At 51.7% G+C, this 55805-nt stretch carries 68 protein-coding genes (2 of these 68 cut by a window edge); 21 read left to right on the top strand and 47 right to left on the bottom strand.

Going from position 1 to position 55805, the window contains the following annotated elements:
• Nucleotides 1-32 carry the 3' end of a pantetheine-phosphate adenylyltransferase gene (coaD, locus tag HNR75_RS14635; RefSeq protein WP_188027719.1) on the top strand. It extends 457 nt beyond the left edge of the window, so only the last 32 of its 489 coding nucleotides appear in the window; its start codon lies beyond the left edge, outside the window; its stop codon occupies nt 30-32.
• Here coaD and mutM read toward each other — a convergent pair.
• Nucleotides 23-850 carry a bifunctional DNA-formamidopyrimidine glycosylase/DNA-(apurinic or apyrimidinic site) lyase gene (gene mutM, locus HNR75_RS14630; protein WP_188027718.1) on the bottom strand — a complete coding sequence of 276 codons (828 nt, stop codon included), beginning with the start codon at nt 848-850 and terminating at the stop codon, nt 23-25. The two genes, coaD and mutM, sit on opposite strands and share 10 nt — an antisense overlap.
• 155 nt (nt 851-1005) lie before the next feature.
• Between mutM and yccX the strand changes: the two genes are divergently transcribed.
• Complete coding sequence (gene yccX, locus HNR75_RS14625) at nt 1006-1287, top strand: acylphosphatase (protein ID WP_188027717.1); 282 nt, start codon at nt 1006-1008, stop codon at nt 1285-1287.
• 3 nt (nt 1288-1290) lie between these two features.
• On the opposite strand, the gene HNR75_RS14620 is transcribed toward yccX, so the two are convergent.
• Nucleotides 1291-3729 (bottom strand): bifunctional aspartate kinase/homoserine dehydrogenase II, encoded by a 2439-nt coding sequence (locus HNR75_RS14620; RefSeq protein ID WP_188027716.1) that lies wholly within the window; start codon nt 3727-3729, stop codon nt 1291-1293.
• 59 nt (nt 3730-3788) lie between these two features.
• The gene (gene metB / locus HNR75_RS14615; protein ID WP_188027715.1) at nt 3789-4952 is read right to left on the bottom strand and encodes a cystathionine gamma-synthase; all 1164 of its coding nucleotides are present in this window, start codon (nt 4950-4952) and stop codon (nt 3789-3791) included.
• Nucleotides 4953-5105: 153 nt separating this feature from the next.
• On the opposite strand from metB, the gene metJ reads away from it, so the two are divergent.
• A complete protein-coding gene (gene metJ / locus HNR75_RS14610; RefSeq protein WP_188027714.1) occupies nt 5106-5426 on the top strand; it encodes a met regulon transcriptional regulator MetJ in 321 nt (106 codons plus the stop codon).
• A gap of 12 nt (nt 5427-5438) precedes the next feature.
• On the opposite strand, the gene HNR75_RS14605 is transcribed toward metJ, so the two are convergent.
• The 33 genes from HNR75_RS14605 to argC all read right to left on the bottom strand — a co-directional run bounded on the left by HNR75_RS14605 (nt 5439) and on the right by argC (nt 24378).
• Entirely contained in the window at nt 5439-6026 is a 588-nt protein-coding gene (locus HNR75_RS14605; protein ID WP_223157936.1) for a GNAT family N-acetyltransferase, read from the bottom strand.
• A 199-nt stretch (nt 6027-6225) separates the two neighbouring features.
• Nucleotides 6226-6612 carry a 50S ribosomal protein L17 gene (gene rplQ / locus HNR75_RS14600; protein WP_188027713.1) on the bottom strand — a complete coding sequence of 129 codons (387 nt, stop codon included), beginning with the start codon at nt 6610-6612 and terminating at the stop codon, nt 6226-6228.
• A 43-nt stretch (nt 6613-6655) separates the two neighbouring features.
• Entirely contained in the window at nt 6656-7645 is a 990-nt protein-coding gene (locus HNR75_RS14595; protein WP_024872143.1) for a DNA-directed RNA polymerase subunit alpha, read from the bottom strand.
• Between the two features lie 24 nt (nt 7646-7669).
• Nucleotides 7670-8290: a 30S ribosomal protein S4 gene (rpsD, locus tag HNR75_RS14590; protein ID WP_012728352.1), complete on the bottom strand. Its 621-nt coding sequence runs from the start codon at nt 8288-8290 to the stop codon at nt 7670-7672.
• A gap of 31 nt (nt 8291-8321) precedes the next feature.
• Nucleotides 8322-8711 carry a 30S ribosomal protein S11 gene (gene rpsK, locus HNR75_RS14585; protein ID WP_012728351.1) on the bottom strand — a complete coding sequence of 130 codons (390 nt, stop codon included), beginning with the start codon at nt 8709-8711 and terminating at the stop codon, nt 8322-8324.
• Between the two features lie 15 nt (nt 8712-8726).
• On the bottom strand, nt 8727-9083 hold the full coding sequence (rpsM, locus tag HNR75_RS14580; protein ID WP_188027712.1) for a 30S ribosomal protein S13: 357 nt from the start codon (nt 9081-9083) through the stop codon (nt 8727-8729).
• Between the two features lie 140 nt (nt 9084-9223).
• A complete protein-coding gene (gene rpmJ / locus HNR75_RS14575) occupies nt 9224-9337 on the bottom strand; it encodes a 50S ribosomal protein L36 (protein WP_012728349.1) in 114 nt (37 codons plus the stop codon).
• A 27-nt stretch (nt 9338-9364) separates the two neighbouring features.
• The gene (gene secY / locus HNR75_RS14570) at nt 9365-10696 is read right to left on the bottom strand and encodes a preprotein translocase subunit SecY (protein ID WP_188027711.1); all 1332 of its coding nucleotides are present in this window, start codon (nt 10694-10696) and stop codon (nt 9365-9367) included.
• Nucleotides 10697-10703: 7 nt separating this feature from the next.
• Nucleotides 10704-11138, bottom strand: a complete 435-nt coding sequence (rplO, locus tag HNR75_RS14565; RefSeq protein WP_188027710.1) for a 50S ribosomal protein L15 — start codon at nt 11136-11138, stop codon at nt 10704-10706.
• A gap of 3 nt (nt 11139-11141) precedes the next feature.
• Nucleotides 11142-11324: a 50S ribosomal protein L30 gene (rpmD, locus tag HNR75_RS14560; protein ID WP_024872139.1), complete on the bottom strand. Its 183-nt coding sequence runs from the start codon at nt 11322-11324 to the stop codon at nt 11142-11144.
• Between the two features lie 6 nt (nt 11325-11330).
• Nucleotides 11331-11831 (bottom strand): 30S ribosomal protein S5, encoded by a 501-nt coding sequence (gene rpsE / locus HNR75_RS14555; RefSeq protein WP_012728345.1) that lies wholly within the window; start codon nt 11829-11831, stop codon nt 11331-11333.
• A 14-nt stretch (nt 11832-11845) separates the two neighbouring features.
• A complete protein-coding gene (rplR, locus tag HNR75_RS14550) occupies nt 11846-12199 on the bottom strand; it encodes a 50S ribosomal protein L18 (RefSeq protein WP_188027709.1) in 354 nt (117 codons plus the stop codon).
• A gap of 9 nt (nt 12200-12208) precedes the next feature.
• Complete coding sequence (gene rplF, locus HNR75_RS14545; protein WP_188027708.1) at nt 12209-12742, bottom strand: 50S ribosomal protein L6; 534 nt, start codon at nt 12740-12742, stop codon at nt 12209-12211.
• Nucleotides 12743-12753: 11 nt separating this feature from the next.
• The gene (gene rpsH, locus HNR75_RS14540; protein WP_188027707.1) at nt 12754-13146 is read right to left on the bottom strand and encodes a 30S ribosomal protein S8; all 393 of its coding nucleotides are present in this window, start codon (nt 13144-13146) and stop codon (nt 12754-12756) included.
• A gap of 22 nt (nt 13147-13168) precedes the next feature.
• Nucleotides 13169-13474 carry a 30S ribosomal protein S14 gene (gene rpsN, locus HNR75_RS14535; protein WP_188027706.1) on the bottom strand — a complete coding sequence of 102 codons (306 nt, stop codon included), beginning with the start codon at nt 13472-13474 and terminating at the stop codon, nt 13169-13171.
• An 11-nt stretch (nt 13475-13485) separates the two neighbouring features.
• Nucleotides 13486-14025: a 50S ribosomal protein L5 gene (gene rplE, locus HNR75_RS14530; RefSeq protein WP_024872133.1), complete on the bottom strand. Its 540-nt coding sequence runs from the start codon at nt 14023-14025 to the stop codon at nt 13486-13488.
• Between the two features lie 13 nt (nt 14026-14038).
• Nucleotides 14039-14356 carry a 50S ribosomal protein L24 gene (gene rplX, locus HNR75_RS14525; protein ID WP_024872132.1) on the bottom strand — a complete coding sequence of 106 codons (318 nt, stop codon included), beginning with the start codon at nt 14354-14356 and terminating at the stop codon, nt 14039-14041.
• 12 nt (nt 14357-14368) lie between these two features.
• Complete coding sequence (gene rplN, locus HNR75_RS14520) at nt 14369-14737, bottom strand: 50S ribosomal protein L14 (protein ID WP_188027705.1); 369 nt, start codon at nt 14735-14737, stop codon at nt 14369-14371.
• A 155-nt stretch (nt 14738-14892) separates the two neighbouring features.
• Complete coding sequence (gene rpsQ / locus HNR75_RS14515) at nt 14893-15141, bottom strand: 30S ribosomal protein S17 (RefSeq protein ID WP_188027704.1); 249 nt, start codon at nt 15139-15141, stop codon at nt 14893-14895.
• A complete protein-coding gene (gene rpmC / locus HNR75_RS14510) occupies nt 15141-15332 on the bottom strand; it encodes a 50S ribosomal protein L29 (protein ID WP_024872129.1) in 192 nt (63 codons plus the stop codon). The genes rpsQ and rpmC overlap by 1 nt, the downstream gene beginning before the upstream one ends.
• Nucleotides 15332-15745, bottom strand: coding sequence for a 50S ribosomal protein L16 (gene rplP / locus HNR75_RS14505; RefSeq protein WP_024872128.1), 414 nt, complete (start codon nt 15743-15745; stop codon nt 15332-15334). The genes rpmC and rplP overlap by 1 nt, the downstream gene beginning before the upstream one ends.
• Before the next feature lie 13 nt (nt 15746-15758).
• Complete coding sequence (rpsC, locus tag HNR75_RS14500; protein ID WP_188027703.1) at nt 15759-16475, bottom strand: 30S ribosomal protein S3; 717 nt, start codon at nt 16473-16475, stop codon at nt 15759-15761.
• 3 nt (nt 16476-16478) lie between these two features.
• The gene (rplV, locus tag HNR75_RS14495) at nt 16479-16823 is read right to left on the bottom strand and encodes a 50S ribosomal protein L22 (protein ID WP_188027702.1); all 345 of its coding nucleotides are present in this window, start codon (nt 16821-16823) and stop codon (nt 16479-16481) included.
• A gap of 10 nt (nt 16824-16833) precedes the next feature.
• Entirely contained in the window at nt 16834-17112 is a 279-nt protein-coding gene (gene rpsS / locus HNR75_RS14490) for a 30S ribosomal protein S19 (protein ID WP_024872126.1), read from the bottom strand.
• A 21-nt stretch (nt 17113-17133) separates the two neighbouring features.
• Complete coding sequence (gene rplB / locus HNR75_RS14485; protein WP_188027701.1) at nt 17134-17955, bottom strand: 50S ribosomal protein L2; 822 nt, start codon at nt 17953-17955, stop codon at nt 17134-17136.
• A 14-nt stretch (nt 17956-17969) separates the two neighbouring features.
• Nucleotides 17970-18275 carry a 50S ribosomal protein L23 gene (gene rplW, locus HNR75_RS14480; protein ID WP_188027700.1) on the bottom strand — a complete coding sequence of 102 codons (306 nt, stop codon included), beginning with the start codon at nt 18273-18275 and terminating at the stop codon, nt 17970-17972.
• Entirely contained in the window at nt 18272-18877 is a 606-nt protein-coding gene (rplD, locus tag HNR75_RS14475; RefSeq protein ID WP_188027699.1) for a 50S ribosomal protein L4, read from the bottom strand. Before rplD ends, rplW begins: the two co-directional genes overlap by 4 nt.
• 17 nt (nt 18878-18894) lie before the next feature.
• Entirely contained in the window at nt 18895-19533 is a 639-nt protein-coding gene (gene rplC / locus HNR75_RS14470) for a 50S ribosomal protein L3 (protein WP_024872122.1), read from the bottom strand.
• Nucleotides 19534-19555: 22 nt separating this feature from the next.
• Nucleotides 19556-19867, bottom strand: a complete 312-nt coding sequence (rpsJ, locus tag HNR75_RS14465; RefSeq protein WP_005307944.1) for a 30S ribosomal protein S10 — start codon at nt 19865-19867, stop codon at nt 19556-19558.
• A 291-nt stretch (nt 19868-20158) separates the two neighbouring features.
• On the bottom strand, nt 20159-21544 hold the full coding sequence (gene argH, locus HNR75_RS14460) for an argininosuccinate lyase (RefSeq protein WP_188027698.1): 1386 nt from the start codon (nt 21542-21544) through the stop codon (nt 20159-20161).
• A gap of 88 nt (nt 21545-21632) precedes the next feature.
• Nucleotides 21633-22544 (bottom strand): ornithine carbamoyltransferase, encoded by a 912-nt coding sequence (locus HNR75_RS14455; protein ID WP_188027697.1) that lies wholly within the window; start codon nt 22542-22544, stop codon nt 21633-21635.
• Between the two features lie 26 nt (nt 22545-22570).
• Nucleotides 22571-23353, bottom strand: a complete 783-nt coding sequence (gene argB, locus HNR75_RS14450; protein ID WP_188027696.1) for an acetylglutamate kinase — start codon at nt 23351-23353, stop codon at nt 22571-22573.
• A 17-nt stretch (nt 23354-23370) separates the two neighbouring features.
• Complete coding sequence (gene argC, locus HNR75_RS14445) at nt 23371-24378, bottom strand: N-acetyl-gamma-glutamyl-phosphate reductase (RefSeq protein WP_188027695.1); 1008 nt, start codon at nt 24376-24378, stop codon at nt 23371-23373.
• Between the two features lie 244 nt (nt 24379-24622).
• On the opposite strand from argC, the gene argE reads away from it, so the two are divergent.
• Nucleotides 24623-25768 carry an acetylornithine deacetylase gene (argE, locus tag HNR75_RS14440; protein WP_188027694.1) on the top strand — a complete coding sequence of 382 codons (1146 nt, stop codon included), beginning with the start codon at nt 24623-24625 and terminating at the stop codon, nt 25766-25768.
• 126 nt (nt 25769-25894) lie between these two features.
• The gene (ppc, locus tag HNR75_RS14435; RefSeq protein ID WP_188027693.1) at nt 25895-28528 is read left to right on the top strand and encodes a phosphoenolpyruvate carboxylase; all 2634 of its coding nucleotides are present in this window, start codon (nt 25895-25897) and stop codon (nt 28526-28528) included.
• A 68-nt stretch (nt 28529-28596) separates the two neighbouring features.
• Here ppc and HNR75_RS14430 read toward each other — a convergent pair whose 3' ends face one another.
• Nucleotides 28597-29184 carry a YhgN family NAAT transporter gene (locus HNR75_RS14430; RefSeq protein ID WP_188027692.1) on the bottom strand — a complete coding sequence of 196 codons (588 nt, stop codon included), beginning with the start codon at nt 29182-29184 and terminating at the stop codon, nt 28597-28599.
• A 184-nt stretch (nt 29185-29368) separates the two neighbouring features.
• On the opposite strand from HNR75_RS14430, the gene HNR75_RS14425 reads away from it, so the two are divergent.
• On the top strand, nt 29369-29911 hold the full coding sequence (locus HNR75_RS14425) for an acyloxyacyl hydrolase (protein ID WP_188027691.1): 543 nt from the start codon (nt 29369-29371) through the stop codon (nt 29909-29911).
• A gap of 70 nt (nt 29912-29981) precedes the next feature.
• Here HNR75_RS14425 and HNR75_RS14420 read toward each other — a convergent pair whose 3' ends face one another.
• Both HNR75_RS14420 and pspF read right to left on the bottom strand, forming a co-directional pair.
• Entirely contained in the window at nt 29982-30224 is a 243-nt protein-coding gene (locus HNR75_RS14420; protein ID WP_188027690.1) for a YecH family metal-binding protein, read from the bottom strand.
• 572 nt (nt 30225-30796) lie between these two features.
• Entirely contained in the window at nt 30797-31837 is a 1041-nt protein-coding gene (pspF, locus tag HNR75_RS14415) for a phage shock protein operon transcriptional activator (protein WP_188027689.1), read from the bottom strand.
• A gap of 175 nt (nt 31838-32012) precedes the next feature.
• Between pspF and pspA the strand changes: the two genes are divergently transcribed.
• The 4 genes from pspA to wrbA all read left to right on the top strand — a co-directional run bounded on the left by pspA (nt 32013) and on the right by wrbA (nt 34099).
• The gene (pspA, locus tag HNR75_RS14410) at nt 32013-32687 is read left to right on the top strand and encodes a phage shock protein PspA (RefSeq protein ID WP_188027688.1); all 675 of its coding nucleotides are present in this window, start codon (nt 32013-32015) and stop codon (nt 32685-32687) included.
• The gene (gene pspB, locus HNR75_RS14405) at nt 32687-32944 is read left to right on the top strand and encodes an envelope stress response membrane protein PspB (protein WP_188027687.1); all 258 of its coding nucleotides are present in this window, start codon (nt 32687-32689) and stop codon (nt 32942-32944) included. Before pspA ends, pspB begins: the two co-directional genes overlap by 1 nt.
• A 13-nt stretch (nt 32945-32957) precedes the next feature.
• Entirely contained in the window at nt 32958-33329 is a 372-nt protein-coding gene (gene pspC, locus HNR75_RS14400; RefSeq protein WP_188027686.1) for an envelope stress response membrane protein PspC, read from the top strand.
• Between the two features lie 170 nt (nt 33330-33499).
• Nucleotides 33500-34099, top strand: coding sequence for an NAD(P)H:quinone oxidoreductase (gene wrbA / locus HNR75_RS14395; RefSeq protein ID WP_188027685.1), 600 nt, complete (start codon nt 33500-33502; stop codon nt 34097-34099).
• 831 nt (nt 34100-34930) lie between these two features.
• Here wrbA and HNR75_RS14390 read toward each other — a convergent pair.
• Nucleotides 34931-35227, bottom strand: coding sequence for a YfcZ/YiiS family protein (locus HNR75_RS14390; RefSeq protein ID WP_188027684.1), 297 nt, complete (start codon nt 35225-35227; stop codon nt 34931-34933).
• 105 nt (nt 35228-35332) lie between these two features.
• Nucleotides 35333-37399 carry a S9 family peptidase gene (locus tag HNR75_RS14385; protein WP_188027683.1) on the bottom strand — a complete coding sequence of 689 codons (2067 nt, stop codon included), beginning with the start codon at nt 37397-37399 and terminating at the stop codon, nt 35333-35335.
• Nucleotides 37400-37630: 231 nt separating this feature from the next.
• Here HNR75_RS14385 and HNR75_RS14380 point away from each other — a divergent pair, with 231 nt between their 5' ends.
• The 6 genes from HNR75_RS14380 to HNR75_RS14355 all read left to right on the top strand — a co-directional run bounded on the left by HNR75_RS14380 (nt 37631) and on the right by HNR75_RS14355 (nt 42887).
• The gene (locus tag HNR75_RS14380) at nt 37631-38227 is read left to right on the top strand and encodes an NAD(P)H-dependent oxidoreductase (RefSeq protein WP_188027682.1); all 597 of its coding nucleotides are present in this window, start codon (nt 37631-37633) and stop codon (nt 38225-38227) included.
• A complete protein-coding gene (locus HNR75_RS14375) occupies nt 38227-40089 on the top strand; it encodes a monovalent cation:proton antiporter-2 (CPA2) family protein (RefSeq protein WP_188027681.1) in 1863 nt (620 codons plus the stop codon). Before HNR75_RS14380 ends, HNR75_RS14375 begins: the two co-directional genes overlap by 1 nt.
• Nucleotides 40090-40103: 14 nt before the next feature.
• Complete coding sequence (locus HNR75_RS14370; RefSeq protein WP_188027680.1) at nt 40104-40547, top strand: universal stress protein; 444 nt, start codon at nt 40104-40106, stop codon at nt 40545-40547.
• 143 nt (nt 40548-40690) lie between these two features.
• Nucleotides 40691-40873, top strand: a complete 183-nt coding sequence (locus tag HNR75_RS14365; RefSeq protein WP_188027679.1) for a hypothetical protein — start codon at nt 40691-40693, stop codon at nt 40871-40873.
• A 131-nt stretch (nt 40874-41004) separates the two neighbouring features.
• Nucleotides 41005-42111 carry a CobW family GTP-binding protein gene (locus HNR75_RS14360; protein ID WP_188027678.1) on the top strand — a complete coding sequence of 369 codons (1107 nt, stop codon included), beginning with the start codon at nt 41005-41007 and terminating at the stop codon, nt 42109-42111.
• 215 nt (nt 42112-42326) lie between these two features.
• Entirely contained in the window at nt 42327-42887 is a 561-nt protein-coding gene (locus HNR75_RS14355; protein ID WP_188027677.1) for a gamma carbonic anhydrase family protein, read from the top strand.
• Between the two features lie 552 nt (nt 42888-43439).
• On the opposite strand, the gene HNR75_RS14350 is transcribed toward HNR75_RS14355, so the two are convergent.
• The 5 genes from HNR75_RS14350 to HNR75_RS14330 all read right to left on the bottom strand — a co-directional run bounded on the left by HNR75_RS14350 (nt 43440) and on the right by HNR75_RS14330 (nt 49342).
• Nucleotides 43440-44726 carry a hypothetical protein gene (locus tag HNR75_RS14350; RefSeq protein WP_188027676.1) on the bottom strand — a complete coding sequence of 429 codons (1287 nt, stop codon included), beginning with the start codon at nt 44724-44726 and terminating at the stop codon, nt 43440-43442.
• 2 nt (nt 44727-44728) lie between these two features.
• Nucleotides 44729-45586 carry a DUF4123 domain-containing protein gene (locus HNR75_RS14345; RefSeq protein ID WP_188027675.1) on the bottom strand — a complete coding sequence of 286 codons (858 nt, stop codon included), beginning with the start codon at nt 45584-45586 and terminating at the stop codon, nt 44729-44731.
• Complete coding sequence (locus HNR75_RS14340; RefSeq protein ID WP_188027674.1) at nt 45583-47619, bottom strand: type VI secretion system Vgr family protein; 2037 nt, start codon at nt 47617-47619, stop codon at nt 45583-45585. The genes HNR75_RS14345 and HNR75_RS14340 overlap by 4 nt, the downstream gene beginning before the upstream one ends.
• Before the next feature lie 160 nt (nt 47620-47779).
• On the bottom strand, nt 47780-48388 hold the full coding sequence (locus HNR75_RS14335; protein WP_188027673.1) for an HAD family hydrolase: 609 nt from the start codon (nt 48386-48388) through the stop codon (nt 47780-47782).
• Nucleotides 48389-49342, bottom strand: a complete 954-nt coding sequence (locus HNR75_RS14330; RefSeq protein ID WP_188027672.1) for an NADP-dependent oxidoreductase — start codon at nt 49340-49342, stop codon at nt 48389-48391.
• 53 nt (nt 49343-49395) lie between these two features.
• Here HNR75_RS14330 and HNR75_RS14325 point away from each other — a divergent pair, with 53 nt between their 5' ends.
• The 4 genes from HNR75_RS14325 (at nt 49396) to glpD (ending at nt 53897) form a co-directional block, all read left to right on the top strand.
• A complete protein-coding gene (locus HNR75_RS14325) occupies nt 49396-49563 on the top strand; it encodes a hypothetical protein (RefSeq protein WP_188027671.1) in 168 nt (55 codons plus the stop codon).
• 242 nt (nt 49564-49805) lie between these two features.
• Nucleotides 49806-50654, top strand: a complete 849-nt coding sequence (locus HNR75_RS14320) for an MIP/aquaporin family protein (RefSeq protein ID WP_188027670.1) — start codon at nt 49806-49808, stop codon at nt 50652-50654.
• A 25-nt stretch (nt 50655-50679) separates the two neighbouring features.
• The gene (glpK, locus tag HNR75_RS14315) at nt 50680-52173 is read left to right on the top strand and encodes a glycerol kinase GlpK (RefSeq protein WP_246358973.1); all 1494 of its coding nucleotides are present in this window, start codon (nt 50680-50682) and stop codon (nt 52171-52173) included.
• 182 nt (nt 52174-52355) lie between these two features.
• The gene (glpD, locus tag HNR75_RS14310; RefSeq protein WP_223157935.1) at nt 52356-53897 is read left to right on the top strand and encodes a glycerol-3-phosphate dehydrogenase; all 1542 of its coding nucleotides are present in this window, start codon (nt 52356-52358) and stop codon (nt 53895-53897) included.
• Between the two features lie 168 nt (nt 53898-54065).
• On the opposite strand, the gene HNR75_RS14305 is transcribed toward glpD, so the two are convergent.
• Nucleotides 54066-54827, bottom strand: coding sequence for a DeoR/GlpR family transcriptional regulator (locus HNR75_RS14305; protein ID WP_188027668.1), 762 nt, complete (start codon nt 54825-54827; stop codon nt 54066-54068).
• A 342-nt stretch (nt 54828-55169) separates the two neighbouring features.
• Here HNR75_RS14305 and dbpA point away from each other — a divergent pair, with 342 nt between their 5' ends.
• A protein-coding gene (gene dbpA, locus HNR75_RS14300; RefSeq protein WP_188027667.1) for an ATP-dependent RNA helicase DbpA crosses the window boundary here: on the top strand, nt 55170-55805 show its 5' portion. Its footprint extends 774 nt past the window's final position; 636 of the gene's 1410 nt are visible here — the first part of the coding sequence; it begins with the start codon at nt 55170-55172; the stop codon falls past the right edge of the window.

The following is a 55805-nucleotide window of genomic DNA, read 5'->3' as shown; positions in this document are numbered from 1 at the left end:
CCATTAAAAAGAAACAATTAGCTCACCGCTGAAGAGTGATGGGCTGACATATCGGGCAATAGACACTGCTGCGCTGACCCAGGCGCAGTTCTTCCAATGGGTGTGAACAAGCGGTACAAGGTTGCCCCGTCCGGCCATAGACCAACAACTCCTGCACAAAATAACCGGGTTTGCCATCTGTCCGCATAAAATCACGTAACGTGGTTCCACCCTGCGCAATGGCACGGGCTAACACCGTTTTCACGGCATCGACCAATGCCAGACATTCTTCCTGTGATAATGAGTTCACTGCCCGTTTGGGATGAATATGAGCCATAAACAGGGCTTCATTGGCATAAATATTACCGACGCCCACTACGACCTGATTATTCATCAGCCAGGGCTTTACCGCACTACGTATCTTCCGGCCCCGTTGCCACAGATAATTTGCAGTAAAAGCGTCTGTCAATGGTTCTGGTCCCAACGCTTTCAGCAATGGATGCTGATTCGGATCATTCGTCGTCCAGAGTAAGGCACCGAAACGCCGGGGATCATGAAAACGAAGCAACTTTCCATTTGCCAGCTCCAGATCCACATGGTCATGTTTTTCTGCCGGCGTGCCGGCTGGCAAGATCCGTAAACGACCCGACATTCCCAGATGTAAAATCGCTGTGCCCAGCGTGGAATACAGCAACAGATATTTTGCTCTGCGTTCGATCCGCTGTAGCGGTTGTCCCTCAAGCAGATGGACTTCGGCAGGTATCGGCCAGCGCAGTTGAGGATGACGAATGATCACCCGCTCGACCACAACCCCCTCCAGCCAGGGAGTAATACCTAACCGACTCACTTCAACTTCTGGTAATTCCGGCATGCCTGTATCCCGCCAATTAAATTGTTTATTGATGACCCTATATCCTGTACGCAGCCGAACGCGATTCAGATCGCTCTTTCTCCATCACCCGACTTGTCGTGGCCTGTGATTGTGACTAACTTAAACAGAGAAAAGACAGGATGGAATGACTGAATATGAGTCAAATACGCAGTGTCCGGGTTCAGGTATATGGCATCGTTCAGGGTGTTGGTTTTCGCTACTTCACACAGCAGGAGGCCCACCGGCTTGGTCTGCAGGGTCGGGCTACCAACCTGTCCGATGGCTCGGTTGAAGTGCTTGCACAAGGCGATGCACAGTCCGTAGAGAAGCTGATCCACTGGCTGAAATCGGGACCGAGAACAGCCAGTGTCGATTATATTGAAGTAACGGAACTAGCCGCCGGAGCACTGAATGCGACATCATTCCGTGCTTATTGACATTTATCTTAATGCAGCACAGATTTTCCACAGATCGGCTTGTACCGCTGCCGCCGTTACTTCCCGTCCTGCGCCAGGTCCTTGCAGGATCAGCGGGTTAGTACGATAAAAATCGGTCTCAATCGAGAAGATGTTATCGCACGGACGAAGATTGGCAAACGGATGCTCCGCAGACAGCATATCCAGTCCCACACGGGCAGAACCATCGCGATCCAGACGGGCGACATAGCGCAACACCTTGCCATGTGCCCTGGCTTCCTCAAAAGCAGCTTCCACTGTCCGATCCAGCTCGCTCAGCCGTTCAAAAAACTCTTCCAGCGATATCTCTGCCAGCGCTGCCGGAACCAGACTCTGTAACGAAATATGATCCGGTTCCAGCTCCAGTCCGGCCTCACGGGCCAGAATCAGCAGCTTACGACGGACATCATGCCCGGAAAGATCTTCACGGGGATCCGGCTCTGTCAGACCGTGCTGCCAGGCCTGATCCACCAACTCTGAAAACGGTAGTGAACCATCATATTGCTGGAACAACCAGCTCAGCGTGCCGGAAAAAATGCCAGAGATACCATGCACCCGGTCACCTGACTCCAGCATCATCCGGATACAGGCCTGAACCGGCAAACCGGCACCGACGGTCGCGTTATAACGCCATTGCACCTGATGTTCCGTAAAACTCTGCCGGACTCGTTGAAAAAATGCACTTTCCGCCGCGCCTGCCAGTTTATTGGCCGTGATCAGATGCGCCCCGATTTGGGCAAATTCAGGATAGTAGCTGCTGACCGTTTCACTCGCGGTCAGATCCAGAATAATTAACTCGTCGAAAGGATGTTGCTCAAGCTGTACCAGCAGTTCCGCCCAGATAACAGGCTGGGGATCGAAACTATCCAGCACTTGAAGCGGATCCAACCCATCCTCACTGAGAATGCCACCACGCGAATCAAACAATCCATACAGTGTCAGGGTCAGCTGATGCGCCTGTTCAACATGATGTTTCTCCTTTGCCAGCAACTTTAGCCACTGACTACCAATATTCCCCTTTCCCAGTACCACCAGACCGACCCGTTTTGTCTGCAGAAACATGGCGTGATGCAGCGCAATCAGTAATGGCTCCAGAGTAATTTCCCGAACGACAGCCACCAGACTCATGCCATCCGGCGAGGTGTAAATAAATTCGAGAGGTTGATCTACGAGCAACCGATAAAACCGATGACACTGCTCTGCGTTGTCACAAACACCGGTTCCCACCAAACCGATCAGGCTGAATCCATCGCGGCGGACCACTTCTTTCAGGCTCACCTGTTCCTGATTCTGCAGCAGGAACTGATTGGCATCCGCAATCATCTCCAGCGTATACGCCAGACGCAGAATCCGCCGGTCGGGCTGCGATTTGCTTACTAACGGCGATAATTGCTGTGCCGCTAATACTTCCTCCAGTTGCGCAACGGCCTTCGCATAATCACAGCCGGGCTGAATACGTAATTCAATCAGCGCAATCTGATCCAGAGAAGTCACGATCCGGGCGCCTTTTACCTGCGATTTGCGACGTAAAATATGTGAGGCACCGCCTGCTGGCGCATAGCTTGAGCGCAGCACCAGTTTCTGCTGGCTGCGGAAAAGAGGTTGCAAGGTTCGAGAATGCAGCACAGGCGCACCTAAACGGGCCAGTTCATTCGCCTCGGTCAGCGATAAACGCTCCAGCAATTTGGCTTCTTTTACACAACGCGGGTCAGCACTGTAGACCCCCGCCACATCACTCCAGATAGTTGCCGATTCGGCATCGGCCAATGCACCAAGCAACGTCGCCGAATAGTCGGAACCATTGCGCCCCAATAACAATGTCCGCCCCTCGCTATCTGCCGCAATAAACCCAGTAACAACAATGCGCTGTTCCCCCGTTCCGGCCAGCACTTCCCGTAGTTTTTCCCGGGATAACGGCTCATTCACCCTCGCCAGTGCACCATCCTCGGCGGATAGGAAACGCCGGGCATCCAGCCAGGCTGTCTGATTACCCCGTTCTGTTAACAGTGCAGCCAGTAACCGGGCCGACCATACCTCACCGTTGGCTAATATTCCGTTGCGACCGTGCCGATCGTAACCATGATTCAATACCCGGGCGATGGTCTCTATGTCTTCCATCAACTGCAAGGATAATGCCTGACGTGCCGGGCCTTCCAGAACACCCTCAATCAGCCCTAATTGATAGCTTCGCAATCCGTTTAATGCCGCAACCACCGCATCATCACCCGCCTCGCTGAGCTCCAGTACCTGCAGCAAACGATTTGTTGTTTTCCCGGCGGCAGAGACAACGATCAAAGCCCGCGGATCAGACTCTTGTTCAATCAATCCTGCGACCCGGCGATAACAATTTGGATCAGCCAGACTGCTACCACCAAATTTATGAACCTGTCGTCCCGGCAGATGACCCGTTGTGGTACGCGACATACTTTATTACCCCTTATTGCCTAATACAGTTGCCTTGCTCTGTATTGCTTGTTTTTGTTTTACTTACTACTGGTGACACATGCAAATGCATGATCCAAATCAGCCAGCAAATCGGTGATATGTTCAATCCCGACAGATAACCGTAATAACTGATCCGAAATACCCGCCACACGTCGTGCTTCCGGATCCATGCCTGCATGAGTCATACTGGCCGGATGAGCCACCAGACTTTCCACTCCACCTAATGACTCTGCCAGACAAAACAGCTGCAAACCACCCAAAAATTGCTTCAACTGTTCAATATCAAAATCAACTTCGAAGCTCAGCATGGCGCCAAAACCTTGCTGTTGCCGTTTTGCAATTTCATGCCCCGGATGATCTGGTAAACCAGGATGATAAATTTTAGTCACCTGTGGTTTTTGCTGCAGGTACGCCAGAATGGCATTAGCATTTTCCTGATGCGCACGCATACGTGGCGCTAATGTCCGCAAACCGCGCAAAGTCAGATAAGCATCGAAGGCACCACCGGTATGGCCCAAACAATTGCCCCACCAGGCCAGTTTCTCATGTAACGCGGTTTCTTTCGCAATGACCGCCCCGCCAACAACATCCGAGTGGCCATTGATGTATTTAGTCGTAGAGTGCACAACAATATCAGCCCCCAACGCCAGAGGTTGTTGCAGTAACGGAGACAGGAACGTGTTATCAACCGCCACCAGAGCTCCGACGGTATGCGCCTGCTGGCAAATAGCGGCAATATCAACCACGCGTAACAACGGATTAGACGGTGTTTCGACCCATACCAGTTTTGGCTTTTGAGCCAAAGCTCGCGCTACCGCATCAGGATCGGTCTGATCAACAAACAGTATCCGGTAAGAACCTTTAGCTGCCACATGCTGGAACAAACGATAAGTGCCACCATAGCAATCATGCGGAGCAACCAGCAGATCATCTGCAGACAACAGCGCAGTCACCAGATTAATCGCCCCCATTCCACTTCCGGTAAATACCGCTCCCGCCCCGCCTTCCAAAGCAGCAAGCGCATTAGCTAACGTATTTCTGGTTGGATTACCGGAACGGCTGTAATCAAACTCCCGTTTTTCACCAAAACCGGCAAAGGTATAGTTAGTGGACAGATAAATGGGAGGTACTACCGCACCAAATTGTGTATCTGTAGCAATTCCTGATTTGACCGCATATGTTTCCTGCTTGTAATCCGACATAGTAGCTCCCTGATCGTCGCATTTAACATCACGGTAACCTACCGCACCGAAGACGTCAACACTTCTGGACGTCCATATGGCTTTGCCTATAGATTGCCATTACAGGCTATACGGGTTACTATGGCAATATCTGGATGGAATAACAGGTGTGAAATGAAAACGGCGTGGAATGGCGAATATATCAGTCCATATGCAGAACACGGTAAAAAGAGTGAACAGGTTAAGAAGATCACTGTATCCATTCCTCTGAAAGTACTAAAGATACTGACAGATGAACGCACTCGCCGTCAGATAAACAACCTGCGGCACGCGACGAATAGTGAATTGCTTTGTGAGGCTTTCCTGCACGCGTATACGGGACAACCTTTACCGGCTGATGACGATCTGCGGAAAGACTGTCCGGATGATATCCCTCTTGCCGTACAGCAACTGATGGCAGAAATGGGAAAACCCATTGAGAAATATGACGAGTAGTCAGTAAACAGATTAAGAATCAATATATTCCGGAGAGATATCCACCAGATCAACCTCCGGAATCATATCTTCATGCCCAATCCGGCTATATACCAGCATATCATCCAAATGCCCCTGTGTTCGACATGCGTTCTGTAGCGTTGCCTCCAGACGAAAACCGGCCCTTTCAGCTACAGCCCGGCTCTTGTCATTACTGGCAGCGGTCCGGATTTCAAGTCTCGCAGCATGTAAATGGATAAATGCATAATCCGCTAACAACAAGACAGCTTCTGTAATATACCCCTTGCCAGTGGCCGATTGTCGGACCCAATACCCTATTTCGTAATAGGGAACCGCAACATCCCGGACATGAAGGCTAATACTGCCAACCAATTCCTGATCTTCCCGGCGAACAATCAAGAAACGTAATTCATGTTCTTTACGTTCAAACTGTTCTTTTGCCACATTCATATTAGCTGTTACGGTCAGCAGGGACGGATCTGGTTCTGCCCAGTCTAAGAATAACTGATGTAATTCATAGCTTTCAGATAAAGCAAGGCGCAATGGCTCGACCCAGTCAAGCGATGGAGGTTTTAACTCAATTCGGGAAGAAATCAGCATCGGATATTCAGATAACCGGTAATAAATTATTAAAAACAAATATGAGTTTTTTATGAAAAACAGGTAGATAAACCCAACGACTCATTATGAGCTGAGTATAGCAGAGGAAGGATCAAATCATAAGACAAGAACTGGCAGATATAGAAACCACCAAGACATTGTTTGTAAAAAAATAAAGCCGGGAATCCCCGGCCTTATTTTATTCTTCGGTAACTGCTTCAGCATCTACCGGACGACCAACCAGCTCAATATAAGCCATTGGTGCATTATCACCAGCGCGGAAACCGCATTTCAGAATGCGAGTGTAACCACCTGGACGGCCTTGAAAACGTGGGCCAAGTTCAGCGAACAGTTTACCAACAACATCTCTGTCGCGGGTACGCGCAAACGCCAGACGACGATTTGCAACACTGTCACTCTTAGCAAGAGTAATCAAGGGCTCAACTACACGACGTAGCTCCTTTGCTTTAGGCAGAGTCGTCTTGATGATCTCATGACGAACAAGGGAGCTGGCCATGTTACGGAACATAGCCGAACGATGGCTTGCATTCCGGTTCAGTTGACGACCACTCAAACGATGGCGCATGACCTTATCCTTCTAACAAAATCGGTAGAACCTGCGATCTGGATTAATTATCAGCCAGACTTGCTGGTGGCCAGTTTTCCAGGCGCATACCCAGAGACAGACCACGGGAAGCCAGCACGTCTTTGATTTCAGTCAAAGACTTTTTACCCAGGTTTGGCGTTTTCAGCAACTCAACCTCGGTACGTTGTACCAGATCACCAATATAATGGATTGCTTCTGCTTTCAGGCAGTTCGCAGAACGAACTGTCAATTCCAGATCATCAACAGGACGCAGCAGGATCGGATCGAACTCCGGCTTGTCTTCTTTCTTCTCCGGAACGGAAACATCACGCAAATCAACAAAGGCATCCAGTTGTTCAGCCAGAATAGTGGCTGCACGACGAATAGCCTCTTCCGGATCCAGCGTGCCGTTGGTTTCCATATCGATAACCAACTTATCCAGATCAGTACGTTGTTCAACACGGGCAGCTTCAACATTGTACGCAATACGTACAACAGGGCTGAAAGCCGCATCCAGCAACAAACGACCAATCGGACGATCTTCATCATCTGTATGTAAACGAGCTGATGCTGGAACATAGCCGCGACCACGTTGTACACGCAGACGCATGCTGATCTCAGCATTAGCACCGGTCAGATGACAAATCACATGCTCCGGATTGACAATGACAACATCATCACCATGGACGATATCACCTGCCGTGACCGGGCCCGCACCAGACTTGGTCAGCGAAAGGATTACTTCATCTTTACCTTCCAGCTTTACTGCAATGCCTTTCAAGTTCAGCAGGATCTCCAGGATATCTTCCTGGACACCTTCTTTACTGCTGTACTCGTGCAATACGCCGTCGATCTCAACCTCAGCAACTGCACATCCCGGCATGGACGACAGGAGAATGCGCCGTAACGCATTACCTAAAGTATGACCGAAACCACGCTCCAACGGCTCAAGAGTTACCTTGGCATGAGTCGGACTAAGTTGCTCGATATCAACCAAACGTGGCTTGAGAAAATCTGTTACAGAACCCAGCATTATGTCCTCTCTTAGAAGCTAGCCTTACTTGGAGTAAAGCTCGACGATCAACTGTTCATTGATGTCAGCAGACAGATCTGAACGCTCTGGCAGACGTTTGTAAACGCCTTCCATCTTGTCTGCATTGATCTCAATCCAAGTTGGCTTTTCACGCTGCGCAGCCAAGTCCAGTGCGGCCTTGATACGAGCTTGTTTTTTCGCCTTCTCACGAACAGTGACCACATCTTCAGGAGAAACCTGAGAAGAAGGAATGTTAACTACTTTGCCATTTACAACGATGGCTTTGTGGCTAACCAGCTGGCGAGCTTCCGCACGGGTAGTTGCAAAACCCATACGATAAACCACGTTATCCAGACGACCTTCCAGCAACTGCAGTAGGTTTTCACCGGTATTACCTTTCAAGCGGGTTGCTTCACGGTAATAGTTGCGGAATTGCTTTTCCAGAATACCGTAAATACGACGGACTTTCTGTTTTTCACGCAGCTGTACACCGTAGTCAGACAGACGTGGCTTACGCGCACCGTGCTGACCAGGAGCTGTATCAATTTTACACTTAGAGTCGATAGCACGAACGCCTGATTTCAGGAACAGATCGGTGCCTTCACGACGGCTAAGCTTCAGCTTTGGGCCTAAATATCTTGCCATGTTCTTTCTCCAACAATCCTACCAAACACCGTTACACACGACGTTTTTTAGGCGGACGACAACCGTTGTGCGGGATCGGAGTCACATCAGTGATGTTGGTGATGCGGAAACCCGCAGCATTCAACGCACGAATAGAAGACTCACGGCCCGGACCAGGACCTTTAACCATTACTTCCAGGTTCTTAACGCCGTATTCTTTGGCGATTTCACCAGCACGTTCAGCAGCAACCTGTGCAGCGAACGGAGTGGATTTACGAGAACCACGGAAACCTGAACCGCCAGCGGTAGCCCAAGACAGAGCGTTACCTTGACGATCGGTAATAGTCACGATTGTGTTATTGAAAGAGGCATGAACGTGTGCAATGCCGTCGCTAACTTGCTTTCTAACGCGCTTACGAGCACGAGTAGGAGCTTTTGCCATTTTCTACCTTCCCGCTTACTTCTTAATCGGTTTACGAGGACCCTTACGGGTGCGCGCGTTAGTTTTGGTACGCTGTCCGCGAACCGGCAGACCACGACGATGACGCAGACCACGATAGCAACCCAAGTCCATCAGACGTTTGATGTTCATGGATACTTCACGGCGAAGGTCACCCTCGACAGTAAACTTACCAACTTCAGTACGAAGCGCTTCGATTTGAGCTTCGTCCAGATCTTTAACTTTCACATCCTCGGCGATACCAGCTGCTGCGCAAATGCTTTTTGCGCGGGTGTCGCCAATGCCATAAATCGCAGTTAACGCGATAACTGCATGTTTATGGTCAGGAATGTTAATGCCAGCGATACGGGCCACTATTCCACTCCTAAACAAATAATAAATGTACGACCACCACAAAGCCCGTTCCGGATACATGGTGATCAGCCTACACACAAATGTAGGCTGGCTAATGTACTTAGCCAGCCTCGACTTTGCAAGTCTCTACCGAAAATATATTAGCCTTGGCGTTGTTTATGCTTCGGCTCAGTGCAAATCACACGTACCACACCGTGGCGTTTGATGATTTTGCAGTTACGGCAGATTGCTTTAACGGAAGCGCGAACTTTCATTGCTTAACTCCGCAATATTAGACCGGATTAACGGCCTACGCCTTTAAGATTGGCTTTTCTCAGTACATCCCCATATTGATGAGACATCATATGGGTTTGAACCTGTGCCATAAAGTCCATGATGACAACAACAATAATCAGCAGAGAAGTACCACCAAAGTAGAACTGCACATGCCAAAGGGTCATCAGTAACTGTGGTACCAAGCAAATCGCTGTGATGTACAAGGCCCCAGCCAGTGTTAAACGAGTCATCACTTTATCGATAAAACGCGCTGTCTGCTCACCCGGGCGGATGCCTGGGATAAAAGCGCCACTTTTCTTCAAATTATCAGCTGTTTCACGCGGATTAAATACCAGCGCGGTATAGAAGAAGCTGAAGAAAATAATGGCAGTAGCATACAACAGTTCATACAACGGCTGACCTGGCTGCAAGCTCATAGAGATTTCTTGCAGAATATTTGCAATCCATGAGTCACCCTGACCGAACCAGGACGCAATAGTGCCTGGGAACAGAATGATACTGGATGCAAAAATTGCCGGGATAACACCCGCCATATTAAGTTTTAACGGCAAATGTGTACTTTGTGCTGCAAAAATCTGATTGCCTTGCTGGCGTTTCGCGTAGTTAACAACGATTCGACGCTGACCACGTTCAACGAATACAACAAAGTAAGTCACTGCAAACACAATTACCACGAGTAACAACAGCAACAGGATATGCAATTCACCCTGACGGGCTTGTTCTGCGGTTGCTCCAATAGCATGAGGCAATCCGGCAACAATACCAGCAAAGATGATCAGCGAAATACCGTTACCAATACCGCGTTCTGTAATTTGTTCACCTAACCACATCAAAAACATGGTTCCGGTAACCAGACTAACAACCGCAGTAAAGTAGAAGCCGAAACCGGGGTTGAGCACCAAGCCATGCATCATATTTGGCAGACCGGTCGCAATTCCCGATGCTTGTACCGTGGCTAATACCAGAGTACCCCAACGGGTATGCTTACTGATCACTCGCCGACCACTTTCACCTTCCTTCTTAAGCTCAGCATAATAAGGACTGATAACGGTCAGCAACTGGATAATAATTGAAGCCGAAATATACGGCATAATACCCAGCGCGAAAATTGATGCACGAGACAGGGCACCACCACTGAACATGTTGAACATTTCAATGATGGTTCCCTTCTGTTGCTGGAACAATTGTCCCAGCACAGTAGCGTCAATACCAGGAATCGGCACATAAGCGCCCGCACGGAAGACGATGATAGCACCTAGAACGAAAAGCAATCGGCTTTTCAGTTCGCTCAGGCCCCCTTGCGAGCCCCGTGTTACTAATCCTGGTTTCTTGGCCATCTACTTATTATTCCTCGATTTTGCCACCTGCAGCTTCGATCGCAGCACGAGCGCCTTTAGTAACGCTAACACCACGAACTGTTACTGCACGGTCGATGTTCCCAGAGAGAACGATCTTAGCAAATTGCATGCCTTTAGTGATTACACCAGCTTGCTTCAGAGTGTTCAGGTCGACTACGTCGCCTTCAACTTTAGCTACTTCGCTCAGACGAACTTCTGCAGTAACAGCGCCTTTACGAGAATAGAAGCCAAATTTCGGCAGACGAATTTTCAGAGGCATTTGACCGCCTTCGAAACCTGCACGAACACCGCCGCCAGCACGTGAACCAGCGCCTTTGACGCCACGGCCACCGGTTTTACCCAAACCAGAACCGATACCACGACCTACACGCTTTTTGGCAGATTTAGCACCAGCTGCTGGAGAAAGAGTGTTTAAACGCATTGATTACTCCTCCACCTTCACCATGTAATAAACCTGGTTGATCATACCGCGAACACATGGAGTATCTTCCAGTTCAACAGTGTGACCAATACGACGCAGACCCAAACCCACCAGAGTGGCTTTGTGCTTCGGTAAACGACCGATGGAGCTGCGAGTCTGTGTAACTTTTACAGTCTTGTTAGCCATGTCGTATTACCCCAGGATTTCTTCCACGCGCAGACCACGTTTAGCCGCAACCTGTTCCGGTGATTTGATGTCAGCCAGTGCTTCGATAGTTGCACGAACGACATTCATCGGATTGGTTGAGCCATAGGTCTTAGCCAGAACGTTATGTACACCAGCTACTTCCAGAACGGCACGCATCGCACCACCGGCAATGATACCGGTACCCTGAGAAGCAGGCTGCATGAATACGGTAGAACCAGCATGGGTTCCTTTAACATGATGATGCAGAGTGCCTTCAATCAGCTCTACTTTAACCATGTTACGACGAGCCTGTTCCATTGCTTTTTGAATAGCAGCAGGAACTTCACGTGCTTTACCGTAACCGAAACCAACGCGGCCAGAACCATCACCAACAACAGTCAGAGCTGTGAAGGAGAAAATACGACCACCTTTAACTACTTTTGAAACACGGTTTACTGCGACTAGCTTTTCTTGCAGTTCACCGGCTTGAGATTCGATTTTAGACATTGTCGACTCCTGGCTTAGAACTGAAGACCAGCTTCACGTGCAGCGGCAGCCAGTGCGGCTACGCGACCGTGATATTGGAACCCAGAGCGATCGAACGCTACAGTGGTAACACCTTTTGCCAGAGCACGCTCTGCAATAGCTTTACCCACAGCGGCGGCCGCATCAGCGTTACCGGTGTATTTCACTTGCTCACGAATGGTTGACTCAACAGTTGATGCAGAAGCTAAAACTTCTGCGCCGCCTGCTGCGATAACCTGCGCATAAATATGACGCGGAGTACGGTGAACCACCAGACGAGTCGCGCCCAGTTCCAGCATTTTACGACGTGCTTTAGTAGCACGACGGATACGAGCTGCTTTCTTGTCCATAGTGTTACCTTACTTCTTCTTAGCTTCTTTAGTACGCACAACTTCGTCAGAATAGCGTACACCTTTGCCTTTGTAAGGCTCCGGGCTACGATAGGCACGGATGTCAGCCGCAACCTGACCTAACAGAGCTTTATCCGCACTTTTCAGCACGATTTCAGTCTGAGTCGGGCATTCAGCTGTAACACCTTCAGGCAGTTCATGGTCGATTGGATGGGAGAAACCCAGAGCCAGACCAACAGACTTGCCTTTAGCCTGTGCACGGTAACCTACACCAACCAGCACCAGTTTGCGCTCGAAGCCAGTAGTAACACCAATAACCATGTTGTTTACCAGTGCACGAGCAGTACCAGCCTGCGCGTCTGCACCAGCCACACCTTCCTGAGGTGCGAATTTCAACACATTTTCTTCTTTGGTGACGATAACTGCAGCGTTCAGAGTGCGCTTCAGGGTGCCATTTTTACCTTTAACAGCAATTTCCTGGCCGTTCAGGGTTACTTCCACGCCAGCAGGAATAGTAACAGGTGCTTTCGCAACACGAGACATTTCCTAGCTCCTTACGCTACGTAGCAGATGATCTCACCGCCCATGCCTGCTTTACGCGCAGCACGGTCAGTCATCACACCTTTAGAAGTAGAAACCACAGCGATACCCAGACCATTCATGATCTTTGGCAGGTCGCCACGTTTCTTATAAATACGCAGACCAGGGCGACTTACGCGCTGGATCAGCTCAACAACAGGCTTACCCTGGAAATATTTCAGTTCAATTTCCAGTTCAGGTTTAACGTCGCCATTCACTTTAACGTCAGCGATGTAACCTTCTTCTTTCAGCAGATTAGCAATAGCTACTTTCAGCTTGGAAGAAGGCATAGAGACGGAAACCTTGTGGGCCGCCTGACCGTTGCGGATGCGGGTCAGCATGTCCGCGATCGGATCTTGCATGCTCATGTGTCTTAACTCCCGAGATTAATTACCAGCTAGCCTTTTTCAGGCCAGGAATTTCGCCTTTCATCATGTGCTCACGCACTTTGATGCGGCAAAGACCGAATTTACGCAGGTAGCCATGTGGACGACCTGTGATATTGCAACGATTACGTTGACGGCTCGGGCTGGAATCACGCGGCAGTTGTTGCAGCTTGAGCACTGCGTCCCAACGAGCTTCATCAGAAGAGTTCACATCAGCGATAATCGCTTTCAGTGCAGCACGCTTCTCGAAGTGTTTTGCAATCAATTTTGCACGTTTATCTTCACGTGCAATCATGGACAGTTTTGCCATAACCCTACACCTTACTTACGGAATGGGAAGCTAAAGGCAGCCAGCAGAGCACGGCCTTCCTCGTCAGTCTTCGCAGTCGTTGTGATAGTGATATCCAGACCGCGCACTTTATCGACTTTATCGTAGTCGATTTCGGGGAAGATGATTTGCTCACGTACGCCCATAGAGTAGTTACCACGACCATCAAAGGACTTGGCACTAACACCACGGAAGTCACGAATACGTGGCATAGAGATGCAAATCAAGCGCTCCAAAAACTCCCACATACGCTCGCCGCGCAGGGTTACTTTACAACCGATCGGGTAGCCTTCACGAATCTTGAAGCCCGCAACTGATTTGCGTGCTTTGGTGATCAGTGGCTTCTGACCAGAAATTGCAGCCAGATCAGCAGCAGCATTTTCCAGTACTTTTTTGTCAGCCAAGGCTTCACCGACACCCATGTTCAGGGTGATCTTCTCGATCCGAGGGACTTGCATGACAGAATTGTAGCCGAACTGTTTCATCAGTTCCTGGACTACAGTTTGTCTGTAGGTATCATGCAGTTTCGCCATCGTTAAACTCCAATTACTTTACTAGTTCACCGTTTGATTTGAAGAAACGCACTTTGTTGCCGTCTTCAAACCGGAAACCAACGCGATCAGCCTTGCCAGTAGCAGGGTTGAAAATCGCTACGTTTGATACATCGATAGGGGTTTCTTTGCTAACGATACCGCCAGCAACACCTAAAGCCGGAACTGGCTTCTGATGTTTTTTCACCACATTGATGCCTTCAACAATTACTTTGCCCTGTTGAACCAAGACTTTAGTGACTTTGCCACGTTTGCCTTTGTCTTTACCGGTCAAAACAATTACTTCGTCTTCACGACGGATTTTTGCTGCCATGTTCTGTGCTCCTTACAGTACTTCTGGGGCCAGGGACACGATCTTCATGAACTTATCACCACGCAGTTCACGAGTCACTGGGCCGAAGATACGAGTACCGATCGGCTGATGTTGGTTGTTCAACAGCACAGCCGCGTTGCGATCAAAACGGATCAGAGAACCATCTTGACGACGAACGCCTTTACGGGTGCGAACGACCACCGCATTGTACACATCACCTTTTTTCACTTTTCCACGTGGAATTGCTTCTTTAATGGAAACTTTGATGATGTCGCCTACACCGGCATAACGGCGGTGCGAACCACCCAGAACCTTAATACACATTACGCTGCGAGCGCCGGAGTTGTCGGCGACGTCCAGCATACTTTGCATTTGGATCATGTTAGTGCTCCGCTAAATAACTACTTCCCACTAAATGTGGGCATCTGGCTACCTTTATGAAAGGCGCGGCATAATATCACAGCACCAAACAAAGTGGTAGACAAAAAATGAACGGCCCGGTAAAGGGCCGCTCACATTCCAATCCTAATCGATGATTAGGCTTTTTCTACAACGGATACCAGAGTCCAGGACTTGGTCTTGGACAGTGGACGACACTCGCGGATTTCCACCAGGTCGCCAGTCTTGCATTCGTTGTTTTCATCATGGACATGCAGCTTAGTAGTACGCACGATAATTTTCCCGTAGATCGGGTGTTTTACCTTACGTTCAACAGCCACAGTAATGGACTTGTCCATTTTGTCACTAACTACACGACCTTGCAGAGTACGGGTTGTATCAGTCATTACGCACCTGCCTTCTCGTTCAGTACAGTTTTAACGCGCGCGATGTCGCGACGTACTTGTTTAATAGTGTGAGTCTGGTTCAGCTGACCAGTGCTCTTCTGAATGCGCAGATTAAACTGCTCACGCAGCAGGCCCAGCAGCTCAGCTTTCAGCTCTTCCACACTTTTCTGACGCAGATCTTGAGCTTTCATCACATTGCCGTCCGAATAACAAAGGTGGTCTTAACAGACAGTTTAGCAGCCGCTAATTCGAATGCTTCACGTGCCAGAGATTCTGGTACACCGTCCATCTCGTACAGCACTTTGCCTGGTTGGATCAAGGCAACCCAGTATTCTACGTTACCCTTACCTTTACCCATACGCACTTCAAGCGGTTTCTCAGTAATTGGTTTGTCCGGGAAAACACGGATCCAAATTTTACCTTGACGCTTAACAGCACGGGTCATCGCACGACGTGCAGCTTCGATCTGACGCGCAGTCAGCTGGCCACGAGTTACCGCTTTCAGACCGTAGGTACCGAAAGATACATCGCTACCTGCATTAGCCAGACCGCGGTTACGGCCTTTATGAACCTTACGGAACTTTGTACGCTTTGGTTGCAACATTTACCGGTTCTCCTTACTTAGCACCACGCGGTTTGCGTTTCGGCTTGGCAGGAGCCGGCTCTTGCTGTGCAGCTGCAGCAGCAGCGTTCACAGCAGCCAGACCGCCCAGAACTTCACCTTTGAAGATCCATACCTTAACACCGATAACACCATAAGTGGTGTGTGCTTCAGAGGTAGCATAGTCGATGTCTGCACGCAGAGTGTGCAGCGGTACACGACCTTCACGGTACCATTCGGAACGCGCGATTTCTGCACCACCTAAACGGCCGCTAACTTCAACTTTGATACCTTTAGCACCCAGACGCATTGCGTTTTGTACCGCACGCTTCATAGCGCGACGGAACATAACACGACGTTCCAGCTGAGAGGAGATACTGTCAGCAACCAGCTGAGAGTCCAACTCTGGCTTACGAACTTCAGCGATGTTGATCTGTGCAGGCACACCAGCGATGCTGGCGATTTGCTTGCGCAGTTTTTCAACATCTTCACCTTTCTTACCAATCACTACACCTGGACGGGCAGTGTGGATAGTCACGCGAATGCTCTTAGCTGGACGCTCGATCACAATGCGGGACAGAGAGGCTGCTTTCAGCTCCTTGGTCAGATACTGACGTACCTGAAAATCACCGTGCAGATTGTCTGCGAACTCTTTGGTATTCGCATACCAAGTAGAGTTGAACGGCTTGGTAATACCTAAACGGATACCATTAGGATGTACTTTCTGACCCATTGCTTATCTCCCAGCCTTAGCGTCGGATACTACCACAGTGATGTGGGCAGTACGCTTGACGATACGGTCCGCACGGCCTTTAGCACGAGCACGAATACGCTTCAGAGATGGACCTTCGTCAACCATGATAGTTTTCACTTTCAGGGTGTCGATATCCGCGCCTTCATTGTGCTCTGCGTTAGCAACAGCAGACTCCAGAACCTTTTTGATCAGCTCAGCCGCTTTTTTCGGGCTGAATGCCAGCAGGTTCAAGGCCCGATCCACAGGCAGACCGCGAACCTGATCAGCAACCAGGCGGGCTTTCTGTGCAGAAGTACGGGCAAAACGGTGTTTAGCGATAGCTTCCATCATTTATCCCTTATTTCTTCTTGGCCTTCTTATCAGCGGCATGACCGCGATAAGTACGAGTCGGTGCAAATTCACCAAGTTTATGACCGATCATTTCGTCGGTTACATAAACTGGTACGTGCTGACGACCATTATGGACAGCGATGGTCAAACCAATCATATCTGGAATGATCATTGAACGACGGGACCAAGTCTTAATAGGCTTTTTGTCCGCGCTTTCCACCGCTTTCTCTACCTTCTTCAGCAAGTGCAGGTCAATAAATGGACCCTTCTTGAGAGAACGTGGCATGGCGATTCCTCTTAAAAAGAATTACTTGTTACGACGACGTACAATGTACTTGTCAGTGCGCTTGTTGCTACGTGTGCGGTAGCCTTTAGCCGGAGTACCCCAAGGAGATACAGGCTGGATACCTTTGTTGCGACCCTCACCACCACCATGTGGGTGGTCAACTGGGTTCATCGCCATACCACGAACGGTAGGACGAACACCACGCCAGCGGTTAGCACCGGCTTTACCCAATTGACGCAACATGTGTTCTGAGTTACCAACTTCACCGATAGTAGCACGGCATTCAGCCAGAACTTTACGAACTTCACCAGAGCGCAGACGTAAGGTTACATATGCACCTTCACGCGCCAGGATCTGTACGCTAGCACCAGCAGAACGAGCCAGCTGTGCGCCTTTACCTGGTTTCATTTCTACTGCGTGAACAGTAGTACCAACCGGGATATTACGCATTGGCAGCGCGTTACCTGCTTTGATCGGTGCATCCACACCAGAAACGATTGGATCACCAGCTTTCATGTTTTTCGGTGCCAGGATATAACGACGTTCGCCGTCTGCGTACAACACCAGTGCGATGTTAGCAGAACGGTTTGGATCGTATTCCAGACGTTCGATTTTAGCTGGGATACCGTCTTTGTTGCGTTTGAAATCAATCAGACGATAGTGCTGTTTGTGACCACCACCGATATGACGGGTAGTGATACGACCGTTGTTGTTACGACCGCCAGTTTTACGTTTTTCTTCCAGCAGGCCAGCAAACGGTTTACCTTTATGCAGCTCCGGTGTAACGATCTTAACGACGTGACGACGACCCGGAGAGGTAGGCTTACATTTTACGATTGCCATTTTTTAAATTCCTCTTACTCGGCAGCGCCGCCAACGAAGTCGATGTCTTGACCTTCAACCAGTGTCACGTAGGCTTTTTTCCAATCGGAACGACGGCCCATGCGCGCACCAGTACGTTTGGTCTTACCAGCAACGTTCAGGGTACGAACAGCTTCAACCTTAACTTCGAACAGTTTTTCAACTGCCGCTTTGACTTCCGCTTTAGTCGCATCAGTAGCAATCTTGAACACGATTGTGTTCAGCTTTTCAGCTACCATTGTGCTCTTTTCAGAGATGTGCGGAGCCTTCAGAACTTTCAGTAGACGCTCTTCACGGATCATGCCAGCATCTCCTCGATTTGCTTCACTGCATCAGCAGTCATCAGTACCTTGTCGAAGGCGATCAGGCTAACCGGATCAATACCTGTTACGTCGCGTACGTCAACCTTGTACAGGTTGCGTGCAGCCAGGAACAGATTTTCTTCAACTTCTGGGGTAACGATCAGCACGTCTTTCAAATCCAGTGCTTGCAGTTTGGTCAGCAGCTCTTTAGTTTTAGGAGCTTCAACACCAAATTTCTCTACAACTACCAGACGTTCCTGGCGAACCAGTTCAGACAGGATGCTTTGGATCGCACCACGGTACATTTTACGGTTTACTTTCTGGCTGTGATCTTGCGGTTTAGCCGCAAATGTCACTCCACCGCCACGCCAAATTGGAGAGCGGATAGTACCAGCACGGGCACGACCAGTACCCTTCTGACGCCACGGTTTTTTACCGCCGCCAGACACTTCAGAGCGAGTCTTCTGCGCGCGCGTACCCTGACGGGCAGCAGCAGCATAAGCAACGACTACCTGGTGAACCAGAGCTTCGTTGAACTCACGACCGAAGGTAGTTTCGGAAACCTGAAGAGCGCTCTGCGCGTCTTTCAATACCAATTCCATTACTATCTCCTCAGACGTTACGCTTTAACGGCAGGCTTGACGATCACGTCGCCGTTGGTCGCACCTGGAACTGCACCTTTAATGAGCAGCAGGTTACGTTCAACATCAACGCGCACGATATCCAGGCTCTGAACGGTTACACGTTCGTTACCCATGTGGCCAGCCATTTTCTTGCCTTTGAACACTTTACCCGGAGACTGGTTCTGACCGATAGAACCCGGTACACGATGTGAACGGGAGTTACCATGGGTCATGTCCTGGGTGCGGAAGTTCCAGCGCTTAACGGTACCGGCAAAGCCTTTACCTTTAGAGATACCAGTAACGTCTGCTTTTTTAACGTCAGCGAAAATGTCTACTTTCAGCTCAGAGCCAACTTTCAGGTCAGCGCCTTCGCCGTCATTCAGACGGAATTCCCACAGACCGCGGCCCGCTTCTACTTCAGCTTTGGCGAAATGGCCAGCTTCAGCTTTAGTCAGGCGGCTTGCCTTTTTAACACCGGTAGTTACCTGAACAGCGGTGTAACCGTCAGTTTCCAGAGTTTTCAGCTGGGTAACACGGTTGGCTTCTACTTCAATAACAGTCACTGGAATAGATACGCCGTCTTCAGTGAAGACGCGAGTCATGCCCAGTTTGCGACCTACAAGACCGAGAGTCATTGTCTATCAACCTCTTTCCGAATTAACCCAAGCTGATCTGGACGTCAACACCAGCAGCCAGATCCAGACGCATCAGAGCGTCAACGGTCTTGTCTGTTGGTTCAACGATGTCAACCAGACGCTTGTGAGTGCGGATTTCGTACTGATCACGAGCATCTTTGTTCACGTGTGGAGAAATCAGTACAGTGAAACGCTCTTTGCGAGTTGGCAGTGGAATAGGACCACGTACCTGTGCACCAGTGCGTTTGGCAGTTTCTACGATTTCCGCAGTAGACTGGTCGATCAAACGATGATCGAAAGCCTTCAGACGGATACGGATTCTTTGGTTCTGCATGGACCAGAGCTCCAGATGGTAAAAAGAACATGAAACAAAACCGCCCGAGATCGTTTTATTCCGACCCGGAGGTTGTTTCGCTAAGTTTTCCTCCCTATCGGAGGAACTGATGAGGCGTTGAATATCTCAGACGCCAGAGCATATTGCTCAGCTTGGTATTAGCAAGCTGGCGTATTATACGGGACAGAATTCTGCGCGCAAGTTCTATTGGCGCTTTTGTGCTCAATTTCTATAAATAAAAAGGAGAGCCGATGCTCCCCTTTTACTGGCACACTTCTCTCTCAAATTGTTTTATTTTACGCGGGCACTCAGATGCTGTTCTGCCTGCTGCAAAGCAAATGTAATCTGCTCTGCACAGACACCGCCGAGCGCCTGACGTTTTGCCAGTGTGGATTCCAGTGACAGAATCGGATACACGTCATCGGCAATCACTGTATTGAATTGCTGGAATTCGGCAACGGTCAAATCTTCCAGTGGCTTCTGCTGAGTAATGGCATACACCACGGCTTCACCTACAATATGGTGTGCTTCGCGGAACGGAATACCTTTTGCCACCAAATAGTCTGCCAGTTCGGTGGCGTTAGAGTAGCCCCCCATGGCAGCGGCTTTGGTGACCGGTTCGTTGACTTTCAGATCTTCCAGTACCAGCTGCGCCATATCCAGGCAGTCATGCCAGGTATCCAGCGCATCAAACAGGCCTTCTTTGTCTTCCTGCATGTCTTTGTTGTAGGCCAACGGCAGTGCTTTCAGTGTCATCAGCATGCCATTCAGCGCACCGGCCACACGACCGGTTTTACCACGGATCAGCTCCAGTGCATCCGGGTTTTTCTTCTGCGGCATCAATGAAGAGCCGGAAGTCACTTTGTCTGACAGTTCAATGAAGCCGGCTTCGCCGGAGGCATAGAAAATCAGGTCTTCGGCAAAACGAGACAGGTGGATCATGGACAGTGCGGCGGTGCTCATCAGTTCCACGGCATGATCACGGTCGGATACGGAATCCAGACTGTTGCGGGTCGCACGTTCAAAACCCAGATCCAGTGCCAGTGCCTGACGATCGATTGGATAAGCGGTACCAGCCAGTGCACCGGAACCCAGCGGGCTGGTATTCAGGCGTTTCAGCGCATCCTGCAGGCGAGTGTAGTCACGATCCAGCATTTCCACATAGGCCAGGGCCCAGTGAGAGAATGTCACTGGCTGAGCGCGTTGCAGGTGAGTATAGCCCGGTAAGGTGGTGGTCTGGTACTGACGCGCGGTCGCCACCAGTTTGGTTTGCAGGCCATGAATGCTGTCCAGCAGGATAACGCCCTGCTGTTTGCACCAGAGTTTCAGGTCTGTCGCGACCTGATCGTTACGGCTGCGTCCGGTATGCAGTTTTTTACCCAGATCGCCGACCCGTTCAATCAGTTTGCCTTCCACCCAGGAGTGAATATCTTCAGCATCTGAACGCAGAATTTGTTCCGGATCAGCGTCCACTTCGGCTTTCAGCGCCAGCAGGGCTGCTTCCAGTTTCGCCTGTTCTTCTGCCGTCAGCACACCGACGCTGACCAGCGCTTTTGACCAGCCAATGGAGCCGACGATATCCTGCTCAGCCAGACGATAGTCAAAGCGCAGTGAATCATTGAATTGTTTGAATCGGGTATCAGCAGCCTGGCTGAAACGTCCACCCCATAAAGCCATGACAGGTTCCTTTCTTGAATTCTTGCGGTAATGCTTAGTGTAACGAGGCTATTAAGAAAAAGGAGCCACTTTTGCGGCTCCCTTAAAATTATGCCTGATTGATCAGGGTGTAGAGAATCGCATTCTGGATGTGCATGCGATTTTCGGCTTCATCCATGATCAGTGAGGATGGGCCATCCATCACTTCAGAGGTGATTTCCAGCTCGCGGTGAGCAGGCTGGCAATGTAATACATGGCGAATACCGGTGTTATCCAATAATGCCTGATTAATCTGGTATGGCATGAACTTGTCTTTCACTGCGTCCATCGGGGTATTGTCACCCATGGAAACCCAGGTATCCGTGTACGCGACATCAAAACCACGAATATCGGCACAGTTGTCTGTAACGGCCAGTTTCGCGCCTGATTTGCGCGCCAGTTCCGCTGCCAGATTAAAAATCTGTGCATCCGGACCGGAACCTTTCGGGGACACCACCGTCACATCGGTACCCAGAATGGCGCCGGTGATCAGCAGGGAATGCGCAACGTTGTTGCCGTCGCCCAGATAGGCCAGCTTTACCTTGCTCAGATCATCGTAGTTCTCGGCAATGGTCATGAAATCCGCCAGCGCCTGACATGGATGATAAAGGTTACACAGCGAGTTAACGACCGGTACAGTGGCATGTTCGCGTAAACCCAGTAAGGTTTTATGATCAAACACGCGAGCCACAATGCCATCACACCAGCGGGACAGGTTCATCGCAAAATCTTTTACCGATTCACGCTGTCCCATGACGCCATTCTGCTGATCCAGATACACCGCATGACCGCCCAGACGATTGATACCAATATCAAACGTCACACGGGTACGCAGAGACTGCTTCTCAAACAGCGTTACGATGTTTTTTCCAGCCAGTCCGGTGCGGAATGCCGCCGGATTCGCTTTCATTTCCCGACCTAATGCGATCAGGGCCTCTAATTCGCTTTTATTGAACTCAGTAGTATCTAACAGATGACGCATCGCTGCGCTCCTTAACAATCCATTTATTAAGCTTGGAGACGAGTACCTGCTGCCTCACCGTTAGCAAGCTTTACTAACAGTTCCGGATCACGCCAGCTGGCAACAACAATTGGTTTCTGAATCGCGGCAGAGACCTGCAGGGCCGCTTTTACTTTCACAGCCATACCATCAGTGATCACACCATCCGCGACCAGCTGTTCTGTTTTAGCCGGATCCAGTTCAGGGATAAGCTGTTTGTTGGCATCCAGAATACCGACAACATCAGACAGCATCAGCAGGTCGGCATCCAGCAGCTCCGCCAGCGCAATGGCCGCCTGGTCCGCGTTCACATTCATCAGTTCACCTTGTGCGGTAATACCGATAGAACTGATGACCGGTAGGAAATTCTGCGCCAGCAACGCTTTCAGCAATGCCGGATTCTTCGGTTTGCAGTCACCGACTGCGCCCAGTTCAGGATCAAGCTGGGTGACTTCGCACAGGCCACCATCCGCCAGGGACAAGCCGACCGGATTCAGGCCCTGAGCAATCGCCTCAGCCATCATTTGTTTGTTTGCGGTACCAGCCAGTGCACCGACTACGTAAGGGATCTGATCAAGCGGGGTAACACGCAGACCGTTTTTCTTGGTGCTGGTTTTACCCAATGCTTTCAGCAGGTCGTCAACCAGACAACCACCGCCATGAACCAGAACCAGCGGACGGGGAAACTGTTTCAGGAAACTCTGAATGCCACCGATGAAAGCCGTCAGTGCCCCTTCTGTTTCCAGCAGGGCGCCACCGAGTTTGATAATCAACGGAACTTGTTGTGTCATTGCTACTTTCCTTGTACTTACATCAGGCCCAGTGTTGGTTCGAAACCAAACCGTAGGTTAATACATTGCAGCGCCTGAGAAGAGGCACCTTTCAACAAGTTATCGATTGCCGAGCCAACGATCAGTAATCCGTCCTGCATTTGCCAGTGCAGATCACAGAATGGGGTACCGGCTACGCCACGGATGGATGGCCATTGTTTGCTTAAACGCACAATCGGACTGTTGCTGTATGCCTGCTGATATGCGGCATTGACCTGTTCTTCGGTTACGCCGTCAGCCAGTTGCACATAGATAGTTGCCAGAATACCGCGGACAAAATTGCCCAGATGTGGCTGGAATACCACTTTACCACCCAGATGATAGCTGATTTCAGGCTGATGACGGTGGTTGAATACACCGTACGGGTTCAGGCTGACTTCGCAGAAGCTGGTACCGATAGCTGCTTTACGACCTGCGCCGGACACACCGGATACCGCATTGATGATGGGCGTGGTATCAGCCTTGATAAGGCCTGCTGCCATCAGTGGTTTCAGCGCCAGCAGTGAGGCGGTTGGATAACAACCGGCAACAGCAACCAGATCGGTTTGCTTGATTTGTTCTGCATTCCACTCAGCCAGACCATACACAGCCTTAGACAGCCATTCCGGTTGATCGTGAGTGAAACCGTAGTATTTGTCGTAAAAACCGTCCTGCTGCACACGGAACGCACCGGACAGATCGAACACCGGAATGCCTGCTGTCAGGAACTGCGGCGCCAGGTTCATACTGACTTCATGCGCCGTGGCCAGACAGATCAGATCAGTGCCGGTTTTGGCTTCCTGCATGCCGGCGTCATCCAGCGGCTTCACCGGCAGATCGACCAGGCCCAGGCACTGCGGATGCAAGGCGGAAAAAGGTTTGTTGGCATCCTGACTACCTGCAGACACATAAAGCCCTTTCAGGTTAAGCTCAGGATGTTTGTGTACTAATAAGGCTAATTCAGCTCCGGCATAGCCACTGGCACCAATAATTACGACATTAAGCATAGCGCTTTCCATTTATCTCAAAATTCAGATTAATTCGTAGCGAAGTGAAATGGGACTTCTGCGGCACATAGTGTGGCAGATTCAGACAGAAATATATCGTCGTGTGATGAAAAATTGCTGAATGAACATATTGGATGCCCCGTGACTGAAGACGCCCTGAACCGCCTTCACAACTTAATATTTATGCATTTCGATTGCATTTCTATTATTTACCAAATTAAACTGTGCCGCGCAAGGAGGAAACATGAGTAATCCCGATTTTTTTCAGATGTACCGCGATATTATCGCGCTGCCATCGATCAGCAGCACAGACCCAGCCTGGGATCAGAGTAATAAAGATGTTATTGAACTGCTGGCATCCTGGTTTGAAAAATCAGGCATGGAGATCGATATCACTCCGGTACCCGGTACTGCAGGAAAATTCAATCTGATCGCAACGCTTGGCAGTGGTGATGGCGGATTGCTCCTTGCCGGACACACCGATACTGTTCCTTTCGATGCCGGCCGTTGGCAGAAAGATCCGTTCAAGCTCACGCAGGACGGTGACCGTATTTATGGTCTTGGCACGATCGATATGAAAGGCTTCTTTGTCTTTATTGCTGAAGCACTGAAAGGCATCGATTTAACGCAGTTGAAAAAACCGCTGCGCATTCTGGCTACGGCAGATGAAGAAACCAGTATGGCCGGCGCCAAGGCTATTGCAGATGCGCACCCTATCCGCCCGGATTATGCGGTGATTGGTGAGCCGACCGGACTGGTGCCGGTATTTATGCATAAAGGTCATATGTCGGAGTCGATCCGCGTTACCGGCAAAAGCGGGCACTCATCTAATCCGGCGAACGGCGTCAATGCCATCGAAATCATGCACAAGGTGCTGACACAGGTGCTGGCGCTGCAACAGGAACTGAAACAGAAATACCATAATGCGCATTTTGATGTGCCCTACCCGACGCTGAATCTGGGCAGCATTCATGGCGGTGACAGCGCCAACCGCATTTGCGGCGGGTGCGAGCTGTGCATTGATTTCCGTCCGATTCCCGGCGTCATGCCGGATGATTTGATTGCCGAATTGAAACGTCATCTGGCACCGGTGGAAGACGAGTTCCCAGGCGCCATCAGTCTGGAACATCTGCATGAACCGGTGCCACCCTATGGCTGTGATGAAAACTCAGCATTTGTCAAAGAAGCAGAACAGCTGAGTGGTAACAAAGCCGAGGTCGTGAACTATTGCACCGAAGCACCATTCATTCAGCAATTAGGTTGTGAAACGATCGTGATGGGTCCGGGATATATTACGCAGGCGCACCAGCCTGATGAGTATCTTGATCTATCCTTTGTTAAACCCACTACCGAATTAATTCAGCATCTGGTGCGACGTTTCTGTTTGTAGCCGTTTATGCAATTTTTTGCATTTTTATGACGTTCACTATTTGATCTGATATTAAGAATACTGATAATTTGGACCGTTTGCGGGGTAAAGGCTGTACCCCGCCACTACAAAGGAAGGACGACATTAATGAGTGATATGTACGCGGCGTTGCGCGGTAATGTAGGCATGTTAGGCCAGTTACTGGGCAAAACCATTAAGGAGCATCTTGGCGAGGAGTTTCTCGGCAAGATTGAAAATATTCGTCAACTGGCTAAATCATCCCGTCAGGGTAATGAAGAAGACAGACAGAAGCTGATCTCTACGCTGAAAAATCTGAGCGATGACGAATTATTACCTGTCGCGCGCGCATTCAGTCAATTCCTGAACCTGGCCAACGTGGCAGAACAATTCCACTCCATGTCCCGTCAGGGTGAGCTGCACACGACACAGGATACGCTGGATAAACTGTTCGATAAATTAAAAAGCGCCAACCTGTCGCAACAGGAAATCATCGACACCGTTTGTGAGCTGGATATTGAGTTGGTGCTGACTGCGCACCCGACCGAAGTGACCCGTCGCACGCTGATCCATAAGCATGTGCAGCTGAACGAATGTCTGGAAGAGCTGGAACTGCAGGATCTGACTCCGCGTGAATCTAAATTCATCCTGCACCGCATTGAGCAGCTGGTGAATCAGTCCTGGCATACCAATGAAATCCGTGAACAGCGTCCAACTCCGGTTGATGAAGCAAAATGGGGTTTTGCGGTAATTGAAAACAATCTGTGGCCGGCGATCCCGCTGTACCTGCGTCAGCTGGACGACCGCTTACAGGAGAGTTTCGGTATTCGCTTACCGCTGCGTGCCCATCCGATCCGTATTGCCTCCTGGATGGGTGGTGACCGGGACGGTAACCCGTTCGTAACCGCCAAAGTAACGCAGGAAGTGTTGCTGCTTTCCCGCTGGGTGGCAATCAATCTGTTCCTGACCGATATTCAGGAACTGGTATCGGAACTGTCGATGACTGACTGCAGCGATGAACTGCGTCAGCGCGTTGGTGAATGCAGCGAGCCGTACCGTGCGATCCTGCGTGTCGTCCGTGATGCCCTGCGTGAAACACAGCAGGCGGTCACTGCGAAGCTGCAGGGCCAGTACACCGAGAACCGTGACCTGATCACCCGCACCGAACAGCTGCGTGAACCGCTGGAACTGTGCTACCGCTCCCTGCAGGCTTGCGGCATGAGCATCATCGCGGATGGCATGCTGCTGGACGTGCTGCGTAAGCTGGCCTGCTTCGGCGTTAACCTGCTGAAGCTGGATATCCGTCAGGATGGCGAACGTCATGGTCAGGTACTCTCTGAGCTGACTCAGTATCTGAATCTGGGTGACTATGCACTGTGGAGCGAAGCCGAGAAACAGGAATTCCTGCTGAAAGAGCTGGAATCCCGTCGTCCGTTGCTGCCGGCCAACTGGCAGCCAAGCGCAGAATCGCAGGAAGTCATTGATACCTGCCGCGTGATCGCACAGACCGATCCGGATGCCTTCGGTATTTACATCATTTCAATGGCGCGTCAGCCTTCTGACGTACTGGCGGTACAACTGCTGCTGAAAGAGGTCGGCTGCAAGTTCCACATGCCAATCGCGCCATTGTTCGAAACCCAGAACGACCTGCAAAACGCAGCGGCCGTTCTGAACCGTCTGCTGTCGGTGGAATGGTATCGCAACTATATTCGCGGTCAGCAGTACGTGATGATCGGTTACTCCGACTCGGCCAAAGATGCCGGCATGATGGCCGCAGGCTGGGCGCAATATCGGGCAATGGAAGATCTGGTGGCAATTGCCGAACGTGAAGATCTGAAACTGACCCTGTTCCATGGTCGTGGCGGTACTATCGGCCGCGGCGGCGGACCTGCACATCAGGCGATTCTGTCTCAGCCGCCAGGATCGCTGAAAGGTGGTTTCCGGGTGACTGAACAGGGCGAGATGATCCGCTTCAAGTTCGGTTTGCCGGAAGTCGCTATCCACAACTTCAAGCTGTACACCAGTGCGGTACTGGAAGCGAACCTGTTGCCACCACCGAAGCCAAAAGCCGAATGGTATGACGTGATGGATACGCTGTCAGAGATCTCCTGCCAGCATTACCGTAGCGTCGTGCGTGATGAACCGGATTTCGTGCCTTATTTCCGGGCTGCAACGCCGGAAATGGAACTGGGCAAACTGCCGCTGGGTTCACGTCCGTCCAAGCGTAAGCCGAATGGTGGCGTGGAATCACTTCGTGCGATTCCGTGGATTTTCGCCTGGACACAGAACCGTCTGATGCTGCCATCCTGGCTGGGTGCGCATGTCGCGCTGCAGGCAGTCATTGATAGCGGCAAAGACAATCTGCTGAAAGAAATGGATCAGCAATGGCCATTCTTCCACACCCGTCTGGAAATGCTGGAGATGGTGTTCCTGAAAGCGGATCTGTGGCTGGCAGAATACTACGACCAGCGTCTGGCGACAGAGAATCTCTGGCCACTGGGTAAACGTCTGCGCCAGGAACTGCAGGATTCAATCGATGTGGTTCTGCAACTGCGTCCGAAGAAAGGTGAACTGCTGGATGAGCAGCCATGGATCCAGGAATCCATCAAACTGCGTAACCCTTACACTGACCCATTGAACGTACTGCAGGTGGAATTGTTACACCGTTCCCGTGCGACACCGGATGTGGTACATCCGAAGGTCGACCAGGCGCTGATGGTGACGATCGCGGGTATCGCTGCTGGTATGCGTAATACCGGTTAGTCGGTACGCTATGATGCAAAAGGAGGCTTGATGCCTCCTTTTTATTGGTCGTTTGCCGGTTGGACTGATTAGCGATGCAGATATTGCACCGCGCCATCCAGCAGCATCTGTACCGAAATCATCACCAGTAACATCCCCATCAGACGCTCCATGGCGGTTAATACCCGTTCCCCCAACAGTTTATGCACCTGCTCGTAAAACATCAGGATCACGGCTGACGCACCCCATGACAGTAACAGTGCCAGCACCCAGTCGGTCATCTGGTCCGGATACTGATGCGATAACAGCACCAGAGCTGCCAGAATGGACGGGCCGGCAATCATTGGGATCGCCATCGGCACAATCAGAGGCTCTTCACCTTCAGGCAAACCGGTCACACCACCTTCCCCGGGGAAGATCATGCGCAGTGCGATCAGGAACAGCACAATACCACCGGCAATACTGACCGCTTCCTGTTTCAGATTCAGCAGATTCAGCAGTTCCTGACCTGCAAACAGGAACAGCAGCATCACGGCCAGCGAGATCAATAATTCCCGGATCATCACTTTACGACGACGTTCGGCAGGCAAGTTCCGCAAAATGGATAAAAAGATAGGCAGGTTGCCGACAGGATCCATGATTAGAAATAACATCACTGCCGCAGTAATCACACTCATATGCTGTAATCCAAAAGAAAGGCAAAATAAAAAATGGTTAAAACAGTACTAGTCTGGCAGAACAAGGAACCTCAGGCAACGCCGTCCCGTATAACAGCATTCTTCAGGAATAAAACTATAATTAGTGCAGTGGCATCCACATGAATCAGAACACGACCGGGGCCTGTTCTGCAGGAGGTGCAGCATGTCTGTTATATCAAAAACCCAGATCCGACCTTTGACTTCCGTACTAGGTGGAATCGCGTTATGTCTCAGTACAGCAAGTATGGCAACCGATATTTCTCTGGCTCTGGGGCATTCCGGAGATAGCACTATCACGTACCGCGCCGGGATACAGTTTCCCTGGCAACAAAGCTGGTTTGATACGGACGCAGGCAGACTGAGCGGCTACTGGACGGTGGGCTATACCTACTGGGACAGCAAGGATATGGTTAATACCCACAGCTTGTCTGCATCGCCGGTGCTGACCTGGGAATTTGGTGCGCGTGGCGCTGACGTACAACCGTTTCTTGAAGCGGGTATTGGTCTGGCTGCTTTCAGCCGGAATAAGATAGAAGACCGTGAACTGGGTTCCAGTGTCAATTTCGAAGATCGGTTCGGTGTTGGCGTCCGCCTCTATCAGCGCCATACCATCGGCGCACAGGCCTTACATTATTCGAATGCGGGGTTCAGCTCACACAACGCCGGTATTGAATCCTACAACCTTTATTACCGGTTTAACTTCTGAAAAACAATCACCCCAGGGCGGCGCCACCATGACAGCGTCCTGGGAGGAATTCTGCGTATAACACATCTGATCAGTGCTGGCAGATATGCTCTTCACGGGTATTAAAACCGGCATCTGTGGCAACAAATTTGCCTTTCGCCTGCAGAAAATCAATGAGCTGCTCAGCAGTCATATCTTCCGCACTGCAGGTATGAAAACGGGTTTCTTCACCAAAACGGACTTCGATGGCGGCTTTCAGACTGTCACGGGTGAACTGACCACCCAGCTCCAGCATCATATGCATCACGTCGTGGCCGTGTACTGATTGACTCATGTTAAGCTCCTGAACAGACAAACAGATAATGATGCATAATTTAAACATCATTACCGTTTTCCCGTGCCGGTTCAGATCAAGAAAGTCGTTAAAAAACGAAGGGGCGACTTCATGTCACCCCCTTTACAGGCATCGGTCGCCTAAACCGAAGATTACGTTACGTGTAGCAGATGGTTATTGCACACAGCGCAGGCTTCCTTGCAGGCATCCATTCATCCGTGAGATCACTTTCCCGGCCCGCCTCCTGCATAACCGCTGTTCCGTCACCGGTTATCCCGCATTCCATTCGGGGTGTCCTTAATACCTGCCTCCGGCAGGGTGTTACCTTTTTCTTTCCGTCCCTGAATAGCGATTCATTCAGATTCGCTTCATCTCTTCCTATGAATAATAGTAGTCAGTTATCGGCAAAATGGTGGTGGCTTATACTGCAAAAAAGATATTGATAACAGATATCAAATAACAAAAATCTATTTTATTTCATACAGGTAGATAGCAAAGGGATAAATACGACGCTGATTCATCGCACAAGAAGTATGGCAAATATCCTACAAGCGGATCAGCTTTAAATGACATCAGTTTCTGCCTGCGCGCGACCGGATAAGCAGTTGTGGATATTTGCGTAATGCCGCCCGCAGCTGATCATACGTTAACCCCAGCGCCTCTGCGGTACGCCGCTGATGAAAATGCTGCAGCTCCAGCATCTGGCGGATCAGTTTTTGCTCCAGAGCAGCCAGTTCGGCTTTTAAATCACAGGACACCGGTATGGCCGCTTGCTCCGGCGATGCCAGCCCGGGAGGGTCAGCCGTCCGGGAGCTTGTGTCAGTCGGGAAACTGCGCCACGGACTGCCGAACGGATCGAGTACGATATCCCGTACCAGCGTGAGCGGATCGGCATGCCGGTAAATGCTGCGTTCAACCACGTTTTTCAGTTCTCGCACATTGCCGGGCCAGTCATATTCCAGCAACTGCTGCCTTGCCTGCGCCGTAAAGCCGGGAAAATAGTCATAGCCCAGCTCACGGCACATCCGCAGCGCAAAATGTTCCGCCAGTTCGCTGATATCTTCTCTGCGATAACGTAGCGGCGGTAAATTCAGGACATCAAATGCCAGTCGATCCAGTAAATCGCCCCGGAATCGCCCCTGCTCGACCAGGGTCGGCAGATCTTCATTGCACGCCGCGACAACCCGGACATCGACCTGCAGCGTCTTACTACCCCCCAGTCGTTCGAAACGGCCATATTCGATCACCCGCAGCAGTTTTTCCTGCACCGGCAGGCTGGCGGTAGCCAGTTCATCCAGAAACAGGGTGCCGCCATCGGCTCGTTCAAACAAGCCGGATCGGCTGCGTGTTGCGCCGGTAAATGCCCCGGCTTCATGTCCGAACAGTTCTGACTCCAGCAGATTTTCCTGCATCGCGGCACAATTGATCTGCAGATAAGGTCGCTGCCAGCGGGATGACAGATAGTGAATGCGTTCGGCGATCAGTTCTTTTCCTGTACCCCGCTCACCCACGATTAAGACAGGACGGTTCAGTAACGCAACCTGAGAGGCTCGCTGCAGCAGCTGATGCCAGATCTCCGAGCTGCCGATGATCTGCTGTTTCGGTATGGTCATAAAAGCCATCAAATTTGGTTTTATTAACCATATATATGGCCGAAATTGCCTGCTTTTCCAACAAAAATAAACGATTTTTGAATCTGGAAGAATAAACCACGTAAAAACAATAAGTTATAAAATTGGCACATCTTTCGCTTTATTACAGAGGTCAATCCACTAACAGGAGTTCATCATGGGCATATTTTCCCGCTTCAGCGACATTATTAATTCCAACCTGACAGCGTTACTGGATCGTGCGGAAGACCCGGCCAAAATGGTCCGGATGATGATTCAGGAGATGGAAGAAACGCTGGTAGAGGTCCGCACCAGTTCCGCCCGCGTGCTGGCCGATCGCAAAGAACAGGAACGACGTCTGCAACGCCTGCAGCATGATGTTATTGACTGGGAGAGCAAAGCCAGACTGGCGCTGAGCAAAGGACGTGACGATCTGGCCCGGGCAGCGCTGGCAGAAAAACAGGCGGTCGAAGAAACATTGCAAATGGCCGAGCGTGAGCTAAAAGTGATAGAGGAACAGCTGATTGTATTGAACGATGAAATCGCGCAGTTGCAGCAAAAACTGGATGATGCCAAAGCCAAACAGCAATCGCTGCTGGCCCGCGAACAGACCAGTCGTTCCCGTATGGATATCCGTCGCAGCAGTAACCGGGAGAAACTGGAAGAGGCATTCCGTAAATTCGAGGCCTACGAGCGTAAAATGGACAACATGGAAGCACAGGTTGAAGCGCACGATCTGGGCCGGACCCGTTCCCTGCACGACGAGTTTACGGAATTGGCACGTAACGATAAGGTTGAGTCGGAACTGGAAGCCCTGAAGGCCAGCATGACCAACCAGAGGAGTGAGCATTAATGTCACTGATGATGTTCTTTTTTGTGCCGGCGGTGGTGTTTCTGGCACTGGTGGCGCCGGTATGGCTGATCCTGCATTACTGGACCCAATCCCGGATTAACCGCGGTTTATCCACGGAAGAACGCCAGCAGCTGGAAGATGCGCTGGCGCTGGCCAACCGGCTGGAGCAGCGCATTACCACGCTGGAAACCATTCTCGATGTACAGCAGCCGGATTGGCGCCGTTATGACGAGAATCGCAATCACCGCCCTTCATAAGGGGAGACAGAACATGAACAGTCCTGACCGTAAATTATACCGCAGCAGCAATCAGGCCTGGCTGGGCGGTGTCTGTGCCGGCGTGGCGGAATATTATGGCCAGCCGGTCTGGCTGGTGCGCATTCTGATGATCACGCTGTTTGTATTCAGTGGCAGTCTGGGCGTGCTGGTCTATCTGGCCGGTGTATTTCTGCTGGAAAAGCAGCCCACCCACCTGCCGCCATCCGCAGGCATCCGCCCGCAATTTGGTTATGGTGAAGACACCGCACAGCGGGCCCGCCAGCTGAACGAACGCATGCAGCAACTCGACCAGCGCCTGCAGGCAATGGAGCGCTACGTGACTTCCAGCCGCTATCGCTTCGATAAAGAGTTTAACAAGCTATAACCCCCCACTCTGCCGGATTATTGCTGATCCGGCAATTGAGTGTTCTCCCCATCCTGCCGCCAGAAGCCAGGACACTGGCAAATTTTGAACTACGCTTATTGTGACCAGATTACATCCGGCGTACCCGAAGTGAATGATACGCCCTTCATTGATTACAAAAGGGAACAAAAATGGCTAAATTATTAGTGCTCTATCATTCCATGTATGGTCATATCGAAACCATGGCAAACAGTGTTGCCGACGGCGCGCGGGAAGTAAGCGGAGTTGAAGTCACCATCAAACGGGTGCCGGAAACCATGGATCCGGCCCGGTTTGCCGCCGTCGGCGGGAAAACCGAACAGGCGGCCCCAGTCGCCACGCCGGCCGAACTGGTCGACTATGACGCCATCATTTTCGGGGTTCCGACCCGGTTCGGCAATATGACCGGGCAAATGCGTAATTTTCTCGATCAGACCGGGGGCCTCTGGGCCAAGGGTGCACTCATCGGCAAACTGGCCAGTGTGTTTGCCTCTACCGGGGTCGGTGGCGGCCAGGAAATGACCATTACCTCCACCTGGACCACACTGGCGCATCACGGCATGGTCATTGTGCCCATTGGCTATGGCACTGCGGAAATGTTTGATATCAGTCATGTCAGTGGCGGTACACCATATGGTGCCACCACCTACGCTGGCGGAGATGGTTCACGGCAACCGGATGCCCGTGAATTGGCCATTGCCCGTTACCAAGGGAAACTCGTTGCCACACTGGCATTAAAACTGAAAGGTTAACACGGAACAGCCCCTGCAGACTTCGGGCGGACGGAGGTTCGTCCGGAGTTTATCCAGGTGCGGAAAGCAGAAAAAATAAAAGGGCGACCTTGGTCACCCCTTAGAAAGTCTTGGTTGCCCAAGCCTGCGACGATGCGGCATCGTCTTATCTCATCCCTGAAGGCCCTTCCCGATCCATCGGGACATCCTTTTAAGCATCCTGCGTAACAATCAATCCGTGACCGTTACTTTCTTCATCCGTGAAGAGCTCCTGATTACCACATCCTGTGGTGCATCCTGTTGCCATCCCGGCTTGCTACTCATCCTGAGTAACAACCACTCCATCCGGAGTGTTCCTTTGTCATCCTGACAGCCACTCATCCTGAGTGACAGACCTCATCCGGAGGTATCCCTTGTCATCCTGACGGCTACTCTGTCCTGAGCAGCACCGACTTCATCCTGAAGTATCCTTTGTCATCCTGACAGTCACTCGTCCTGAGTAACAACCACTCCATCCAGAGGCATCTCTTGTCATCCTGACAGGCTTCTTATCCTGAGAAGCCGCAGCGCGTCCTGCAGAAGTAATACTAAAGATTTGCCGGTTTCTCACAAGTGGCCCAATTCATCATTTATGCCAAATCACTTACGATAAAAACAAAAAATATCACATAAATCATAAGGATAGTTATTTGGGCGTCATGAAAACCTGCATAAATAAGCGTTCAGGCTTACAGTAACTATGGCAAATATCCTACACGGCTGTAAGCCGGAGATATAAAACGAGGAGGTGGAAAGGGTGGAAAAAGGCGGAAACCGCCGCCAGAGAGGAGAAAAATGGCGGCGGAACAGAAATTAACGCACAGAACGTGCGCGCATTTCGAAAATCATCTTCTCTGCGGTGCAGGTAAATTGCAGTGTGGTATTCAGCACGACGCCATCTTCCACCGTTTGCAGCTCACTGCTGACCAGGACTTCCGGACAGGCCAGTTTGGCCACTTCGATGTAACGTTCCTGACGCGCGCGGGCATCCGCCTCATCATCACCTTCCACCGGAATCATCACAATATCATCACCATCCCGAATAATGGTGCCAACTTCAGCCACACAACCACAGGCTTCGCACACGTCTTCCATATGATCTACTGTCATGTTCAGCTCCTTAATGAATAAATCAGGCCACGCGCAGAATTTCACGCAACCAAGCTTTATAGAGTTAGTGTAGCAGCATCTGTTTCCGCAGATGCCGCCGTCAGATCAAATAGATGCAGAATTTATACTAGTATCCGCCAGTGCCAGCATGAAGGCATATTCCTGGGCAATATCGAGGAAATAACGATAACGCCCTGATTTTCCGCCATGGCCGGCATCCATATCCATGCTCAGCAGCAGCAAATGGTCATCGGTCTTGCTGGCGCGCAGTTTGGCGACCCATTTGGCCGGTTCCCAGTACTGTACCTGCGAATCATGCAGACCACTCACCACCAGCAGGTGTGGATAGGCCTGCGCTTTAACCTGATCGTAAGGACTGTAGTTTTTGATGTACTGATAGACCGCCGGGTCCCGCGGATCGCCCCACTCGTCATATTCACCGGTGGTCAGCGGAATGGATTCATCCAGCATGGAGGTCAGGGTATCGACGAACGGCACCACCGCCACCACGCCCAGATAGCGCTCCGGTGCCATGTTGATCACCGCGCCCATCAGCAGCCCGCCGGCACTGCCGCCGGTGGCAAATACCCGCCGCGGATCACCATAACCGGCAGCCAGGATTCCGTCCGTGGCATCAATGAAATCGGTAAAGGAATTCATTTTATGCTGCTGGCGCCCCTGCTCATACCAGTGACGTCCCAGCTCTTCCCCGCCGCGGACATGCGCAATAGCAAAGATAAAACCCCGATCCAGCAGACTTAAACGGGAAGAAGCGAAATACGGATCTTCACTCAGACCGTAGGCGCCATAGCCATACACCAGCAGCGGATTTTGTCCCGGTTGATACAGCTCCTTGCGGTAGACCAGAGACACCGGCACCTGCGTGCCGTCACGGGCGGTGATCCACAGACGCTGGCTCTGGTAATACTCCGGTTTGAAATCACCCAGCACCGGCTGCCGTTTCAGCATTTTGCGTTCGCCACTGGCAATATCCAGCGCATAGTGCGTGGTGGGGGTAGTCAGCGAGGCATAGCCGTAACGGAATTCCGGATTGTCCGGATCCGGATTGGTGCTCAGCCACAAGACATAAGCCGGGTCATCCACCGCGATGGTACGGATTTCCTGCCCCAGCAAATCCAGCTGCCGCAGGCGGGTCAGACCGGCATCCCGTTCTTCCACAAACATGGCATTCCTGAACAGGACAAAATCCTGCAGCAACACCTGTTCCCGCACCGGCAGCAGACATTGCCAGTACTGCTCGGCCCCGTCATCTGCCAGATAAATGGCGAAATTCCGTCCTTCCCGGTTGGAACGCACATAGAAATGCTGCTGAAAATGATCGACGCCATATTCATGTCCGCGCCGCCGGGCGAGAAAAAGGGTTGGCGTGCCGTGTGGCGTTTTCAGCGACAACAGATGCACTTCGGAACTCAGTGTGCTGGACAGCGAAATCAGCAGGTATTCTTCCGAACGGCTGTGACTGATATGCAGGTAATAGGTGTTATCGGCTTCCTCGTACACCAGTTTGTCCTGCGCCGGATCGGCGCCCAGTACGTGATACCAGACCTGATAGGGCAGCAGGGTTTCACTGTCCAGCCGGACATAGAAGAAACCGGCACTGTCGGCACTCCAGACAATGTCACCCGAGGTATTTTCGACCCGATCCGGCAACCATTCGCCGGTCTGCAGATTACGCACGCCGATCTGATATTGCCGGCGGGAAACAAAGTCCTCACTGCACGCCATCCAGTGATTGCTCGGACTGACCTCCAGCGCGCCAAGATCGTAAAAGTCCACGTCGGCAGCACGTTGATTACCGTCCAGTAACAGCTCGGTCGGGGCATCTGGCCGGGCGGCCAGTCGTTCGTACAGAGGATATTCCTGCTCCGGCAGATAACGGCTGCGGTACCAGTAACCTTTCAGGTAATACGGCACCGAGCTGTCATCCGGCAGCTGGCGATCGACCATCTCCTGATACAGCGTCTGCTGCAGCGCTTCGGTCGGTCGCAGCATCGCTTCGGTATAACCATTTTCGGCATGCAGATAATCGAGCACTTCCGGGTTGCTGCGGGTGTCATCGCGCAGCCAGTAATAAGGATCGATGCGCTCATCACCATGAAAAGTCAGGGAATGCGGGTGCTGGGTGGCAATCGGGGGCAGAATCGAGTTCATACAACGCCTCTTGTCCTAATGAAATGCTATAACCATAGCAAAAGCATACCACAGCGTTATCTGATGACACCCGACGCGCTTAACAGGATGATAACAAAGTGAGATTTCAGTAAAAGAAATGCCCCGCTTCCGCACCATTATGTTTTATCCTGTCACCCTTAAGTGAACTAAGCTGAATAGGTACTCGTGGCATTTTTATCCTGTCAGCGCCAAGGGAGGTGGTAGCAGTTTATGAAACGTATTTTGATTATCTTCGCGCATCCGGGCTATCACCGTTCGCATGCCAACCGGGCCATGCTGAAAGCACTCAAGGGGCTGGAAGATGTCAAAGTACATGATTTATATCAGAATTATCCGAACATGTTTATTGATGTCGCCCGTGAACAGCGTATGCTGCGTGATTACGATATCATCATCTTTCAGCATCCGATTTACTGGTACTCCTGTCCGGCCATCCTGAAAGAGTGGATGGAACAGGTGCTGGAATATGGTTACGCCTTCGGCCCGGACGGTAATGCGCTGAAGCACAAATATCTGATGGCCGCCGTGACAACCGGCGGGAGTGAAGCCTCTTATTCCACCACCGGACATAACCATCATCCGATCACCGATTATCTGCTGCCCATCCAGCAAAGTGGCCTGATGTGTGGCATGCGCTGGCTGCCACCGTTTGTGGTCTACGGCTATCACAGTGTGAACGATCCGGATTATCTGAAAATGAAAGGTCAACAATACCGTCGTCTGCTGACTGCGCTGCGGGATGAGGCGTTCACACCGCAGCAACTGCATAACGCAACCTATCTGACCGATCTGCTTAAGGAGCTGTGATGGAGCAAAGTCTGCTGTTTGATGCTGCCATCTTTCTGACCGCCGCGGTGGTTTCAGTCCCGATTGCCCGCCGCCTAGGGCTGGGATCGGTACTGGGTTATCTGATTGCCGGGGTGAGCATCGGCCCCTATCTGTTCAATTTTGTCGGTGCCAACGACGAAGTGATGCATGTTGCCGAGTTCGGTGTCGTGCTGATGCTGTTCCTGATCGGGCTGGAACTGAAGCCCGCCCTGCTGTGGCAGTTGAAAGGGCCAATTGTCGGCATTGGGGGCAGCCAGGTGCTGCTGACCACTGCCGCGTTTTCCATCCTTGCCCTGATCTTCGACCTGCGCTGGCAACAGGCGATTGCGATCGGCATGATTCTGGCGCTCTCCTCCACCGCGATTGTGCTGCAAAGCCTGACCGAGCGCCGCATGCTGAAAAGCGAGGCCGGACAAACCAGCTTCTCCGTACTGCTGTTTCAGGATATCGCGGTGATCCCGATGCTGGCGCTGCTGCCCTTTCTGGCGCCCGGACTCAAGTTTGAACCGGAACCCTCGGCGCTGGGCGGCTGGCAGAACGGGCTGTTAATTGCGCTGGTGATTTCGGGGATTGTACTCGGCGGACACTACCTGATGCGCCCGGTATTCCGTTTTATCGCCCAATCCGGTTTGCGAGAAATCTTCGTGGCGGCCGCATTACTGCTGGTCATTCTGACCGCACTGGCAACCGAAGCGGTCGGCCTTTCACCGGCGCTGGGCACGTTCCTCGCGGGGGTGGTGCTGGCGGAAAGTGAATACCGGCATGAACTGGAAGCGAATATCGAACCCTTCAAGGGGCTGTTGCTCGGTCTGTTTTTCATCTCTGTCGGTTCCGGGATCAACTTCTCCCTGATGGCAGAACATCCGTTCCTGATTGCCGGTTTGCTGCTGCTGTTACTGACCATCAAGTTTCTGATCCTGCAGGGCGTGGGCGGTCTGGCCCGCATGACACACGGTCACCGCTGGTCATTTGCCTTTGCGCTGGCACAGGGTAGCGAGTTTGCGTTTGTGTTGTTCTCTTTCGCGCAGCAGCTGAAGTTGTTCGATCCCCAGCTGACGGCGCTGCTGACGCTGACGGTGGCCCTGTCGATGGCGTTTACCCCGCTGCTGCTGATGCTGAACGCCTATCTGCAGGATAAATGGCAGCAACAGGAAGATCAGCAACGCGAAACCGATACCATTGATGAGCAGAATAATCCGGTAATTATTGTCGGTTTTGGCCGATTCGGACAGGTGATTGGCCGTTTGCTGCATGCGCACGGTATCGGCACTACGGTACTGGACAATGATGTGGCGCACATCGATATGCTGCGCAAATACGGTTACAAGGTGTTCTACGGTGACGCCGATCGGATTGACCTGTTGCAGGCGGCTGGTGCCGATAAAGCCAAACTGCTGATTGTGGCGGTGAGTAATCAGGCAAAATCGATTGCGCTGTGCGAGCTGGCGCAGCGGCATTTTCCGCACTTAAAAATTCTGGTTCGTGCGGTAGATCGCGCGCACGCACATCAGTTGCTGCAATTGGGCGTCGAATTGATCTATCGTGAAACCGTAGGTTCTGCTGTTGATTTGAGTGTTGCGGCACTGCGTCAGCTGGGAATCAGGGGTAATCTGGCATGGCGTGCCGGACAGACCTTTAAAGAACACGATGAAAAACTGTTAAGAGAACAGACCGCGTTTCTCGACGACGAAAAAATGTATATCACCAAGAGCGTGCAATACCGTCATATCCTGGCGGAAATGCTGCAAGCCACCCAGCAGGATCGCCACAGCGAGCTGATGCACGCCTGGGAACACGCCGAGGATGAGGACGAGGATGAAGAACATGAGGGCCTGCATTAGCCCCGGGAGGATGTATGGAACAGGAACACGGATATAAACATGTGCTGGTAGCCTTGGACATTAACGATGACTTCCAGCCACTACTGCAACGGGCTATCGGGATTGCCCGCCGGCATAATGCCAAACTGTCTGTCCTGCATGTGGACATCAATCTGCGCGATCTTTATACCGAAATGGTGGATATCGATGTCGAGCGGGTGCAGCACAAAGTGCTCGCTGACACCAAGAACAAACTGGATACCATTCTGAGCGGGATTGATTATCCGCTGGAGCGCAGCATGGTGATGTGCGGCGATCTGGTGGAAGAAGTCAATCAGGTGATTGAGGCACAGAATGTGGATCTGCTGGTCTGCGGCCATCATCAGTCGTTCTGGAATCTGCTGGCATCCGCAGCCCGGCAGTTGATGAATACCGTCAGTTGTGACCTGCTGATCATTCCGTTTAAAGCTAAAAAATAACACGCCGGCCACGGCGATAACGGTCATCCGTATCGCCGTTTTTATAGCTGCATCAAATTTTTTTCCTCACACACTGCAGAAAACGCAAAAACGTCATATTTGTGTCTAAACTGAAAATGAATTTTCACTCAAGGAGACTCAGCATGGCAGGATACTACGCCGGTTACGACGATGAAGATGAAGATGTATGGGGCGAAGGTCCGGAAGATGATGAAGGCTATGAGCCGGACTGGGACGACGAAGATGAAGAGTGGGATGAAGAAAATGACGACTGGAACGAAGGCGAAGACGACTTCGACCTCGATCCTGACGATGAAGAAGAGTAATCCTTGCTGACGCCGGCTTCTGCCGGCGTTGTTTTTTCTGCAGGCGCTGAACTTTCCGCCACAGCTGTTATACCATACCCGCCTCTATTGACTGCTGATGTACACAGCACGCTGAAATCAGGAACTACCGCATGTCTGAAACCTGTTTTGATACCGAAGATTTTCGTATTCCGGTGACTGTATTAACCGGTTTTCTGGGTAGCGGTAAAACCACCCTGCTCAACTACTGGGTGAAACAACCGGAACTGGCAAACTGCGCGGTATTAATCAACGAATTCGGCGCCGTCGGACTGGACCACCATCTGGTGGAAAAACTGGATGACAATGTCGTCATGCTGGAATCCGGCTGTGTCTGCTGCAACGTTCAGGGCGATCTGGTCAATGCACTGCGCGATCTGTTCATGCGCGCCATGCGCCGGGAAATCAAACCGTTTCAGCGCGTATTGATTGAAACCACCGGACTGGCGGATCCGGGGCCGGTGTTGTTTACCCTGCGGAATGACCCGTTCTTCGCCCAGCGTTACCGTTTTGACGGCACCGTCACGGTGGTCGATGTCTGCCATATTACCCAACAGCTGACGCAGCAGTATGAAGCGGTAAAACAGGTCGCACTGGCAGACCTGCTGGTACTGAGTAAAAGCGATCTGGCCGATTTCGGCGCCTTGCCGGAAGTCGAGAATCTGCTGCAACGCATCAATCCGATGGCGCCGCGCCATATTGCAATCAAGGGTGAATTATCCCCGGCAGTGCTGGAACAAAACGGCCCGTTTGGTAGTGGCTCCCGCCGCAGCCCGGCAGAGATCCGCAAGTGGCTGCAGGGAGCCATTGCCGAACTCGGTCTGGCATCACCGGTGAAACCCGCCACCGTAACCGGAGCGCCACTGATCGCCAATACCCCTATCGCCAGCGCGCACAGCGACGTCGAAGCGTTTTGCCTGCGCTATGACAAACCGATGCCGACTGCCCGTTTTCTGGACGGACTGCGCATGGTACAGATGCGTTATCCGGAACGGTTACTGCGTTTCAAGGCCATCCTCTGGCTGGAAGAACAGGACAAACCCGTGGTCGTACATGGTGTGCATGACCAGCTCTATCCGATCATGAACCTGCCGGAATGGCCAAACGGAGAACCGGCCAGCGAGCTGGTCTTCATCATGAAACAGACTGACCGGCAGGAAGTGGAAGAGATGCTGCAGGAAGAATTTTTTCCCAAATATCCACGTTTTCAGTATGAATAACAGACAGATACACCATAAAAAATAGCATTCGCAATGTAACTTCCTTAATTGGCGCCTATCGGCACCGGTTTTATATCGCCCGGCAAGTCACCCGTGCAGAGAAGGGATTGCAATTTAGTGCCGGTCGCTGTCATCATGTCTCCCGCACAAAATAGTGATCAAGATCAATATTTGCCAAACCATCAGACGCACATTGCCAGCGTCAGGGAGTTAACATGATCCGTAAAAACCCATCAGGCCATCTGCCTGTCATCGCAGAATCCGCCTATGTCGATAAAACCGCGATTATCTGTGGCAAAGTTATCATCAAAGACAACGTGTTTGTCGGCCCTTACGCCGTGATCCGCGCCGATGAAGTGGATGAAAACGGCGATATGGAACCGATCGTGATCGGTGCCAACTCCAACATCCAGGATGGCGTGGTGATCCACTCTAAATCCGGTGCCGCCGTGACTATCGGCGAATTCAGTTCTATCGCCCACCGTTCCATCGTGCATGGCCCGTGCAAAGTCGGCGACCGCGTTTTCATCGGGTTTAATACCGTGCTGTTCAACTGCGAAGTCGGTGATGGCGCCGTGATCCGCCATAACTCGGTTGTGGATGGTCAGGACCTGCCGGCCGAATTCTATGTACCGTCCAGCACCCGCATCTGCCCAGAGACCAATCTGGATGAAATCCCGCGCGTGACTGTGGCAGCAACCGAATTCTCGGAAGATGTGGCACATACCAACATCGATCTGGTGAAGGGTTATAAAGCGCTGCAGAATGAGTTTTGATTAAGCTCTGTATCAATAGTAAAGGCTGCATTGATTGCAGCCTTTATTTTTTACCATTCCGCTACTGAGGTCCTGTACAACTATTTTTCGTCTCTATCAGCCCCGTCTTTACTGAAGAAACAATATATTTACTAATATAAAGCTTATTTGTTCCATTATGATATCGATAAAACCATAGATCATATTCTTTATTGTTAATAATTTGAGTCTTCAAATACACATCATAAACAACATTAAAAGAATCTAAAGGATGTGAAAATGCATACTTAAACCCAGACAAATCAAAGGATTTTAACGATTGCAGAATGTCTTTCTTCTCATCCAGGCTTAGACTGTGCAGGTCGATATCATATTTATATTTTGAAATGTCATCGAACACGCCTATGTCCTGTTTTCTATGCAGGAAACCCGTTGTACAGTCAAAATAGTAATCTCCTCTCAGAACATAAAAGATACCATTCAAGGTTTCACCATTGCCAGCATCAAATTTATACAGATTAAAAAAACAATATAAAGATAACAATGTTATGATGAAAAACATGGCCTTAATTATCATTTTGGATGAAACTCCATTTCAGCATCAATCGTAACAGGGTCTATGTCCGCTTTCACAGGATGAAGTGCTCCATTTATATTATAGGCCACCCCTATTTTTTTAACGAAATAATCGCGTTCATTTACTGTTCGATCAAAAACGTCACACCAAGACCACGAAGGAGCAACCACATTGAATAGATCTACAGACCCTTTCTGAATAGACTTATTACATAGTTTATATTTATATCTATCCTCTCTACTTCCCCAAGTATCCTCATAAGTTGTTCTCCTTATAAAAGCATGAACATTAACTCTAAAATGATTACTCATTATCTGAGCTAAACTTTTTTCAATTTGGGGCGAAAATTGGGCAACATCTTCAACAATAGGAATATCGACCAGATTACCCATTCCAGTTCTACATGCATATGAGTTAATCTTTCCTGATGATGAAAAAATAGACTTCTTAATAAAATTAATATTTCCAATATCAATATTCATCGTTGATGCCGAATTAAAACCATATCCAAATTCTACACTTCCCGGAATACCATGAGAATAAAGATTAAGCTCATTGATTGGGTTGACATGGGTATTAAATGAGTTTAGATATTCTATTAACTCATCTCTTGTTGATATTTGCCTAATGTGAAAATTTACTTTTAATGAGGATTCGATAATTGCATCAATTTGTTCTTTGGTATACCCAACTGTGAATAAAATCATTATCTTGTTTTTACTAACAATCTGCTTGAAATATCTAACTGCCTGTCCTGCAAACATCATCTTATTTGCTATTCGGTTATCATGTTGGGCTCCCACAACAGCAATGGATACTGATTTATATTCAAAACACCTAGTCTCAAGAAGATAGCTATTCCCTGTTGCCAATTTGTAATGCGTTCCTGTCGCGCCAGCCTGATGCTCTCTTGGCATATCAGATTTAACTGTCCACAAATCCCCTAAAGCCACATGCTGATACCTGATTTTCTTGTTCTGATATCCTTTATGTTTATCTGCATACTCTTTGGCTGGTGATGTTTGTGGTGATAGCCGGGGTTTGTGTTTTTTGGCTTCATTCAGTAATGCAGAGGTTTCAATTTTCAGCTCTACCGGGCCAGCGGGAAGCCCGGTTAATAATAAATAACCGCCCGATAACATTACCTGATACTCTGAACCTGTGGCGTCTTTCAATTTTCCATTTAATGAACCAAATGGTTGGTTCATTTCATCGACCAGCCGGATCTCTATCCACTGATCTTTTGGCCGGCAATCCCGGCACTGATTTATTTTTGCTGTCATTTTTATTCTATTCCGCTCGTTTGTGCTCTTTTTATTTGCTGGATGACTTTTGCCATCAGATCCCGTTGTTCATCCTGTATCTCTTGCAGACGCTGAACTTCTGGCCACCAGTGGGAATATCCCATGAGACCAAGAATCATCCATGCTGGTTGCCATAATGCCGCTATATTATCTGACAAAGATTGTCGGTATTGCCGGTCGAGCAGATCGGCTATTGGGCCATACCGTTCATATAGATCAGTGGTAAGTTCGTTGGCATTTTGCCAGAGCCACTGCTCGATATTGAACAGCATGATTTCTTTTTCTCCCGGCTGCCCGACAAAATGAGACTCCTGCATCCGCCACCAAGGTTCCGAGTGTTCGGTCAGATCTGGCTCGGGATAAGGTGATGCAATAAGCCAGTCATCGTGATGCCAGAGGAGTAATTCATTCGTTGGCCCCAGAAAGCGGCGGGTTTCCTCTTGCGTGAAGGTATAAAGCATCGGGGCGAGTATGCGCGGATCGTAATAGCGGAACAGTACTTCTTCGCCATCCAGTCCGGCGGTCAGCAGGCTTTGCCAGTGCTTAACCAGTTGTTCCGACTCCGTTACTGACGCCAGCAGTAGTCCTGTCGCTTGTCCGGCAGTTTCCTGTTCCTGCCACCATGCCTCCCAGTCAGGCAACTGATTCAATGGCAATAGCCATGGTCCGCTCAGGATATCATCGGCAAATTCAGTGCCGGCATACAGCGGCCAGGCATCAGTTGATTCGGCGCGAAGATACCAGTATTGCAATGGTTTATTGTCGGCCAGCGGATCGATGATGGCATAGACTATCCACTCCGCGGGTAAATCGGCTTTCCAGTCGATTAAATCCATCATTTTTTATGCTTCCGGCACAGTTTGCTGGCAGCGGCTTTCTGGCTGCGGGCGGCAGCGACTACCGCACCAAGCGGCTTCATCACTTCCAGTAAATTCAGCTCTGAGCCAACCAGTGGTGCCGCACCGCCATTCAGGGCGATCGCCGGAGCCACCAGTTGCACACCACTGGGGCTGATGGTGACATAGCTACCGCCGGCTTTGAGGGTAATGCCGGAACCCGCTTCCATATTGATTTTCACGGCGACGTTCTGCTGCAGTTCGTTACCGACGCTGACATAAAACGACTGGTCGACCTGAATTTGCTGGGTGCCTTTGAGTTTGAGCTGATCATCGGCGTTCAGTTCTTCGAAACTGGATTTTTTCACGCATTCACTGCGGTCGTGTTTGACCCGTTCAATCGCGTTGCTGTGCGTCAGACGGTGGCTGTCGCCATCAATGGTGGCATAGGCGTTGGCTTTGACCATCAGTTCCCAGTTGCGCTGCGCATGCAGGAAGATCTGCTCACTGCCCTTCTTGTCTTCAAACCGCAGTTCGTTAAAGCCGCCGCCACCGGGCGTGGAGAGGGTTTTGAACACGGTACGGGTTTTATGCGCCGGCAGCGGATACGGATGCGCATTGGCGCCGTTATAGACGCAGCCTAATGCCAGTGGCCGGTCGGGGTTGCCATGTTCGAAACTGACTACAACCTCCTGCCCGACACGCGGGATCCAGTGACTGCCGTAGCGATCACCCGCCCAGCCTTGCGCCACCCGCAGCCAGCAGGAGGTTTTCTCATCCGCCTGACCTTCTTTGTCCCAGTGAAACTGCACCTTGATGCGGCCATATTCATCTGTATGAATCTCTTCCCCTTTCGGGCCGGTGACAATCGCGGTCTGGTAGCCGGCTAAATCAGGTCGTTTATGCCACCAGACCGGTACAAACAACACCTGCCAGGGAATAGCGATAAACCGGTTGTGGTAGCTAGCCTGGCCACCACTGGTCTCATCCAGCACCTGCGGCTGTTCACCTTCATGCTGCACCTGTCGCACCAGCCACAGCAGTTCAAATTCGTTACGCGGCAATTCGCTAAAGGTGGTGAATTTTCCGGCCATGAGGCCGGCATGATCGGTAACACCGGCCAGTTCAATCGCGGCCTGCAGCTGCCGGGCCTGCGCCAGCTTACTCTGGTGGAGATTTTCTGCTTCTGTGCTGCTGAGATTCGGCCAGCGATACTCCTCCAGTTTGTCAGACGGCTTCGCCTGTGTAGCCGGTTTCCCTTTGGCTGACAGTTGCGTCTGGTTATTCTGCGCCGCCGGCGGGGGTGTTACTTCGGCATGTAGCGGCGTATCAGGGCGCAGAAAGGTATGATCCCGCGCCGATACTTTCCCGGATACCGTGCGCCAGTAGGTCTGGCACTCGCGCAGTGCCGGATCATCCGGATTCAGGCCACTGGCCGGCGTATACGCCATGCTGACACCCTGACTGAACGCGGCATTGGCATCACCGAATACCATACAATTCTGGCCATTTAAGGTTTCGTGGTGATAGTGGATGCCCACTTCTGACAGGATGCGATGCATAAAGTCATAATCCGACTCGGCATACTGCACGCAATATTCCCGTGCTTGCTGCTCTTGTGTCAGGCGCCAGCGGTAATCGAGCGAGGTAAAGCCCGCTTCCTGCAGCAGCTGTTCGACGATCTGCTGAACCGTGCGCTGCTGATAAATGCGGTAGTTGACGCGGTAGTGCAGCAGGTCAAGACGGGGTTTGAGTGTGATTTGATATTCGGTCAGCCGCAGGCCACTGTCGCCCTGGCTGATGTCATGCACCACCCCGGCGATCTCGTGATAGCCCTCCGGGGATTTAATTTTCAGCAAGCCGGGCTGATACAGGAATGCGGCTAAATCGAGCTGATCGTCTTCACAGACCAATGTGAGGCGAAATTCGAAGCTTTGGCTGATGTACTCTTCACCGCTGAACCGCAAAACCTGAAATGCAGCTGATTGCCCCGGTACGGAAAAAAGAAACCGGGCCTCATTGGCTTCGAAAAACATAGTGTTATCCCGTTATTATTAGGTATGACCGTCATTACCCAAGACATGACGGTAAACGGCGGACGCCGGTAGAAACGGGAGTGTAGACTGGAAAATAACCAGTCTGAAGCTGTCGGAAATGACGGCATCAGGCTGGTTTTTACATAAAATCAGATAATTGCTATTGCAGGGTTTTCTTCGCTGTCCAGATCTCGCGCACATCAACGACAGCCATACCCGCCGCTTTCGCCGCCTTGATACCGGCATCGGCGTCTTCAAATACCAGACAGTGCTCGGGTTTCACCCCCAGCTTTTCCGCCGCCAGCAAGAAGGTATCCGGTGCGGGTTTCGGGTTGGTGACCTGATCCGCCCCTACCACGACCGGCAGATAATGATCCAGTGACAATCCGGCCAGAATACGGCGCGCCATTTCGGTGTGGCAGCCGGTACCGACCGCCATCGGCTTTTCACCGAGAAAAGGCAGCACGACGCCGGCAACCAGTGGCGTAGGCGACAAGGTGGTTGGCAGCAGTTCGTAGAAACGCTGATCCCGCATACTGACCACGGCCGGCACGTCGACCTGCATCCCTGCTTCTTTCGCCAGAATTTCCACGGTATTGGGGATCGGAACGCCGCCCAGTTGTGTCATTCGCTCCCCGGTATAGGGGATCGCAAACTGTGTCAGCGCATGTTCCCACGCCAGATCGTGTGCCTGCAGCGAGTTGGAAATCGTGCCGTCGAGATCGAAAATCCAGGCGGCATATTTCTGATAGGCATTAATATCAAACATTTACAGCTCCTGTCCGCGCGGATCGAGCAACAGCTTGCCGCGGGTACGTCCACTTTCAATCGCCTGATGCGCTTTGGCGCCCTCGGCTAACGGATAAATCCGGTTGACATGCACCTGCAGTTTACCGGCGGCGCACAATGCCAGCAGCGCGGCCAGACCGTCCGGATCCTGATGCACCAGCATACCGGAAACCGTTTTACCCTGGGTATCCGCGACGGCTTTAATGGCCGGCACGGCGATGGTCGGTACGGTCACCTGGCGGCCGCCCGCGTTCAGCAAGGAGAGCGCGGTTAATCCGCTGTCAAAGCCGACCAGATCAAAGACAAGATCAATCTGACCAGTCAGGGCGGCCATCGCATCGGTATCGTGATAGTCGACGACCTTATCGGCCCCCAGTGTTAACAGAAAATCATGATTGGTTTCGGAGGCCGTGGCGATCACTGTGGCCCCCGCCTGTTTAGCCAGTTGCACGGCAATGTGTCCGACGCCACCGGCGGCAGCAGAAATCAGCACGGTTTCACCGGCCTGCAGCTGACCAAACTCGAACAACCCCTGACGCGCGGTCAGACCGGCCAGCGGCAAGGCTGCTGCCTGCGCGTGCGTGATATTTTTCGGTACCGGCAACAGTTCTGCGGCCGGTGCCAGCATCGCCGAGGCATAAGCGCCGCCGCCGGAGGTCATGCCACAGACTCGCTGGCCGACACTGAATTCACTCACGGCGGAGCCAACTGCACGTACCACACCGCACACATCAAAACCTGGCGTCCATGGCAACGCATCCTTGAATTTCTGCGCCGCCCAGCCTAAACCGGCACGGGTTTTGGCATCAATCGGGTTCACGCTGGCAAACAGCACATCCAGTAAGACCTGATCTGCCGCCGGCGCCGGGAGTTCCTTTTCCGTCAGTTGTAATACATCCACCCCGCCAAAGCGGGTGATTTGCAGTTGAGCCATCGCCGATCCCCTACTACCATCAATATTATGTGCAGCATAACAAGAGAGCGGTCATGGCGCGATTATTCCTGTTACCCTTTTTGCTCGCATTAGGCTGGACGCTGTGGCTGGTCTACAACCAGATTCCGTTTTCCCAGGGCCGCAAAGGTTATTACTGGATCATTGCCGGTACCGGGGTGATGGTGGGTTTCTTTACGCTGATGTTATGGATCACGCGATAACGCGCACATTCCGAACCTAAACGAACAAAACATCCCATTTCCATCCTGAATATTCCCCTTTGTTTTTCACAAAACGCCATTCAATTTCTTTTTTCACGACTAAAATGAACGTATCCGCATCATTTTATGCGCGAGATCAAACATTCAACCAGAATATATGTTTCTTTTGGGAACATTTGTTAATAATTTGTTTGTTGTATGCAAAGTCAATGTTACATCTGATAGCGAACAAGGAACGAACGATGAGCAGACAAAACTCACCTTCCCTGCTCGGCGAATGCCTCGCCGAGTTTACAGGAACCGGCTTGCTGATTTTTTTCGGCGTCGGCTGTGTGGCCGCCCTGGTGCTGGCCGGTGCGAATTTCGGGCAATGGGAAATCTCGCTGACCTGGGGATTTGGCGTCTCGATTGCGGTGTATGTGACTGGCGGTATTTCGGGTGCACATCTGAACCCGGCGGTGACCCTGGCACTGATGGTATGGAAAGGCTTTGATAAACGGAAAGTCCTCCCTTTTATTCTGGCGCAGTTGGCCGGGGCGTTCTGCGCGGCGGCACTGGTCTACTTTCTTTACAGCAACCTGTTTAGCCAATGGGAAGTGGTCCATCACGTGACCCGGGGAAGCGCAGAAAGCCTGGGAACGGCCGGTATCTTCTCGACCTATCCGCACGCGCTGCTGAGTAACTTTCAGGCACTGGTGGTTGAACTGATTATCACCGCGGTGCTGATGATGAGCATCCTGGCATTAACCGATGATCAGAATGGCGGCCCGAAAGGCTTCGCCGCTGCACTGCTGATCGGCATCCTGATCGCGGTCATTGGCGCCTCCATGGGGCCACTCACCGGTTTCGCGATGAATCCGGCCCGTGATTTCGGTCCGAAATTCTTCGCTTATCTGGCTGGCTGGGGCGACATCGCGCTCACCGGCGGCCGCGACAACCCTTATTTCTGGGTGCCGATTGCCGGGCCGATACTTGGTGCACAGCTTGGTGCCGCCATGTATGTCAAGTTACTGGCACCTTGCCTGCCCGCCAACCGGGTGCTGAAGGCAGAAGACAATACCAGCAAAGTTAAAGCGACCGCACAACTCTGAGCACGGTCAATACATGGAGAACAACATGACACAGCAACGTTACGTCGTCGCACTCGACCAGGGCACCACCTCTTCCCGCGCCATTATTTTTGACCATGATGCCCGTATTGTGGCGGTCTCGCAGCGCGAATTCACTCAGCATTATCCGCAGCCGGGCTGGGTGGAACATGACCCGATGGAGATCTGGGCAACCCAGTCGTCAACGCTGACGGAAGCACTGGCGAAATCCGGTATCCATAATGACCAGATCGCGGCGATTGGCATTACCAACCAGCGTGAAACCACCATTGTCTGGGAAAAGGCCACCGGAAAGCCGGTGTATAACGCGATTGTCTGGCAGTGCCGTCGCACCGCAGCCATCTGTGAAGAGCTGAAAACGCGCGGACTGGACAGTTATGTGCGCGAAAATACCGGTCTGCTGCTCGACGCTTATTTCTCCGGCACCAAGGTGAAATGGATCCTGGATAACGTGGAGGGTGCCCGGGAAAAAGCGGAACGTGGTGAACTGCTGTTCGGCACAGTCGATACCTGGCTGATCTGGAAAATGACCAATGGCGAAGTCCATGTGACCGATCCGACCAATGCGTCCCGCACCATGCTGTATAACATCCGCGATCTGCAATGGGATGGCCATATCCTGCAGGAACTGGGGATCCCGGAATCGATGCTGCCGCAGGTTCGCCCTTCTTCTGAAGTCTATGGCTACACCACCCGTGGTGGTGGTGCGCAGATCCCGATCTCCGGTATTGCCGGCGACCAGCAGGCAGCCCTGTTTGGCCAGCTCTGCTTTGAAAAAGGCATGGCGAAAAACACCTACGGCACCGGCTGTTTCCTGCTGATGAATACCGGTGAAACCCCGGTGAAATCGGAAAGCGGCCTGTTGACTACCATCGCCGTCGGCCCGACCGGTAACGTGAACTATGCGCTGGAAGGTTCGGTGTTCATGGGCGGCGCTACCGTGCAGTGGCTGCGCGATGAACTGCGCCTGATCGATGATGCCACCGATACCGGTTATTTTGCCGGCAAAGTCAAAGATTCGAACGGTGTCTACCTGGTGCCGGCGTTTGTCGGTCTGGGTGCGCCGTACTGGGATCCGTATGCCCGCGGCGCCATTGTCGGCCTGACGCGGGGCGCAAACCGCAACCACATCATTCGGGCCGCGCTGGAATCCATCGCCTATCAGAGCCGGGATGTACTGGATGCGATGCAGAAAGACTCCGGCATCCGTCTGGCCAGCCTGAAAGTCGACGGCGGCGCCGTGGCCAACGATTTCCTGATGCAATTCCAGTCCGACATCATGGGGACCAAAGTGATCCGTCCAAAACTGATCGAAACCACAGCCCTGGGCGCGGCATTCCTGGCTGGGCTGGCGGTGGGTTTCTGGAAGAGCACGGCGGAACTGAGCGACAAATTCAGTGTGGATCGGGAATTTGCCCCGTCACTACCGGCTGAACAGCGCGACCAGCTCTACGCAGGCTGGCAAAAAGCGGTTACCCGGGCGCAACACTGGACGGATTAAGCCGCGGCGGAAGGCCGGAAACCGAGGCTGGCCTTCCTGCTGACGCGCTGCGCTGTCGTTACAGCATTGAATTTCATTTATTGATCACATTTTCGTCACGCAAGCGTTCGTATTTGATCTATATTTTCGATATCGAGCATTAAAATGTTTTAATACGAACATGATGACGATGGAGTAAACATATGATGAACCCCATTCCACAGTACGATCTGGTTGTCATTGGTGGTGGAATTAATGGCACCGGCATTGCGGCCGATGCGGCCGGACGCGGACTGTCTGTGGCCCTGTTCGAAGCGGACGATCTGGCCAGTGCCACGTCATCGGCGTCCAGCAAACTGATCCACGGCGGACTGCGCTATCTGGAACATTATGAGTTCCGTCTGGTGAAGGAAGCGCTGGCAGAACGTGAAACACTGCTGCGTATGGCACCGCATATCGCTCATCCGATGCGTTTCCGTTTGCCGCATCGTCCGCATCTGCGCCCGGCCTGGATGATCCGTGCCGGCTTGTTCCTTTACGACCATCTGGCCAAACGCGTCACCCTGCCCGCTTGCAGCAGTATCCGTTTCTCACCGAATGACGGCGTGCAGCCACATCTGGTGAAAGGCTTCGAATACTCCGATGCCTGGGTGGATGACGCCCGGCTGGTGGTGCTGAATGCCATGATGGCCCGCAACCATGGTGCGCGGATTGATACCCGTACCGCCTGCATTAAAGCCCGGCGCGAGAAGGATCACTGGCATCTGACGCTGCAGGACCAGCTCAACGGCAAAACATTCAGTGTGACCGCCAAAGCGTTGGTAAACGCGACCGGTCCGTGGGTAAAACGTCTGTTCGATGAAGCGATGGAGCTGAAATCACCGCGCAATATCCGTCTGGTGAAAGGCAGCCATATGATCGTGCCGCGGATTCATGAGCGCGAAGAAGCCTATATACTGCAAAACGAAGATAAACGTATCGTGTTTGTGATCCCGTATCAGCAGCACTTCTCGCTGATTGGCACCACCGATCTGGAATACAAGGGCGATCTGCGCGCGGTCCGCATCAATGATGAAGAGGTACAGTATCTGTGCGATGTGGTGAATAAGCACTTCATCCATCAGATCACCCCGAACGATGTGGTCTGGAGCTACTCCGGCGTACGTCCGCTGTGTGATGATGAATCCAGCTCGCCGCAGGCCGTGACCCGGGATTACACCCTGGAGCTGGCCGATGAACATGGCAAGGCACCGCTGTTATCCGTGTTCGGCGGCAAGCTGACCACCTACCGCAAACTGGCGCAGGCGGCCTGTCATAAACTAGCGCCTTATTTTCCAAAGATGCGGGAAGACTGGACCGCGACCACCCGGCTGCCGGGCGGCAACTTCGAAGGCAATGTGCTGCATCTGACCCAGCGCTACCGCAAACTGGCGCCGTGGCTGGATGGCGCTACTGCCAAACGCATCGCCAGTTGTTATGGCAGTCTGGCCGAAAGCTGGCTACCGAAAGAACTGACGGTGAATTTTGGCCATGAACTTTGCCGCGAGGAAGTCGATTACCTGATCGAACAGGAATGGGCTTGTACCGCAGAGGATATTCTGTGGCGACGCACCAAGCTCGGTCTGACACTGAGTGACGCCGCCCAGGCACAGCTGAAAGCCTATGTCACACAACGGCTTTCAGCGCGCAGTGCCAAACCGGAAACCGTACAGGCCGCAAAAGTAGCGGAAACGTCGGCGGCCTGAGCACTGTAGATTCATCGTCTGTTAAGACCGCGGGCCGCATCATGCAAGGTGGGGACAGTATCCATTCTGACAACCCTTCGCGCCAGGGATGGCGCGGCGGAGTCCCCATGGATGGGTTCACGACGTGTTGGCGGGGTGGATACTGCTCCCGCCATTCACCCCGCTACCTTAACAGATACAACACTCCACCTGCCCCTGCTGCATGATGCGCTGGATCTCTTCCGGCGGCTGCTTATCGGTAAACAACACATCCACCTGACTGATATTGCCAAGATTCACCATCGCATTACGGCCGAACTTGGTGTGATCGGTCGCGAGAAACACCTGACGGGAGTGCTGAATAATCGACTGCGCGACCCGCACCTCGTGGTAATCGAAATCGAGCAGTGAGCCGGTCATATCAATGCCGGAGATGCCGATGATGCCAAAATCCATGCGGAACTGGCCGATAAAATCCCGCGTGGCTTCACCGATGATGCCGCCATCGCGGTTACGGATCTCGCCACCGGCAATGATGACCCTAAAGTCATCCTTTTCGGTCAGGATCATCGCCACGTTCAGGTTGTTGGTCACCACCCGCAGATCCTTGTGATTCAGCAGCGCCCGGGCAATGGCCTCGGTGGTGGTACCGATATCGATAAACAACGAGGCGCCATCCGGGATCCGCGCAGCCACCGCAGCGGCAATGCGCTCTTTTTCCGCCAGTTGCATCACTTTCCGCGTGGTATAGGCGGTATTGCTGGTGCTGGAATTCGGCAGCGCCGCACCGCCATGATGCCGGACGATCTTTTCCTGTTCCGCCAGTTCATTCAGGTCACGGCGGATGGTTTGCGGGCTGACATCAAAATGCGCCACCATCTCTTCGGTGGAGACAAATCCGTGCTGATTCAGCAGGTTCAGTATTTCCTGATGTCGTTGACTCTGTTTCATGTTCACTCCCTGAGCGCAACAGCCGCAAACGGCTACGGATATCACCATAAACGAAAATTATTAACCAAACATGGTAGCGGTATTTTTCGCTGACGAAAATAAAATCCCGTTACGCCATTGCCGGTTTGCAAAGCAGCGCGCCTTCCCTTAAGCTACGCGCCGTTTGATGCGTTGTTTGCACGTTTTCACCTTTCTCCCTGCCGCCTGAGTTTCTCAGGATACGGCTGCCTGAAACCGGTACAAATTTCCCCGACACTCGTTCGCATTTGGTGACGATGTCCTGCGTCCGACACCCGTTTCGCCTGTCCGGCGGTCTTTTTATTGGTTTAACTCAGGATAGTTATGTCTGAACAAAATTCTGCTGCAACTGCGGCCTCGTCTGCATTTGCTCAACTCTCATTACAGCCAGCACTGCTGGACAATCTGCAATCGCTGGAATACCGCGAAATGACGCCGATCCAGGCACAAAGTTTACCGGCCGTGCTGGCTGGAAAAGATGTGCTGGCCCAGGCGAAAACCGGCAGCGGCAAAACCGCGGCGTTTGCCCTCGGTTTGCTGCAGAAACTGGATGTGAAATCGCTGGCGGTGCAGGGCCTGGTGCTCTGTCCGACGCGTGAGCTGGCCGATCAGGTGGCCGGTGAAATCCGCCGTCTGGCGCGCCTCATTCCGAACGTCAAAGTGCTGACCCTGTGTGGCGGCATGCCGATCAATCCGCAGTTCGGTTCGCTGGAACAGGGCGCGCATATCGTGGTCGGCACCCCCGGCCGTGTGCAGAAGCATCTGGATAAAGAGAGCTTAAGTCTCGACAGCCTGAAAATCTGGGTACTGGACGAAGCCGACCGCATGCTTGACATGGGCTTTGCCGACGCGATGCGCGACATTGCCAAGGTCTGTCCGCGCCAGCGCCAGACCCTGCTGTTCTCCGCCACCTATCCGCAGGATATCCAGCAGCTGAGTGCCGAATTCCAGCGTGATCCA

The sequence above is a fragment of the Tolumonas osonensis genome (genome assembly GCF_014202415.1).
Lineage (GTDB): Bacteria > Pseudomonadota > Gammaproteobacteria > Enterobacterales > Aeromonadaceae > Tolumonas > Tolumonas osonensis.
Note: the sequence above shows the minus strand (reverse complement) of the source record. Positions and strands in the feature narration are given on the sequence as shown.

Coding starts and splice junctions, on each gene's coding strand:
- mutM (WP_188027718.1), bottom strand. CDS start 850: ATGCCGGAATTACCAGAAGTTGAAGTGAGTCGGTTAGGTATTACTCCC.
- yccX (WP_188027717.1), top strand. CDS start 1,006: ATGAGTCAAATACGCAGTGTCCGGGTTCAGGTATATGGCATCGTTCAG.
- HNR75_RS14620 (WP_188027716.1), bottom strand. CDS start 3,729: ATGTCGCGTACCACAACGGGTCATCTGCCGGGACGACAGGTTCATAAA.
- metB (WP_188027715.1), bottom strand. CDS start 4,952: ATGTCGGATTACAAGCAGGAAACATATGCGGTCAAATCAGGAATTGCT.
- metJ (WP_188027714.1), top strand. CDS start 5,106: ATGAAAACGGCGTGGAATGGCGAATATATCAGTCCATATGCAGAACAC.
- HNR75_RS14605 (WP_223157936.1), bottom strand. CDS start 6,026: ATGCTGATTTCTTCCCGAATTGAGTTAAAACCTCCATCGCTTGACTGG.
- rplQ (WP_188027713.1), bottom strand. CDS start 6,612: ATGCGCCATCGTTTGAGTGGTCGTCAACTGAACCGGAATGCAAGCCAT.
- HNR75_RS14595 (WP_024872143.1), bottom strand. CDS start 7,645: ATGCTGGGTTCTGTAACAGATTTTCTCAAGCCACGTTTGGTTGATATC.
- rpsD (WP_012728352.1), bottom strand. CDS start 8,290: ATGGCAAGATATTTAGGCCCAAAGCTGAAGCTTAGCCGTCGTGAAGGC.
- rpsK (WP_012728351.1), bottom strand. CDS start 8,711: ATGGCAAAAGCTCCTACTCGTGCTCGTAAGCGCGTTAGAAAGCAAGTT.
- rpmJ (WP_012728349.1), bottom strand. CDS start 9,337: ATGAAAGTTCGCGCTTCCGTTAAAGCAATCTGCCGTAACTGCAAAATC.
- secY (WP_188027711.1), bottom strand. CDS start 10,696: ATGGCCAAGAAACCAGGATTAGTAACACGGGGCTCGCAAGGGGGCCTG.
- rplO (WP_188027710.1), bottom strand. CDS start 11,138: ATGCGTTTAAACACTCTTTCTCCAGCAGCTGGTGCTAAATCTGCCAAA.
- rpmD (WP_024872139.1), bottom strand. CDS start 11,324: ATGGCTAACAAGACTGTAAAAGTTACACAGACTCGCAGCTCCATCGGT.
- rpsE (WP_012728345.1), bottom strand. CDS start 11,831: ATGTCTAAAATCGAATCTCAAGCCGGTGAACTGCAAGAAAAGCTAGTC.
- rplR (WP_188027709.1), bottom strand. CDS start 12,199: ATGGACAAGAAAGCAGCTCGTATCCGTCGTGCTACTAAAGCACGTCGT.
- rplF (WP_188027708.1), bottom strand. CDS start 12,742: ATGTCTCGTGTTGCGAAAGCACCTGTTACTATTCCTGCTGGCGTGGAA.
- rpsH (WP_188027707.1), bottom strand. CDS start 13,146: ATGAGCATGCAAGATCCGATCGCGGACATGCTGACCCGCATCCGCAAC.
- rpsN (WP_188027706.1), bottom strand. CDS start 13,474: ATGGCAAAACTGTCCATGATTGCACGTGAAGATAAACGTGCAAAATTG.
- rplE (WP_024872133.1), bottom strand. CDS start 14,025: ATGGCGAAACTGCATGATACCTACAGACAAACTGTAGTCCAGGAACTG.
- rplX (WP_024872132.1), bottom strand. CDS start 14,356: ATGGCAGCAAAAATCCGTCGTGAAGACGAAGTAATTGTTTTGACCGGT.
- rplN (WP_188027705.1), bottom strand. CDS start 14,737: ATGATCCAAATGCAAAGTATGCTGGACGTCGCCGACAACTCCGGCGCT.
- rpsQ (WP_188027704.1), bottom strand. CDS start 15,141: ATGACTGATACAACCCGTACTCTGCAAGGTCGTGTAGTTAGTGACAAA.
- rpmC (WP_024872129.1), bottom strand. CDS start 15,332: ATGAAAGCTCAAGATCTGCGTCAGAAAAGTGTGGAAGAGCTGAAAGCT.
- rplP (WP_024872128.1), bottom strand. CDS start 15,745: ATGTTGCAACCAAAGCGTACAAAGTTCCGTAAGGTTCATAAAGGCCGT.
- rpsC (WP_188027703.1), bottom strand. CDS start 16,475: ATGGGTCAGAAAGTACATCCTAATGGTATCCGTTTAGGTATTACCAAG.
- rplV (WP_188027702.1), bottom strand. CDS start 16,823: ATGGAAGCTATCGCTAAACACCGTTTTGCCCGTACTTCTGCACAGAAA.
- rpsS (WP_024872126.1), bottom strand. CDS start 17,112: ATGCCACGTTCTCTCAAGAAGGGTCCATTTATTGACCTGCACTTGCTG.
- rplB (WP_188027701.1), bottom strand. CDS start 17,955: ATGGCAATCGTAAAATGTAAGCCTACCTCTCCGGGTCGTCGTCACGTC.
- rplW (WP_188027700.1), bottom strand. CDS start 18,275: ATGATCCGTGAAGAGCGTCTACTGAAAGTTCTGAAGGCTCCGCACATC.
- rplD (WP_188027699.1), bottom strand. CDS start 18,877: ATGGAATTGGTATTGAAAGACGCGCAGAGCGCTCTTCAGGTTTCCGAA.
- rplC (WP_024872122.1), bottom strand. CDS start 19,533: ATGACTCTCGGTCTTGTAGGTCGCAAACTGGGCATGACTCGCGTCTTC.
- rpsJ (WP_005307944.1), bottom strand. CDS start 19,867: ATGCAGAACCAAAGAATCCGTATCCGTCTGAAGGCTTTCGATCATCGT.
- argH (WP_188027698.1), bottom strand. CDS start 21,544: ATGGCTTTATGGGGTGGACGTTTCAGCCAGGCTGCTGATACCCGATTC.
- HNR75_RS14455 (WP_188027697.1), bottom strand. CDS start 22,544: ATGCGTCATCTGTTAGATACTACTGAGTTCAATAAAAGCGAATTAGAG.
- argB (WP_188027696.1), bottom strand. CDS start 23,353: ATGACACAACAAGTTCCGTTGATTATCAAACTCGGTGGCGCCCTGCTG.
- argC (WP_188027695.1), bottom strand. CDS start 24,378: ATGCTTAATGTCGTAATTATTGGTGCCAGTGGCTATGCCGGAGCTGAA.
- argE (WP_188027694.1), top strand. CDS start 24,623: ATGAGTAATCCCGATTTTTTTCAGATGTACCGCGATATTATCGCGCTG.
- ppc (WP_188027693.1), top strand. CDS start 25,895: ATGAGTGATATGTACGCGGCGTTGCGCGGTAATGTAGGCATGTTAGGC.
- HNR75_RS14430 (WP_188027692.1), bottom strand. CDS start 29,184: ATGAGTGTGATTACTGCGGCAGTGATGTTATTTCTAATCATGGATCCT.
- HNR75_RS14425 (WP_188027691.1), top strand. CDS start 29,369: ATGTCTGTTATATCAAAAACCCAGATCCGACCTTTGACTTCCGTACTA.
- HNR75_RS14420 (WP_188027690.1), bottom strand. CDS start 30,224: ATGAGTCAATCAGTACACGGCCACGACGTGATGCATATGATGCTGGAG.
- pspF (WP_188027689.1), bottom strand. CDS start 31,837: ATGACCATACCGAAACAGCAGATCATCGGCAGCTCGGAGATCTGGCAT.
- pspA (WP_188027688.1), top strand. CDS start 32,013: ATGGGCATATTTTCCCGCTTCAGCGACATTATTAATTCCAACCTGACA.
- pspB (WP_188027687.1), top strand. CDS start 32,687: ATGTCACTGATGATGTTCTTTTTTGTGCCGGCGGTGGTGTTTCTGGCA.
- pspC (WP_188027686.1), top strand. CDS start 32,958: ATGAACAGTCCTGACCGTAAATTATACCGCAGCAGCAATCAGGCCTGG.
- wrbA (WP_188027685.1), top strand. CDS start 33,500: ATGGCTAAATTATTAGTGCTCTATCATTCCATGTATGGTCATATCGAA.
- HNR75_RS14390 (WP_188027684.1), bottom strand. CDS start 35,227: ATGACAGTAGATCATATGGAAGACGTGTGCGAAGCCTGTGGTTGTGTG.
- HNR75_RS14385 (WP_188027683.1), bottom strand. CDS start 37,399: ATGAACTCGATTCTGCCCCCGATTGCCACCCAGCACCCGCATTCCCTG.
- HNR75_RS14380 (WP_188027682.1), top strand. CDS start 37,631: ATGAAACGTATTTTGATTATCTTCGCGCATCCGGGCTATCACCGTTCG.
- HNR75_RS14375 (WP_188027681.1), top strand. CDS start 38,227: ATGGAGCAAAGTCTGCTGTTTGATGCTGCCATCTTTCTGACCGCCGCG.
- HNR75_RS14370 (WP_188027680.1), top strand. CDS start 40,104: ATGGAACAGGAACACGGATATAAACATGTGCTGGTAGCCTTGGACATT.
- HNR75_RS14365 (WP_188027679.1), top strand. CDS start 40,691: ATGGCAGGATACTACGCCGGTTACGACGATGAAGATGAAGATGTATGG.
- HNR75_RS14360 (WP_188027678.1), top strand. CDS start 41,005: ATGTCTGAAACCTGTTTTGATACCGAAGATTTTCGTATTCCGGTGACT.
- HNR75_RS14355 (WP_188027677.1), top strand. CDS start 42,327: ATGATCCGTAAAAACCCATCAGGCCATCTGCCTGTCATCGCAGAATCC.
- HNR75_RS14350 (WP_188027676.1), bottom strand. CDS start 44,726: ATGACAGCAAAAATAAATCAGTGCCGGGATTGCCGGCCAAAAGATCAG.
- HNR75_RS14345 (WP_188027675.1), bottom strand. CDS start 45,586: ATGATGGATTTAATCGACTGGAAAGCCGATTTACCCGCGGAGTGGATA.
- HNR75_RS14340 (WP_188027674.1), bottom strand. CDS start 47,619: ATGTTTTTCGAAGCCAATGAGGCCCGGTTTCTTTTTTCCGTACCGGGG.
- HNR75_RS14335 (WP_188027673.1), bottom strand. CDS start 48,388: ATGTTTGATATTAATGCCTATCAGAAATATGCCGCCTGGATTTTCGAT.
- HNR75_RS14330 (WP_188027672.1), bottom strand. CDS start 49,342: ATGGCTCAACTGCAAATCACCCGCTTTGGCGGGGTGGATGTATTACAA.
- HNR75_RS14325 (WP_188027671.1), top strand. CDS start 49,396: ATGGCGCGATTATTCCTGTTACCCTTTTTGCTCGCATTAGGCTGGACG.
- HNR75_RS14320 (WP_188027670.1), top strand. CDS start 49,806: ATGAGCAGACAAAACTCACCTTCCCTGCTCGGCGAATGCCTCGCCGAG.
- glpK (WP_246358973.1), top strand. CDS start 50,680: ATGACACAGCAACGTTACGTCGTCGCACTCGACCAGGGCACCACCTCT.
- glpD (WP_223157935.1), top strand. CDS start 52,356: ATGATGAACCCCATTCCACAGTACGATCTGGTTGTCATTGGTGGTGGA.
- HNR75_RS14305 (WP_188027668.1), bottom strand. CDS start 54,827: ATGAAACAGAGTCAACGACATCAGGAAATACTGAACCTGCTGAATCAG.